Here is a 46,688-nt window from a genome sequence, read left to right on the forward strand (position 1 = left end):
CGCGCTCATCCACGAGCGCGCGGTGATCGTGTCGTGCGAGGACTGCGGAGGAGCCACCCGGAAGGGACAGCTCACCGCCGCGCCCGAGACGACCTGACCCTCGGCCGCTGGCCGCCCCCTAGGCTGCGGCGTGGGAAAGGAGCACTGATGGAGTGGATCGACCCGAGGTACGCGGAGCTGGTCGCGGTGTGGAAGCGCACGCAGCAGCCCAGCTCCCGTGACCCGCAGGAGCCCCGGCCCAAGCGCGCGTTCATCGTGCCACAGCGGAAGGGATGACGACCGCCACGGCCTGTCGGTCTTCACACCGGCGGGCCGGGGCTCACCGTACGAGGTCAGCCAGGGGGTACCGATCGCAGGCAGGTCACATCGGCGTCAGGCATCCGGCTGCGGTCCCCAATTCCGCGCCCTGCCTTTTTGCGTGGACGCGCGCTCGCGCACCGTCCACCATGGACACCATGAACGCCATGGACGCCGCCCAGCTCGGCCCTTCCGAACCGGCCGAGCCCGTCATCACCCTGCGCAGCGACGACCTCTTCAGCAAGTTTGGCTTCAACGACGGTGCACGCCCAGACGGTTGGGAGGAGTACGTCGCTTCGCGGGGCTTCGACCCGGACGAAGTGCGGTTTCCGCTCCTCGCACTCGTGAGGCGGTATCTCGTGCCGGCCCTCGACCAAGAGGTGACCGTCATGGACACCGGCTCCTTCCACAACCCCGCGCGCGCGGCGACCGTCGACGGTGTCGACTTCTCGGACCGCCGGCACGAGGAGTACAGCGGTGTGAAGCTCACCCCCGAGACCGTCACCGTGCCGTTGAGCGCGGTGCTGGAGCTGGCACGGGAGGAGCAGGGACTGACAGAGCCCCCGGGCCCTCCTCGGTCGCCTCGGTGTCCTTGGGCGCCGCTCAGTGACTGACCGGCTTGCCCGGGTCGACCAGCTTGTCGAGGACCATGCGGACGGCGCGGAACGCCTGCTCGGCGACCTCGTCCGAGGCATGCTCCTCCTCCGCCTCGGCCCAGTCACGGGCGGCCCTCAGACGCCGCAGCAGTTCGTCCGCGTCCACGATCTCCGCCATGCCCTACGGCTACCCACTCGTCCTGGAGGCATGACACGGAAGCGGCCCCCGCCCCGGTGGATTCCGGGGCGGGGGCCGCTTGCCGCTCCTCTGCCGGCCTTGGTCAGACGAGCGGGCGGACGGCCGTCGGGGCGTGGCCGGGCTCGGTGGCGAGCTCCTCCCACTCCGTGATGTCGCTGATGTCCATGGTCCGGCTCATCGAGATGTTGGTGATCCGCTCGAGGATCGCCTCGACGAGGACCGGCACGCGGTACTCGGCGGCCAGCTTCTTGGCCTCCTCGAACGCCGGCAGCAGCTGGTCCGGCTCGGTGACGCGGATGGCCTTGCAGCCCAGGCCCTCCGCGACCTTGACGTGGTCGACGCCGTAGACGCCCAGCTCCGGGGAGTTGATGTTCTCGAACTCCAGGTTGACCTGGAAGTCGATATCCAGGCCGGCCTGCGCCTGGCGGATCAGGCCCAGGTACGAGTTGTTCACGAGGACGTGGACGTACGGGATGCGGTGCTGCGCGCCGACCGCCAGCTCCTCGATCATGAACTGGAAGTCGTAGTCGCCGGAGAGCGCGACGACCTGGGCCTCCGGGTCCGCCTTGGCGACACCGAGCGCGGCCGGGATGGTCCAGCCCAGCGGACCGGCCTGCCCGCAGTTGATCCAGTGGCGCGGCTTGTAGACGTGCAGCATCTGCGCGCCGGCGATCTGGGAGAGACCGATCGTGGTGACGTACCGGGTTTCCGGGCCGAAGGCCCTGTTCATCTCCTCGTACACACGCTGCGGCTTCATCGGCACGTTGTCGAAGTGCGTACGGCGCTGCAGCGTGGCCTTCCGCTCCCGGGTCGAGGCGACCCACGCGGAGCGGTCGGGCAGCCTCCCCTCCGCCTTCAGCTCTCGCGCGACCTGGACGAACAGCTCCAGGGCCGCCTTGGCGTCCGAGGCGATGCCGTAGTCCGGGGCGAAGATCTTGCCGATCTGGGTGGGCTCGATGTCGACGTGGACGAACTTCCGGCCCTTGGTGTACACGTCCAGCTTGTAGCCGGTGTGGCGGTTGGCCCAGCGGTTGCCGATGCCGAGGACGAAGTCCGACTCCAGGAAGTTCGCGTTGCCGTAGCGGTGCGAGGTCTGGACGCCGACCATGCCGGCGTTGAGGTCGTGGTCGTCGGCGATGGCGCCCCAGCCCATGAGGGTGGGGATGACCGGAGTGTTGGTCAGCTCGGCGAACTCGACCAGCAGGCCGGCGGCGTCGGCGCTGATGATGCCGCCGCCGGCGACGATCAGCGGGCGCTCCGACTCCAGCAGGAAGGAGATCGCCTTCTCGATCTGCGCCCGGGTCGCGGCCGGCTTGTAGACCGGCAGCGGCTCGTACGTCTCCGGGTCGAAGTCGATCTCGGTGAGCTGGACGTCGATCGGCAGGTCGATGAGGACCGGGCCCGGACGGCCGGAACGCATCAGGTGGAACGCCTGCTGGAAGACGCCGGGGACCTGCGCGGCCTCCAGGACGGTCGTGGCCGCCTTGGTGACCGGCTTGGCGATCGAGGCGATGTCGACCGCCTGGAAGTCCTCCTTGTGGATCACGCTGGTCGGCGCCTGGCCCGTGATGCAGAGGATCGGGATCGAGTCACCGATCGCCGAGTACAGGCCGGTGATCATGTCGGTGCCGGCGGGGCCGGACGTACCGATGCAGACGCCGATGTTGCCGGGGTGGGTGCGGGTGTAGCCCTCGGCCATGTGCGAGGCGCCCTCGACATGGCGGGCCAGCGTGTGGTCGATACCGCCGCCCTGTTCGAGGGCCTTGTAGAAGGGATTGATCGCCGCGCCCGGCACACCGAACGCGTTGGTGACGCCTTCGCGCTTGAGGATCTCAACTGCCGCTCGGGCGGCGGTCATTCGAGGCATGGGTGCTCCTGCTTCGGCCTGGCGGATCCGGCTCTGTCGCGCCACCTGAGAGCGTCGATCCGTACTCATTTTCCGACATGCGGAATAATGTTTCTGTTATACGGAAGCAATGTAGGGGTGGGTCACGGAACCCGTCAAGGGATGGCCGAATGCCCTCCCCAACCGACTGCGCTTGATGGACGATGGGTGACGGAACGAAGGGGGCCGATCGCCGTGGGAGAGAACGTGCCGGTGCGCTGCCCGGTCTGCCGCCGCGCGCATGTGTACACACCGCCCGTCTATCCGTGCGCGTGCGGTGCGCCCGTCGCCCCTCCCCTGATGCGAGGCGCACACGCCGAGCCGATCACCCACCGCACCTGGACCGACGAGTGGGTCACGGTCCGGTGCGGCACGTGCGGCCGCCAGGACCAGTGGCCGCAGCCGGAGCTGGGCTGCGCGTGCGGGACGGTGCTGCGGATCCCCGTACGGCCGGTCACGGCGGCCGCGTCACCACCGCGGTCCGTCGCCACCGGAGGCTCGGCGGGCACGAAGGGCGCGGTCACGGGCGGTACGCAATCGGCCGCGGCGGAATCCGGCGGCACAGAACCGGCCGGGGCGGAATCGGGCAGTACGGAAGCGGTTGGCGCGGAAGCGGGCGGTACGGAAGCGGGCGGTACAGAACCGGCCGCCGCCGACGCGGCCGAGTCCGTGGGCGGACCCGACGCTCCCGACAACACCGGGCGCGCCACCGGCCGCGAGGCGACCGCGGCCACGACCGGCGTGTCGACCGTGCGCGTCCCCGCGCAGGCTCCGCCACCGCCCTCCACCCCAGTCGCACGCCCCTCCTTCCAACCGGTCACCATCCGCACCGCCCGCGACGCGGTGGCCGCCGCCGCGCTCTATCTGCGCTGGCTCGGCTTCCGGAACGTCGTCCAGCCGGAGGACCGCCACACCCCCGTATCCCCCGGCGCCGAGCTGCGCGGCCCCGGACTGGTCGCCCAGGTCGACCCGACGACCCGACCGGTGTCGCTGCGCGCCGTGGAGTGTCTGTGGCTGGAAGGGCTCGCTTCGTCGTCGACCGCCGTCTTCTTCTCGCTCGCCGGGTACGAGGAAAGCGCCCGCGCCCGCGCCGACGGCGTCGGCCTGCCGCTCTTCGTCATGGACCTCACGGGGACCCCGCAGCCGGTGAACGCCCCGGCCGACGACCTGGTCGCGTACGGGGTGAGCGGCACGCGTTGAGGCCGAGGCCGGTGCGCCCGCCCTGGAACACGCGCGGCACCGGCCGCAACAGGGGGCGACTGGCCGTCGGTTCCCGGCATCTGTGTCCTCCTCGTTGCGGGACGTTTCCGCGCCATCGTGTAATCGGTGACCCGGTTCTCACTACCCCCGGACGCGGGTGAAGCGGCGGGCGGGAGCGGTGCGCGTGCGAGAGGTGCGGAGTGACGCGGCGGAGCTGCGGGTGGTGGATCTGTCACGGAGGGGCGGCCCTGTCAGCCCCGGGACGTTGGTCGCCCGCCCTCATCACTGCCGCCGGTACTCGGCCGTGCGGGCTGCGTCGCCGATACGGGGAGGGCTCGTCCGTCCGGAGCGGACGACGAAGGCGAAGAGGATTACCCACTCCTTGCCACTTTCAACTTATAGCGGACCGGGGGCCTTGCGGCAAGGCCCGGGTCGTGCCGCAGAATCGCTGGTCCAAGGCCAGAACCTGCGGAAACGGGAGATTCACGAAGTGCGTGTGCTGTTGGCGGTATACGGGGCGTGCGGTGACGTCGAGCCGGCGGGAGGGCGCGCGCCGCGGTCGCGGCAACCCGGCGCCGAGGTGCGGGGGTGCGCGCTGCCGCACTTCGGCGGAGCGGCCCCGGATCGGAGCTGGTGACATGAACTCCCCGACCACCAGCGCGTTCGACCTCCCGGCCCGGCTCTCCCCCAAGGCCGACCCGGCGCTGATCGCCGGCGACGAGCAGCACTTCGCGGCCGTCGCGGAGTGCCTTGAGCAGTCGATCGCCGAGCTCACCGACCGCCTCGATGCCGAGCGCAGGGCGCCCGGCGGCATCGGCCGGCAGGCGATGGACCGGGACGCGGAGATCCACCGGCTGACCGCTCGCCTGCGCACGCTGCGCCGCTTCGGTCTGGATCTGTGCCTCGGTCACATGGTCGGCGCGGACGACCCCGAGCCCGTGTACGTGGGACGGCTCGGCCTGACGGACAGCGCCGGTCGCCGGCTGCTGGTCGACTGGCGCTCCCCCGCGGCCGAGCCGTTCTTCGGTGCCACACACGCCGACCCGATGGGTCTGGCGAGCCGCCGCAGATACCGCTGGACCGGTGGCCGGATCAGCGACTACTGGGACGAGGTGTTCACCTCGGACGGGTTCGCCGGGCATGCCGCGCTCGACGACCAGTCAGCCTTCATCGCCAGCCTGGGCGGCAACCGGTCGCCGCGGATGCGAGACGTGCTCGGCACCATCCAGGCCGACCAGGACGCCGTCATCCGCGCGGGATCCCGCGGCGCTCTCGTCGTCGACGGCGGTCCGGGTACGGGGAAGACCGTCGTCGCTCTGCACCGCTCCGCCTACCTCCTCCACTCCGACCCTCGCCTCGGTCACCGTCGGGGCGGCGTGCTGTTCGTCGGTCCGCACCGGCCCTACCTGGACTACGTCGCCGACGTCCTCCCCAGCCTCGGGGAGGAGGGCGTGCAGACCTGCACCCTGCGGGACCTCGTCGCCGAGGGAGCCGCCGCGGCGGTCGAGACCGACCCGGACGTGGCCCGTCTGAAGTCGTCCGCGAACATGGTGAAGGCGATCGAGACGGCCGTCAGGTTCTACGAGGAGCCGCCCACCCAGGGGATGACGGTCACGACCCACTGGTCGGACATCCGGCTCAGCGCCGACGACTGGGCCGAGGCGTTCGAAGCCGCGGCGCCCGGTACCGGGGCTCCGCACAACGAGGCGCGCGACCAGGTCTGGGAGGAACTGCTCACGCTCCTGGTGGACAGACACGACGGTGACGTCCCGCCCGAGCTGCTCCGCAAGTCGCTGCGGCAGAACAGGGAGCTGCTCACGGCGTTCAACCGCGCGTGGCCGCTGCTCGAAGCCGCCGACCTCGTCGGAGACCTGTGGACGGTACCCGCCTACCTGCGGATGTGCGCTCCCTGGCTAGGCCCCGACGACGTACGGAAGTTGCGGCGCGAGGACCCCCGGGCCTGGACGGTGTCCGACCTGCCGCTGCTGGACGCGGCACGGCAGCGGCTCGGCGACCCCGAGGCGTCGCGCCGTAAGCGTCGGCGCGACGCCGCTGTCGCCGCCGAACGCGAGCGTATGGACAGGGTCGTGGACGATCTGATCGAGGCCGCGGACGACGAGTACGGCACAGGTCTGGTGACGATGCTGCGCGGCGAGGACTTCCAGGACGCCCTGGTCGACGGGACCGCCCTGCCCGGCACCGACCCGGACCCGCTCGCCGGGCCGTTCGCGCACATCGTCGTGGACGAGGCCCAGGAACTGACCGACGCGGAGTGGCAGATGCTGCTGCTCCGGTGCCCGTCCCGGAGCTTCACCATCGTCGGCGACCGTGCCCAGGCCAGGCACGGGTTCACCGAGTCGTGGCAGGAACGGCTAGAGCGGGTCGGGCTCGACAGGATCGACCTGGCCTCCCTGAGCGTCAACTACCGGACACCAAGAGAGATCATGGCGGAGGCCGAGCCGGTCATCCGGGCCGTGCTGCCGGACGCCAACGTGCCGACCTCCATCCGCAGCGGCGACGTCCCCGTGGTCCACGGATCTGTTCCGGACCTGGACTCGGTCATCGACACCTGGCTCGCCGCCCACTCCGACGGTATCGCCTGCGTCATCGGCGATCCTACGTTCCGGGCGACGTCCCGCGTCCGGTCGCTGACGCCGGCCCTGTCGAAGGGGCTTGAGTTCGACCTGGTCGTCCTCGTCGACCCGGAGTCGTTCGGGACGGGTGTCGAGGGAGCGGTCGACCGCTATGTCGCGATGACCCGGGCGACCCGGCAACTCGTCATCCTGACGGGCTCCTGACGCCGGCCCGGGGTGCGCTCGGACGCCCGGCGGTGCGCTCGGACGCCCGGCGGTGCGCTCGGACGCCCGGCCGGGGTGCCGGACGCCCGGCCGGGGTGCCGGACCCGCCGGCGGCCGTCGCGCCTCGGCTCGCGGCCGGGCCCCTTCCCCCTCACTCCACAGATCGATTTAGATTAGGCTTACCTAATCGTCGCGACCCCAGGGGGATGCCGTGGGACACGGCTGGCAGGGTGCCGTCCTCAAGCTCATGCGAGGCAAGGACTTCACCCTCACCGTCAGATCCAATGAGCGACTCTCCGAGAGAGTCCACCGCCTCTCCTTCGCCGACGGCGGGATGCTGCGCGCGACCGGGGTCCACCCGACGATGTGGGCGCGCCTCTGGTTCGACAACGGCGGCCGGCCCCACCAGCGCGCCTACACCCTCGTCCACCCCGACCCCGTCGAGGGGACGTTCGACCTGGACTTCGTCCTCCACCCCGGGCGCGCCGGCGAGTGGGCCCGCGGCGCGCGCCCCGGCGACACCATCGAGGCGACGGTGCAGGGATCGGAGTTCACCCTGCCGGACCCCCCGCCGTCCCGGCTCCTCATCGTGGGTGACGCCGCGTCGCGGCCGGCCATCGACTCACTGCTCGGTTCCATGCCGCACACTCCGGCCACGATCTGGTACGAGACCTCGCACCCCCGCGACGGCGACCACGCCCCGCGAGGCGGCGCCGCGTCCCGCGAGGTCATCCACGCACCACGGCGGGACAAGGGCGGCCATCTGGTCGAGACCGTCCGTGCCGCCCTCCCGGGACTCGTGGACGACACGGCCTACCTGTGGATCGCCTGCGACACGGCCACCACCCGAACCCTCGCCTCGTTCGCACGCAGGCAACTCGGCATGCCGAAGGAGCGGCTGCACGCTCTCGGCTACTGGCGTGCGGCCTGAACGCACCGAGGTTAAGTTAGGTTAGGCTTAGCTAAGTGTCGCGGGGTGTGGTGCCTCGGGTCTCCGGGGAGGGGCAGTCATGGGCTTGCCGGCCATCGAGTCGTATCCGATGCCCGAACGCTCGGCGCTGCCCGCATCGTGTGCGTCGTGGGCCGTCGATCCGGATCGGTGCGCGCTCCTCGTGCACGACATGCAGAACCACTTCGTACGCGCCTTCTCCCCCGGCCTCCCACCCGTCGTGGAGCTGGTCCGCAACATCGCCGCCCTGCGCGAGCTCGCCGGGACACTCGGCATACCCGTGGTGTTCAGCGCCGAGCCCGCCGCCCAGCGGCCCGGCCAGCGCGGGCTCGTGGCCGATGTCTGGGGGCCGGGCATCGGGGACGAGCCCGATGCCGCCGCCATCGTCGACCCGCTGCTCCCCCGCCCGGGCGAGCACCTGCTGGCGAACGCGCGCCACAACGCCTTCCTCCGGAGCCACCTCGGCAGGCTGCTGCGCCAGGAGAACCGGGACCAGCTGATCATCTGCGGGGTGTACGCGCACCTCGGTGTCCTTCTGACCGCCGCGGACGCCTTCATGAACGACATACAGCCGTTCGTCGTGGCGGACGCCGTGGCCGACTTCTCCGCGGAGGAGCACGCCATGGCCCTGCGCTGGGCGGCACGCAGCGGCGTGGTCCGCACGACCGACACGCTCCTGCGCGACCTGCTGCTCCACAGGGTGCCGAAGGACGCATGACGTCCCTGCCGCTGCCGAATCCATCGAGAAGAGACGGAAGAACGAACATGACCGTACGGGTCGCTGTGGCCGGTGCCAGTGGCTACGCGGGCGGCGAACTCCTGCGCCTCCTGGCCTCCCACCCCGGGGTGGAGATCGGCGCCGTGACAGCCCACAGCAGCGCGGCACGCCGGCTCGGCGAGGTGCAGCCGCATCTGACGGCGCTCGCGGACCGGACGCTGGAGGCCACCTCGGCCGAAGTGCTGCGCGGGCACGACGTGGTGTTCCTCGCCCTGCCCCACGGCGAGTCGGCGCCGCTCGCGCGCGGCCTGGCGGAGGACACGCTCGTCCTGGACTGCGGCGCGGACTTCCGGCTGCGCGACGCCTCCGAGTGGACACGCTTCTACGGCTCGGCGCACGCCGGGACGTGGCCGTACGGCCTGCCGGAACTGCCCGGCGCCCGGGAGGAGTTGCGGGGAGCCCGCCGGATCGCCGTGCCCGGCTGCTATCCGACGGCGGTCACCCTTGCCCTGATGCCCGCCTACGCCGCCAGACTGGTCGAGCCGGACGCAGTGATCGTCGCGGCCGGCGGCATGTCGGGGGCCGGCCGGGCACTGAAGCCGCACCTGCTCGGTTCCGAGGTGATGGGCTCCATGAGCCCGTACGGCGTCGGCGGAGGCCACCGGCACACCCCCGAGCTGACGCAGAACCTGTCGCGGGTGGCGGGCGAGCGGGTCACCGTGTCGTTCACCCCGACCCTCGCGCCCATGCCCCGCGGCATCCTCGCCACCTGCTCGGCCCGGCTGCGCCCCGCGCTCTCCGGCAAGGACGGCCCCGGCCGGGTACGAGCCGCGTTCGAGGAGGCGTACGCGGACGAACCGTTCGTCCGGCTGCTGCCGGCCGGCCGGTGGCCCTCCACCGGCTCGGTCGTCGGCTCCAACACGGCCCGGGTGCAGGTGGCCGTGGACCAGGACGCCGGCCGCCTCGTCTGTGTGAGTGCCGTCGACAACCTGGTGAAGGGCACCGCCGGTGGCGCGGTGCAGTGCATGAATGTCGCCCTCGGCCTGCCCGAGTGGCTGGGCCTGCCCACGAATGGAGTGGCTCCGTGACCGTGACAGCTGCCCGGGGATTCCTCGCGAGCGGTGTCGCCGCCGGCATCAAGGAGTCCGGCGATCCCGACCTGGCCCTGGTCGTGAACCGGGGGCCGTCCCGCGCCGCCGCGGGCGTGTTCACCTCCAACCGGGTACAGGCCGCGCCGGTGCGCCGGTCCCGCGAGGCGCTGGCCGACGGCACGCTGTCGGCGGTCGTCCTCAACTCCGGTGGCGCGAACGCGTGCACCGGCCCGGCCGGCGCCGAGGACGCGCGCCTCATGGCGGAACGCACGGCGCGGGCGGTCGGCGCGGCGGACGCGGACGCGGTGGCGGTGTGCTCCACCGGCCTCATCGGCGTACCCCTTCCCATGGACCGGGTCACGGCCGGCATCGACGCCGCGGCGCGGCGGCTGTCGACGACCGGCGGCACGGACGCGGCCGTGGCGATCAGGACCACGGACACGGTGCACAAGACCTCGGTGGCGAGCCGGTCCGGATGGACCGTGGGAGGAATGGCCAAGGGCGCGGGCATGCTCGCGCCCGGCCTCGCCACCATGCTGGTGGTCCTCACCACGGACGCCGACGTATCCGCCGCGGGTCTCGACACGGCCCTGCGCGGCGCCGTGCGCACCACCTTCGACCGGGTGGACTCCGACGGCTGCATGTCCACGAACGACACCGTGCTGCTCCTCGCGTCCGGGGCCTCCGGGATCGCGCCCGGCGGGGCCGAGTTCACGGACGCGGTCCACTCCGTCTGCCTCGACCTGGCACGGCAGCTGGTCGCGGACGCCGAGGGCGCGTCCAAGGAGATCGAGGTGGTGGTCGTCGGGGCGGCGTCCGAGGCGGACGCCGTCACGGTGGGCAGGTCGGTGGCGCGCAACAACCTCCTCAAGTGCGCGCTGCACGGGGAGAACCCCAACTGGGGACGCGTGTTGTCGGCGATCGGCACCACGGACGCCGTGTTCGACCCGGACCTGCTGGACGTGGCGATCAACGACGTCTGGGTCTGCCGCGGCGGGGCGGCCGGCGAGTCCCGCGACAAGGTGGACATGTCGGGGCGCCGGATCACCGTGACCGTCGGCCTCCGTGCCGGCGACGCGTCGGCGGTCATCTGGACCAACGACCTCACCGCCGAGTACGTACACGAGAACAGCGCCTACAGCTCATGAGCGGAGTGGGAACAGGGATGGGGACACCCGTCGATCAGGATGTGGCCGGGGCCGGTCTGCCCGCCGGAGACCTGCCGTGGCTGGAGGAGCTCCAGGGACGGACGGTCGTCGTGAAGTTCGGCGGCAACGCCATGGTGGACCCCTCGCTCCACCGGACGTTCGCCCAGGACGTGGTGGAGCTGTGGCACGCCGGGCTGCGTCCCGTCGTCGTGCACGGCGGCGGCCCGCAGATCAGCGCGATGCTCGACCGGCTGGACCTGGAGGTCCGCTTCGAGGCGGGGCTCCGGGTGACCACCCCGGAGACGATGGACGTGGTCCGTATGGTGCTGACGGGTCAGGTCCAGCGCGAACTGGTCGGCGCCATCAACGCGCACGGACCGTTCGCCGTGGGTCTGTCCGGTGAGGACGCGCACACCATGACGGCCGTACGGCGCCCGGCCCGGGTGGACGGCCGGCCCGTGGACATCGGCCTCGTCGGCGACATCGTGTCCGTGGACGCCGGGACCGTGCGCGCGCTGCTGGAGCAGGGGCGGATACCGGTGGTCTCGCCGATCGCCCGCGGCGCCGACGGGCAGGTCTACAACGTGAACGCCGACCTCGCCGCCTCCGCGCTGGCCGTGGCCCTGGGCGCGGAACGCCTGGTGGTGCTGACGGACGTGGAGGGGCTGTACGCGGACTGGCCGCACAGCACCGAGGTCGTCGAGCGCCTCACGGCCACGGAGTTGGACGGGCTGCTGCCGGAGCTGGCGAGCGGGATGCTGCCCAAGATGGAGGGCTGTCTGAGGGCGGTCCGCTCGGGCGTCGGGCGGGCGCATGTCATCGACGGCCGCGTCCCGCACGCGGTGCTGCGTGGTGTGTTCACCGAGAAGAGTCCCGGCACGACCGTCGTGCCCGACACTCCGGCGCCGGGCGAGGGAGCCGGCGTATGACGAGGGACGGGACCAGGCCGCTCATCGACCGCTGGCGTGCGGTGATGACGGCCACCTACGGCACTCCCCCGCCGGCCCTGGTGCGCGGTGCGGGCCGCAAGGGCCTGAGCCATCCCGGCTCGGGACCCTCGCGTCGTAACGGCCGAGAGGGAAAGGAGCGGTCAGAGGACGCGGGCGAGGACCTTCGCGTCGCGCCGCGGGTCCAGCGACCGTGCCCAGGTCTCCGGCGCCAGGCGCGCGGGGACCGGGGCGAAGCCGTAGCGCAGGAAGAGACGGCCGCTTCCGGTCGTCGCCGTGAAGAGGGCGTCCAGCGACCGTGACCGGCCCTGCGCCAGCGCGGCGCCGAGGAGGCGGGCGCCCAGGCCGCTGCCCTGCCGGTGTCGCGCGACGCAGAAGTTGTACACGACTCCGGTCGTCCGTCCCTCACTCGTCGGCTCGGGCTGCACCCGCAGTGCCAGGCAGCCCTCCAGGGCGCCGTCGGGCCCCTCCGCCACCAGGAAGTCGGTGGCGTGCCAGGCATAGACGTGGAACGGCCGGGCCCGCAGGGCGCCGGAGCGGACGAACGGCCGTGAGAGAGCGGCGAGTGCGGCGGCGTCCCGGTGCCCGGCGGACCGTACCGAGAAGGTCGGAGCAGGACGCAGAAAGGGCGGGTGGGGGGCGCGGGACAGCAGCGTGGCAGGGCGCGGCGTGGCAGGGCGCGGCGTCGTGGGGCGCGGCGTGGCCGTGATCAAGGCGTTCCTTCCTCGGTTCCACCGTGCGGGACGACCCTGTGGTCCGCCGTGTTCACCTCGATGAAACAGTCGAGCCAAGGTTAGCCTTACCTAAGGCAGTCGCCAAGTCCTGTCCGTACGGACGGCGCAGGCGGCGGCGTAGCCGGGCGGGCAGGGCACGTCGGTCAGCGTCCAGGCGTCCGGGGCCCCCGGTGTCGGCGCCGTACCGACGTAGGTCACCGACGGGTCCTCGCCGAGGCCGATGCCGACGCCCTTCAGATACGCCTCCTTGCGGGCCCAGCACCGGTTCACCGCCGAGGGGCGGGCCGCCGGCGGCAGGTCGGCGATCTCCGCCCGCTCGGCGGGATGCAGCATGGCCGCCACCTCGGCCGCCGCCTCGGCGGACGGCTCCTCCTCGACGTCGACACCGACCGGTGCGTCCGCGAAGGCGAGCAGAACGGCGTCCCCGGCGTGGGAGAGCGAGAAGTGCAGTGGTGCGCCGGCCACGGCGGGACGGCCGTGCGGCGCGCCGCAACCGGGGCAGGGCTCACGGACGAAGCGCACGGCGGCCGGGTCCCGGTCCAGACAGGCCCCGAGGAGCCGGCGCAGCGCCACATGGGCGACGCGGTAGCGGTCCCTGTCGGCGGGACGCGCGAAGCCCTGGCACCGCGACCGTTCGGCGGGGTCGAGCAGGTGCTCCTGAGCCGAGGCATACGGCGCGTACGCGCTGACGCGCACCGCCCACAGGTGCGGCCGGGCCGCGCCGGGCTCCCAGACCTCCGGCAGCGGGTCCTTACCGAGGCATGCCGGAGCCGACGTCAGGCGCACGGTCGCCCCGGGTACTCATCGCTCTCCGGGGCTCCGGCCTGGCGCATTCTGCGTACGACGTCGTCCAGATCGGAGTCGTCCACCGGCGCGGGCATGTTGAGGGCCCGGTCGAAGACCAGGGACTCCTCGGCCGTGTTCCAGATGACCCAGCGCGGCGGAGTCGCCCGCTGTTCCCAGAGGTGGGCGTACCGCTGGGGAGTGCCTACCGGTGTACTCACAGCTTCTTCCCTTCTGTCGCCTCGTGTCCGTCCACGAAGGTCGCCACGACCTCGATGTCCCCGATCCTGGAGGTGTCGACACGGCGCGGGTCGTCCCCGAGGACCACGAGGTCGGCGCGCTTCCCGGGGGTGAGGGTGCCGGCGCTGTCGTCCCAGTGGGAGGCGTACGCTCCGGCGACCGTGTAGGCACGCAGCGCCTCGTCGACGGTGATCGCCTCGTCCGGTCCGACGACCTGTCCCGAGAGGGAGGCGCGCTCGACCATGAACTGGACGGCGCGCAGCGGCGATCCGTCGGTGACGGGCCGGTCGGAGCTGCCGACCAGCGTGACGCCGTGGTCGAGGAAGCCCCGCCCCCGGTACATCCAGGGCGCGCGCTCCTCTCCCATGACGGCGGCGTAGTCGTCGCCGAAGTAGCGCAGGAAGTTGGGCTGGACGACGGCGCTGACGCCGAGTCGGGCGAAGCGCGGGAGCTGGTCGGGTCGGATCAGGCCGGCGTGTTCGACGCGGTGGCGCGCGCCCGGGCGGGGGCGCAGCCGCTGGGCACGCTCCAGGGCGTCGAGCGCCAGGTCGGCGGCGCGGTCGCCGATGGCGTGGACGGCGAGCTGCCATCCGGCGAGGTGCCCGTCCACGACGAGGTCGGCCAGCCGGTCGGGGTCGTCCTGGAGCTGACCGGTGTGGGTCATGCCTTCGTACGGCGCGGTGAGCGCGGCCGTACGGGCCATCATGCCGCCGTCGGTGTAGATCTTGAGGGCGCCGAGCGAGAGCCAGTCGTCGCCGAAGCCGGTGCGCATTCCGAGGTCCAGGGCCCGCGGGATGCCGTCGTCCTGGTGGGCGGAGAGCGGCCGCAGGGTGTCGCCGGCGGCCATGAGCTGCACACGCAGGGGGAGTCGGCGCTGGTCCCGGAGGAGCTGGTAGGCGCCGAGCTCGACCGGACTGTGCCCCAGGAGACCGCCACCGATGCCGGCCTCCGCGCAGGCGGTGACGCCCTCGGCGAGGCAGACACGTCCGGCGTGCTCGACGGCGTCGGCCAGTTCGGACTGCGAGTACGGCAGGCGGAGGCGCCGCGCGGCGGTCATCGCGCTCTCCGCGAGGAAGCCGTCCTGGTGCGGGACGTCGGCGGGCAGCAGGTCCAGGACGGCGCTGTTCACGACACAGGCGTGTCCGGAGTCGTGCATCAGGAAGACCTTGCGGCCCTGGCCGACCCGGTCCAGTTCGGCGGCGGTCAGGTGGCGGCCGAGGGCCCGCTGGTCGTAGCCGCCGATGTCCACCCAGGTGCCGGCCGAGGACGTGCGGGCGACAGCCTCCTCGACGACCGCGAGGACGTCCTCCACCCGCTCGCAGGGGGCGACGCTCGGCGTGCTCGCCTTGAGGCCCGTCCATGCCAGGTGGACATGGCTGTCGATGAACCCGGGCAGGACGGTGGCGCCTTGGAGGTCGACAACCTCTCGGGCGGGCAGTGAGGTCACGGCCTCGTCCAGGCCGACGACACGACCCCGCCAGATGCCCAGGTCGTGGGCGACGGGGTGGTCCGGGTCCATGGTGATGATGTGCGCGTTGGTCAGTCTCGTGCAGAGCATGGGCGGCCATCCCTGGGGAGGTCAGGAGTTCTCGGCGGCCATCACGGGAGCGGGCGACGCTCCCGCGCCCGGGCCCGCCGGCGAGTCGGTCGGCGTGTCGGCCGGCGTGTCGGTCGGCGTGTCGGCCGGCTCGTACCGCCGGGGAGCGGCCGGAATCATCAGCGGCGTTCCGGTCTCGGGGTCGTCGATGATCCGGCAGGGCAGTCCGAACACGTCCTGGACCAGTTCGGCGGTCATGACGGTGGAGGGGTCGCCCTCGGCCGCGACGCTGCCGCCGGGCTTCATGACGATGAGGTGGGTGGCGTAGCGGCACGCCTGGTTGAGGTCGTGCAGGACGGCCACGACGGTGTGCCCCTTGCGCGCGTGCAGTTCCGCGCACAGGTCGAGTACCTCCACCTGGTGCGCGATGTCCAGATAGGTGGTCGGTTCGTCGAGCAGGAGGATGGAGGTCTGCTGCGCCAGGACCATGGACAGCCAGACGCGCTGCCGCTGGCCGCCGGAGAGGTCGTCCACGGGCCGGTCGGCGAGCTCCAGGACACCGGTCTGCCGCATGGCCTCGGCCACGGCCGTCTCGTCCTCGGCGGACCACTGCCTCAGCAGCCGCTGATGGGGGTAGCGCCCGCGGGCCACGAGGTCGCCGACGGTGATGCCGCCGGGTGCCGTCGACGACTGCGGGAGGAGCCCCAGCCGGCGGGCCACCTCACGGGAGCGGTACGACGCGATGTCCGCGCCGTCGAGGCACACCTGTCCCGAGCGCGGCTTCAGCATCCGTGCCAGCGCCTTGAGGAGGGTGGACTTGCCGCAGGCGTTGGGGCCGATGATCACGGTGAACGAGTGGTCGGGGATCTCGACGCCGAGTCCCTCGGCCACCGTGCGCTGGTCGTAGGAGAGGGTCAGGTCCTCCGCCCGCAGGCGGGGGCCGCCCTGACGTCCGGCACCGTCGGTGCCGGACGTCCCGGTCGTCTGCGTCGTTCCAGTCATGCGCGGCTCTTTCGGGACTCGGTGACCAACAGCCAGATGAGGTAGAGCCCGCCGATGGTGCCGGTGGCCGTGCCCACCGGCAGGAGCGCGGGCGCGAAGAGGCGCTGCACGACCAGATCGCTCAGGGCGAGCAGCGTGGCCCCCATGAGGGCGGAGGACAGCAGGGCGGGACCGGACGTGCCCGCGACCCTGCGTGCCAGTTGGGGCGCGGCCAGCGCGACGAACCAGATCGGGCCGGTCACCGCGGTGGCGAACGCGGCCAGGGCGACACTGATCACGAGCAGTGCGGCGCGGGTGCGGCCCACGTTCACACCGAGGGCCGTGGCGGTGGCCTCGCCCATCTCGACCATGGACAGCCGGCGGGCGAGGAGAAGAGCGAGCGGGAGCAGGACGGCGACGGCCAGGCCGATGGCGCTGGCGTGGACCCAGAGCCGGTTCCCGAGGCTGCCGAGGAGCCATGCCTGGGCCTCCAGCGCCTCCTGCCAGCTCGCCCGGGTGATCAGGTAGGAGTTGACGGCGAGGAGCAGCGCGCTGACGCCGATGCCGATGACCACGAGGCGGAAGCCCTGGAGGCCCCGGCCGATCATGAGCAGGTACACCGCGGCGGCGGTCGCGAGTCCGCCGGCGAGGGCGCCGAGCGCGATCTGGGTCATGCTGCCGTTCAGGACGACGATGACGATCAGCGCTCCGGTGGCGGAGCCGTTGGTGAAGCCGATGATGTCGGGGCTGCCGAGCGCGTTGCCGGTCAGGCTCTGCAGGATCGCGCCGCTGACGGCGAGGGCCGCGCCGACGCACAGCGCGGTCAGCAGGCGCGGCATACGGAGTGTGTTGACGACGAAGTCGGCCGCTCCCGACCCGCCGCCGAACAGGGCGTCGAGCACTTCCCCGACGGAGAGTTCGAAGTCGCCGGTGGTGAGCGTGACGCCCATGACGGCCAGGAGCACCGCGGCCAGCAGCGCCGAGGCGGCGACGGCACGGCCCTGGACGCGCAGGGAGACGCCCCCGGAGCGGGTGCGCAGGACACGGCCGGTGACCACGCGGGGCCGCGCGACCGCCGGGACGGCGTCCGTCGTGGCGGCGGGCGTCGTGGCGGCGTCCGTCGTGGCGGGCTTCGACTGCCGTACGGCTCTCACAGCATGACCAGCTTTCGACGGCGGCACAGCGCGATGAACAGGGGCGCACCGACGAACGCGGTGACGATGCCGACCTGGACCTCGCCCGGTGCCCCGAGCACGCGCCCCAGTACGTCGGCGCCGATGAGCAGTACGGGGGCCAGCAGCATCGAGTAGGCGAGGACCCAGCGCTGGTCTGGTCCGACCACGAACCGTGCCACGTGCGGCACGACGAGCCCGACGAACCCGACCGGCCCGGCGGCCGCCGTCGCGGCGCCGCAGAGCAGCATGACGCCGACGGCACCCAGGACGCGCGTCCGGTTGACGTTGACGCCCAGGGCGCGGCCCATCTGGTCGCCCATGGCGAGGGCGTTGAGGGCGGGAGCCAGCAGGAGTGCGAGGACGAGGCCGGCGACGACGAAGGGCAGGATGATGAGGACCATGTCCATGCGGCGGCCGGCGAGGGCGCCGACCGTCCAGAACCGGAACTGGTCGAAGGCCCGCGGGTTGAGGAGCAGGACCGCCGAGTTGAAGGCGAACAGGACGGCGGTCACCGCGGCCCCCGCGACGACGAGCCGGTCGGGCGTGGCGACCTGGCGGCCGGACGCGCCGAGGACGTACACGAGGACGGAGGCGGCGGCGGCGCCGGCGAAGGCGAACCAGACGTAGCCGAGGGCCGTTCCGACGCCGAGGAATGCGATGGCCACGACGACGCCGCTGGAGGCACCCAGGCTGACGCCCAGGAGGCCGGGATCGGCGAGCGGATTGCGGGTCAGCGACTGCATCAGGGCGCCGGAGAGACCGAGCGCGATCCCGACGAGGAGGCCGAGGAGGGTGCGGGGTATCCGGTACTCGTGGATGATGACGGACGTCTCGGAGCCGTCCGGGGACCACAGGACACTCCATGTCGAGGTGAAGGGGATGCCCCGGGTGCCGAGCCAGACGCTGAGCAGTCCGACGAGGACCAGCGCCCCGAGGGTGACCAGGAGGCCGACGCTCCGGAGAGCGGACATGGTGCGGCGTGGTCCGGGCACGGCCTGCGCCGGGTCCTTCGTTCCCGTTGCCGCCTGGGTTCCGACCGACAAAGACAACCCCCTGGCCCCCGGCGGCACGACGTCTCGATGTGAACGATGTGAAGGCACGGACGACAGCCCGCGACTTAGGTGAGGCTAACCGAAGGTCAGCAGCAGGTCAACGTGCTTGCGGAGGCCCGCCCGACCGCCCCCCCGACCGCCCCCGACCGCCCCCCGGACCGCCGTACGAACACGGGGAGGACCCCCGCTTATTAGAGTAGCCTTACCTAACCATCCCATCTCGTCGCGGAGGTACCGCATGCCCGATGGAGGGCTGACGGGGGCCCATGTCCTCCGGAGAACACTCAGAGGCCAACGCCGCCGTGTCGTCGCGGCATCCCTTCTCGGCATGGCACACCAGGGCTGTGAGGCCCTGGTCCCGGTCGTCATCGGCCTGGTCGTCGACGAGGCGGTCGCGACCGGCTCCACCTCCGCGCTGCTGCGGTGGCTGCTGGTCCTCGGGGTCCTCTTCCTCGTGCTCTCCACCTGCTACCGGACCGCCGCCCGCATCACGGACGGAGCCGGTGAGCACGCCGCCCACCGGCTCCGGCTCGATCTCGGCGCACGGGTACTCGACCCGCGGGGCGGAGCCGACAAGGGCAGGCTGCCCGGTGCGCTGACCGCGGTCGCCACCGGCGACGCCGCCCGCGTCGGCGCGGTCGCGGCGGCCCTCTCGTACGCGGTCGCGGCACTCGCCGGGCTCGCCATCAGCGCCGTGGCACTGCTGCGCATTTCCGTCCCGCTCGGGCTGCTGATCCTGCTGGGTGTACCGCCGCTGCTGTGGCTGGGCCATGTCATCAGCCGGCCGCTGGAGCGGCGCAGCGAGGTCGAGCAGGAGCGGGCCGCCCAAGCCTCCGGGGTCGCCGCCGACCTCGTCGCCGGCCTGCGTGTGCTGAAGGGCATCGGGGCCGAGGACTCCGCGGAGGCCCGCTACCGGCGCACCAGCGGCGCCTCGCTCCACGCCGCTCTGCGCGCGGCCCGCAGCCGGGCCTGGCACGACGGGGCGATCCTGGCGCTGACCGGCGTCTTCATCGCCCTGATCGGGCTGGTCGGCGCGCATCTCGCGATCCGCGGCTCCATCACTGTCGGTCAGCTCGTGGCCGCGGTCGGCCTGGCGCAGTACCTCCTGGGCCCGTTCCAGATGCTCACGTACGTCAACGGGGAGTTCGCCCTGGGACGGGCGTCGGCGGACCGCATCGCCGACGTCCTGTCGTCCCCGCCCGCCGTCGGGGACGGGAACGGCCGGCTCCCCGAACCGCTCCCCGGCGGCCTGCGCCTGCGTGGCCTCACCCACGGGACCCTGCGGGGCGTGGACGCCGACATCGCACCCGGCAGCCTCGTCGGCGTGGTCAGCAAGGACCCCGCCGCCGCGCACGACCTCCTGCTGTGTCTGGGGCGTGAAGTCGACCCGGCGGAGGGGGCCGTGGAGCTCGACGGCGTGCCGCTCAGCGCACTCGACCCCGGCACGGCGCGCCGTGCCGTGCTGGTCGCGCACCACGACGCCGCGCTGTTCGAGAGCAGCCTCCTGGACAACGTACGCGCGGGGCGGGAGCACACGGACGAGCACCTGGCACTCGCGTTGAGCGCCTCGACGGCGGACGACGTCGCCCGGCACCTCCCCGAGGGGGCCGAGACCCTGCTCGCCGAGCGCGGACGGTCGCTGTCGGGTGGGCAGCGGCAGCGGGTCGCACTCGCGCGGGCGCTCGCCGCCGACCCTCCCGTCCTCGTCGTGCACGATCCGACGACCGCCGTCGACACGGTCACCGAGTCACGGATCGCCCTCCGCCTGCGGGAGCTCCGGCAGGGGCGCACCACCCTGCTCGTCACGACGAGCCCCGCCCTGCTGGCCGGGACGGACCGCGTCCTGGTACTCGACGGAGGCACGGTGACCGGGGACGGCAGTCACCCGGAGCTGGTCGCCTCCGACGAGACCTACCGGGCGGTGGTGCTGGCGTGACCACGGAGAAGGACACGACGGCCGCACCGCTCACCGAAGGCGCCCACGCAGAAGGAACTCCCATGAGTGAAGGCACCGCGGACCGGCGGGCGCTGCTGCCCACGGCCTCCGCAGCGCAGACCCTCGCCGCGCTCCGCGGACTCCTGCGACCGCACCGGCTGCTCGCGCTGTCATCGGTCGCCGTGCTCGTCGTCGGAACGGGCGTGGGTCTGCTGACCGCCCCGCTGCTCGGCCGGATCGTCGACCTCGTGGTGGAGCGGCGCGGACCCGACGCGCTGGTGGTGCCGCTGGTGCTGCTCGTCGTCGTGGCGGTGGCGCGCGGTATCGCCACCGCGATCGGCGGCGCGCTGGTCGCACGCCTCGGCGAGACGGTGCTCGCGAGCCTGCGGGAGCGGTTTGTCGCACGCGCTCTACGGCTGCCGCTGGAGCGGGTCGAGCAGGCCGGGTCCGGGGACCTGACGTCCCGGGTGACGGGCGATGTGACCATCATCGGGAAGGCCGTACGGCAGGCGTTGCCCGAGTTCGCGGGCGCGCTGCTCACCATCGTCCTCACCCTGGCCGGACTCGCCGTACTGGACTGGCGTTTCCTCGCCGCAGTGCTGCTGGCCGTGCCCGTCCACGTCCTGACCGTCCGCTGGTACATCCCGCGCGCCACCCGTATCTACGCCGCGCACCGGGTGGCCACCGGCGCCCTCCAGCACCAGCTCCTGGACAGCGTCGGAGGCGTGCGTACCGTACGGGCCTTCCGGCTGGGAGAGCGGCACGGGAAGCTTCTGGAGCAGCGGTCCCAGGGGGCCGTGGATCTGGCGCTGCGCGGCATCCGCCTCGTGTCGGGGTTCTTCTCCCGGCTTAACGCGGCCGAGTTCATCGGCCTGGCGGCCGTTCTCGTCACGGGGTTCCTCCTGGTCGACCGAGGGGCGGTCAGCATCGGCACGGCGACCGCGGCGGCGCTCTACTTCCACGGCCTCTTCAACCCGATCAACGCGGCGCTGTTCCTCATCGACGACGCCCAGTCCGCGGGTGCCAGCCTGGCCAGGCTGGTGGGCGTGTCCGAACTCCCCGTGGAGACCGAGCCCGCGAGCGACGGCCCCACTCCCGTGGACGGCTCCGTCAAGGTGTCGGCCCTGAGCCACGCGTACGTCGACGGCCATCCCGTGCTGTCCGACGTGGATCTGGAGGTGCGCTGCGGGGAGCGCGTGGCCCTGGTCGGCGCGAGCGGTGCCGGGAAGACGACCCTCGCCAAGCTCGTCGCGGGCATCCACCGGCCGGCGAGCGGATCGGTGTGCCTGGGCGGCGTCGACGCCCGGGAGCTCGGGCCCGCGGGCGTACGGCGCGCGGTGACCCTCATCAGCCAGGAGGTCCATGTGTTCGCCGGGCCGCTCGCCGAGGACCTGCGGCTCGCCCGGCCGGGCGCCACGGACGACGAACTGCGCGCGGCGCTGGGGACGGTGGGGGCGCTGGAGTGGGTGGAGGCACTGCCCGAAGGGCTGGCCACGGTCGTGGGGGGAGGGGGCCACCAGCTGACCGTCACCCAGACCCAGCACCTCGCTCTCGCGCGGCTCGTGCTCGCCGATCCGCCCATAGCCATCCTCGACGAGGCCACCGCGGACGCCGGCAGCGCGGGCGCCCGCGTCCTGGAGACCGCCGCGCTCCGCGCGCTGGAGGGCCGTACCGGTCTCATGGTCGCCCACCGGCTCCCCCAGGCCGCCACGGCGGACCGGGTCGTCGTCCTCGACCAGGGCCGGGTGGTGGAGACCGGCACACACGACGAACTCGTCGCGAAGGGCGGGCGGTACGCGGCACTGTGGGCGGCCTGGTCGGCCGGCCGGAGCGACACGTGACCGCACGCCGGTAGCCACTCCCGCACACCCCGAAGGGGCCCGACCGTCATGGTCCGGGCCTCTTGGGCATGCCCCGGGCGGGCCGTGTCCGGCGCATCCTCCCCGCCCCGCCCCTTCCCGAGTCGGGGCTCTGCCCCCGAACCCCCGCTCCTCGATCGCCGGAGGGGCCGAATGATTCGGCCCGTCCGGGGGAACCTCCTGCTCGGAGGGCTTGGGGGAGCTCGCGGACGAGCGCCGCCAGGAACGGCCGGACGCGGCTGACGCGCGGTCAGCCGGGCGCCGCCCCGGCCGTCACGGTCCCGAGTCGCGAGGTACCGCCCACGCGGTCAGCGGTACCCGCCGGCCCGGCATGCGGGCCGCCCCCCATGCTGCTCAGCAGCCGCGCACGGCGAAGGCCGCCGCCCCGGAGCGTTCAGGCTCCGGGGCGGCGGCCTCGCGGGTGCGGTCAGCCCTGCTGGGCCGCGACAAGGCTCGCCGGGCGCAGGTCCGTCCAGTGGTCCTCGACATACGCGACGCACGCCTCACGGGTGTCCTCGCCGAAGACGGCCCGCCATCCGGCGGGGACCTCGGCGAAGGACGGCCACAGCGAGTGCTGGTTCTCGTCGTTGACAAGGACCAGGAAGCGGCCCTGCGGGTCCTCGAACGGATTGGTGCTCATGCGTTGTCACTCCTCAGGGACGTTACGTTGAACAGCTCCGACAGCGGCTGTTCGGGGTCGGCTGCCACGGTGCGCAGCAGGTTCTGAAGCTCGTCGGCCAGCCGCCGTGCCTTGGCGGTGCCGAGCAGGTCGGTGGCGTGGATCAGCTCGCAGTGCACGGCTCCCTCGCCGCGCGGCTCGTAGAAGCTGAGGATCAGCTCCGCACGCGCCGTGCCGGTGGGGACCGCGTGGAAGGAGCCGATGCCACCCTCCAGTTGTCCGAGGTCGGCCTGCTCGTGGTGGATCACCATGACCTGTGGGCCCTCCGCCGGCAGCGCCGTGGCCCTGACCACCTCGTCGAACGGGACGTCCTGCCGGTCCAGGGCGTTGAGCGCGGTCTCCCGGACCCGGGTCAGCAGTTCCGCGAACGTCGGGTCGCCCCCGGTGTCGGTCCGGAGCACGACCGTGTTGAGGAAGCAGCCGACCAGGTCGGCGAGCTGGTCGTCGGTCCGGCCGGCGACCATCGTACCGATGGGCAGGTCGGTGCCCGAACCGTGGGCCGTGAGCAGTGCGGCCAGCGCCGAGTGGAGCACCATGAACATGCTGGTGCCGGTGGCGCGGGCCAGCCGGTCCACGGCCGCGTGGAGCTCTTCGTCCAGGACGAAGCCCACGTAGTCGCCCGGGCGTCCGCCCGACACGGCCGGGTCCGTGGTGTCACGGGGTGCGTCGGCCGGGAGGGCGAGGCGCGCCGGGAGGTCCTTCAGCGTCTCCCGCCAGTAGGCGAGCTGCTGTCCGCCCCGGCTGTCCGGGTCGGACAGCTCGCCCAGCACGTCATGGGCCCACCGCGTGTAGTCCGCGTATGTGACCGGGAGGGGCTCCCACTCCGGTGCGCGGCCCTCGGCGCGGGCGGCGTAGGCGGTGGTGAGGTCGCGGAACAGGGGCACCACGGACCACTCGTCCACCGCCAGGTAGTGCATGGTCAGCAGGAGTGCCCGGCCGCCGTGCCCGTCCATGAGCAGTCGGGCCCGCAGCGGGGCCTCCTGGTCGAGGCACGGCTCCTGGGCGGCGACCTCCACCAGCCGCGCGTCCAGGTCGGCGCACCGCTCCACGGTGAGCGCGGGGGCCGGCGCCGGCTCCTGGAACACGGCGCCGTCCCGCTCGCTGAAAGCGGTCCGCAGCGGTTCGTGCCGCGCCACCACGTCGGCGAGCGCCGCCGCGACGGTGTCCTCGTCGAGGCCGCCCGGGGAGCGCAGCACCAGCGCGTGGTCGAAGCCGGGGGTGCGGCGGTACGACTCCCACTGCCAGCGCTGTACAGGCGCGACGGCCAGTGGCTCCGCTCCTCCCTCCTCGGCGGGGCGCAGCGCGGGGCGGGCGGCCGCCGCGCCTTCGAGCTTGCCGGCGATCCCGGCGACCGTGAGCGCGTCGAAGACGTCACGGATGCTCAGTTCGACGCCGAACTCGGCGCGGATACGGCCGAGGAGCCGCATCGAGGCCATGGAGTGGCCGCCGAGCGCGAAGAAGTTGTCGTGGATACCGACCTTGTCGAGCTTGAGGATCTCGCAGAACAGCTCGGCGAGCCTGGCCTGCGTCTCCGTGGCGGGGTGCGCGTCGCCGGTCATGGCGGACCAGTCCGGGGCGGGCAGCGCCTTGCGGTCCAGCTTGCCGTTGGGCGTCAGCGGCAGCGGGCCGTCCAGCGGCACGACGAGGGAGGGGACCATGTACTCGGGCAGTAGCCCGGCGACATGGGCGCGGAGCTCCTGCTCGTCCGGCTCGGGTCCCGTGCCGTCCCCGGCCTCGGGCACCGCGTAGCCGACCAGGCGGACTATGTCACCGTCGCGGTCGGGCACCACGGCGGCCTGCGCGACCGACGGGTGTCCGGCCAGCGCCGCCTCGATCTCACCCAGCTCGATGCGGAAGCCGCGGATCTTCACCTGGGTGTCGACCCGGCCGAGGAAGTCGAGGTTGCCGTCCGCGCGCCAGCGTGCCCGGTCGCCGGTGCGGTACATCCGGCTGCCCGGTGCCCCGAACGGGTCGGCGACGAACCGCTCGGAGGTGAGCGCCGCCTTGCCGAGGTAGCCGCGGGCGAGTCCGCGCCCGGCGACGTACAGCTCCCCCACGACGCCCGGCGGGACGGGCCGCAGGTGCTCGTCGAGCACATAGCAGCGGGTGTTGGGGTCGGGGCGGCCGATGGGGACGCGGCCGGACGGGCGGCCGCCGTGCTCGCGGGCCGGCCACAGCGTGGAGTTGACCGTCGCCTCGGTGAGACCGTAGGCGCAGATCAGGTGCGCCGTGGCGCCGAACCGCTCGAACAGGTCCGGCGGCACCGTCTCCGTACCGACCAGGACGGTCGACCCTTCGGGCAGTTCGCAGCCGGGCGGCAGGGCGGACACCAGGGACGGCGGCAGGATCATATGGGTGATCCGCTGGTGGGCGAGGAAGTCCGTGAGCGCGGGACCGGCGACCCTCGCCTCGTCGGTGATGAGGACGAGCCGTCCGCCGTGGCACAGCGCCATCGCCAGTTCGAAGACGAAGACGTCGAAGCCGATCGACGCGAACTGCAGGACACGGCTGTCGCGTTCCAGGCCCATCCGGTCCACGGCGGTCGCGACCAGGCTGGCGACGCCCTCGTGCGGGACGACGACGCCCTTGGGGCGGCCGGTCGAGCCGGAGGTGTAGATCACGTACGACGCCTGGTGGAGGGCGACCGGACGGGCGGCCGGCGGGCCGTCGGGGAGCGTGTCCAGCTCACCGGTGGTGTCGGGGGCGTCGAGCAGCACGACCGGCACACCCGGCACTCCGGGGATCTTCCCGGCCACCGGCTCGGTGCCGACCACCAGCGTGGCACCGGAGTCCTCGATCATGTATGTGAGGCGGTCGCCCGGGTGCACGAGGTCCAGCGGGAGGAAGGCGGCTCCGAGCTTCTGCACGGCGACGACGGTGGCGACCATGTCGACCGAGCGGGGCACCGCCACGCCGACCACGCTCTCGGCGCCGACCCCACGGGCGGCGAGGAGCCGGGCGATGCGGTCGGCACGGGCGTCGAGCTGGGCGTACGTCAGGGAGCGGGAGCGCTCCACGACGGCTACCGCGTCGGGCCGTTCGGCGACCTGCCGGGCGAACAGCGCGGGCAGGGAGTCCTCATCGACCGTGCGGGGCGTGCCGTTGAAGCCGTCCAGCACCAGCCGCCGTTCCTCGCCGGACAGGATCTCGGCCTGCGAGAGCGGTGCTTCCGGGGTGGCGGCGACCGCCGCGACCAGGGCACGGAGGCGGTCGCCGATGCGCTCGGCGGTCTCCTGGTCGAAGAGTTCGGTGGCGAACTCCAGTCGGCAGCCGAGGGAGTCGGCGTCGCCTTCGGCGGAGGTGTGCTCGGTGAAGCTGAACACGAGGTCGAACTTGGCGGAGCTGATCCGGAACGGCACGTACTCGACACCGAGGCCGGGCAGTTCCAGCTCTCCGCCGGTACGGGCGTGGTAGCCGACCATCACCTGGAACAGCGGGTTCCGGGAGAGCGACCGGGTGGGGTTGAGCCTCTCCACGACCGACTCGAAGGGCACGTCCGCGTGGGAGAACGCGGCCAGGTCCGTCTCACGGACGCGGCCCAGCAGTTCGGTGAAGCTGGGGTCGCCGCTCAGGTCGGTGCGGAGCACGAGCGTGTTGACGAAGAAGCCGACGAGCTCGTCCAGCGCCTCGTCGCCGCGCCCCGCTATGGGCGATCCGAGGGGGATGTCCGTGCCGGCGCCCATGCGGTGCAGCAGGGCGGCGACGGCGGCGTGCACGACCATGAACATGCTGGCGCCGGTGTCCCGGGCGAGCCGCCGCAGCCCCTCGTGGGCCTCGGCGTCGAAGTCGATGTCCAGCTCGGCGCCCGTGAACGCCGGGCGCGCGGGCCGCGGACGGTCGGTGGGCAGCTCCAGTTCCTCGGGGGCACCCTCCAGCGTCGTACGCCAGTACTCCAGCTGCCGGGCGGCGAGGCTGTCCGGGTCGGCGGAGTCGCCCAGCAGGCGCTGCTGCCACAGGGCGTAGTCGGCGTACTGGACGGGCAGCGGCTCCCGGTCGGGTGCCTCGCCGGTGGTCAGGCGTGCCTCGTAGGCGGTGGCCAGGTCCCGCAGGAACGGGCGGTCCGACCACTCGTCGGTGGTGATGTGGTGCAGCAGGATGACGACGACATGGTCCTCCGGCGCCGCCTCGATGACGGTCGCCCTCAGGGGCAGTTCGGCGGCCAGGGCGAACGGGCGGTTGATCGCCGCGTCCACGAGGCCGGGCACCTCGTCCTCCGACGCCCGCAGGTGCTCCACCACGGGCCGGGCCTCGTCGGCGGGCAGCACACGTTGGTACGCCTGGCCGTCGCGCTCGGCGAAGACCGTGCGCAGCGCCTCGTGCCGGGCGGTCACGTCGGCGAGGGCCGCGGCCCACGCGTCGCGGTCCAGGGCGCCGCGCAGCCGCATCACGAGCGGGAAGTTGTACGCGGCCGAGGTGCACTCGATCTGCTGGATGACCCACAGTCGCTGCTGGGCGTGGGACAGCGGCAGCTCGTCGGGCCGGTCCCCGGCCGTCAGCGCCGGGCGTGCCGGGCCGTTCCCGGCGGTTGCCCGCTCGACGAGTTCGGCGACGGTGGGCGCCTCGAACAGGTCGCGGATGACGAGTTCCGCGTCGAGGGCGGTCCGGGCGCGGCTGACGAGGCGGGTGGCCAGCAGGGAGTGGCCGCCCAGCTCGAAGAAGTCGCTGTCGATGCCGACGCTGCCCTCGGGCAGGCCGAGCACCTCGGCGTAGAGGGCGCACAGCGTCTCCTCGCGCGGGGTGCGCGGGGCGCGGCTCGGCCCGGTGCCGCCGAAGTCCGGGGCGGGCAGGGCCCGTACGTCCAGCTTGCCGTTGACGGTCAGCGGCAGGGTGTCCACGGCCATCAGGGCGGCCGGGACCATGTAGTCGGGCAGGCCCGCCTTGAGGTGGTCCCGCAGGCGCTGTACGAGGCCGTCGCCGGTCTCCGTGCCCGCCTCGGGCACGACGTAGCCGACGAGGCGCTTCGTACCGGCGGTCTCGTTCACCACGACGGCGGCGTGGGCCACCTCCGGGTGCGCGGTCAGCGCGGTGGAGATCTCGCCCAGTTCGACGCGGTAGCCGCGGATCTTGACCTGGTCGTCGGTGCGGCCGAGGAAGTCCAGCAGGCCGTCGGGGCGCCGGCGTACGAGGTCGCCCGTGCGGTACATCCGCTCTCCGGGCCCCCCGAACGGGTCGGCGACGAACCGCTCGGCCGTCAGCCCGGGCCGGTCGTGGTAGCCGCGTGCCAGGCCGGTGCCGGCGATGTACAGCTCGCCGGGGCAGCCCGGCGGTACGGGCCGGAGCATCGCGTCGAGCACATAGGCGCGGGTGTTGCGGATGGGCATGCCGACCGTGGGGGTCGCACTGTCGATCGTGGACCCGCCGAGGGTGTTGATCGTGTACTCGGTCGGTCCGTACAGGTTGTAGCCGTATGTGCCCTCGGTGCGGCGCAGCCGCGTCCACACCGTGTCGGACACGGCCTCGCCGCCGAGCAGGACGAGCGCGGGCCGGTGCTTGCCGGCGACAGGGTCGTCGTCCTGGTCGAGCAGGCCCTCCTCGATGAGCAGCTGTGCGTAGGTCGGCGTGACGTTGACGACGTCGACGCGGTGGCGGTCGCAGTAGGCGACCAGGGCCTCGGCGTCCCGGCGCAGTTCCTCGTCGCAGACGTGCACCTCGTGGCCCTCGACGAGCCAGAGCAGCTCCTCCCAGGACATGTCGAAGGCGAAGGACACGGTGTGCGCGATGCGCAGGCGGCGTCCGCCGGCCGAGGCGATGGCCGGGTCGAAGATCTCCTTCTGGTGGTTGAGCTGCATGTTCGTCAGGCCCCGGTAGGGGGTGACGACGCCCTTGGGGCGGCCGGTCGAGCCGGAGGTGTAGATCACGTAGGCGGGGTGCTCGAGACGGTCCGGGACGCCGTGGGCGAATGCGGGCCGCTCGGCGTCCGCGATGTCGCCGCCCGGCAGGGCCGCCAGCTCGGCGGCCACGGCCGCGTCGTCGAGGAGCAGTTCGGGCGCGACCGGCCCGGTGTCGCCGCGCAGGGTCGGGGCGACGGCCGTCGTGGACACCAGGCACAGGGGGCCGGTGTCCTCGGCCATGAGCCGGAGCCGCTCGGCGGGGTGGTCGAGGTCGAGCGGCAGGTAGGCGGCGCCGGTGCGCAGGACGGCGAAGAGGGCGGCCACCATGTCGATGGAGCGGGGCAGCGCCAGGGCGACGACCTTCTCGGGGCCGGCGCCGCGGGCGAGCAGCAGCCGGGCGATCCGGTTGATGTGCGCGTCCAGCTCGGCGTACGTGAGGGCGCGTTCGCCGAACACCAGCGCCACCGCGTCCGGGGTACGGGCGACCTGGGCGGTCAGCATGTCGGCGATGGTCTCGTCGGGCACGGGCTCGCGGCTGCCGGCCCGGTCGGCCGCGAGGGCGTCCCGCTCGCCTGGCAGCAGCAGGTCCAGGGCGCCGACCGGCGTCGTCAGGTCCCCTATGAGCCGTTCCACGAGGGCGCCGAAGCGGTCCAGGGTGGCCCCGGCCCGCTCGTCGTCGACGAGGTCGGGGCGGTACTCCAGCTTGACCTGCACGGTCTCGGCCGGGTTGACGATGAGCGTCATCGGGTAGTGGGTGGCGTCCACGCTGCCCACACCGGTGATGCCGTGCCGGTCGGTCAGTCGCTTGAACGCGCCCTCGTCGGCGAAGTTCTGCAGGACGTACAGCGTGTCGAAGAGGGTCGCGTGGCCGCCCGCGCGCTGGAGTTCGGCGAGGCCCAGGTACTCGTGGTCCATCAGGGTGACCCGCTCCGTCTGGACGCGGCGCAGCAGGTCGCCGATCTGCTCGGCGGGATCGAGGGTGATCCGCTGGGGCACCGTGTTGAGGAACATGCCGATCGTCGTGTCGACGTCCCGCACGTCCGCCGGGCGCCCGGCGACGGTCGCGCCGAACACCACGTCGTCGCGGCCGACCGCGGAGGACAGGACGAGCGCCCAGGCCGCGGAGAGCACCGCGTTGATGGTCAGCCCGTGTTCACGGGCCGACGAGCGGAGCCGGTCGCTCAGTGCGCGGCCGAGGCTGAGCGTGCGGCGGCGCGGGATGGTCGGCTCGTCACCGCGCTCGTGGGCGACGAGGGTCGGCTCGTCCAGTCCGGCGAGGGCGCGGCGCCAGGTCTCGCGGGCCGTGTCGAAGTCCCGCCCGGCGAGCCAGCCCAGATAGTCCCGGTAGGTGCCGGGGGCCGGCAGGGCGCTGTCGTCGCCGGCCGCGGCGTACAGCGCCAGCAGCTCGTCCAGGAAGAGGGACTGCGACCAGCCGTCCCAGGCGACCAGGTGGTGGCTGAGCATGAGCCGGTCGGTGGTGTCGGTGAGCCGGATCAGGGTAAGCCGGAACAGCGGGGGTGCGGCCAGGTCGAACCGCTGCCGCCGGTCGGTGTCGGATATCTCCGCCAGCCGGTTCCGCCGCTCGGCCTCGTTCAGGCCGGTGAGGTCGATCTCGGTGAGCGGCGGCGGCAGTTCGCCGGCCGGGCACACGAACTGGACGGGCTCGGGCAGGCCGTCGCTGGTGATACCGGCGCAGAGGCTGGGGTGGCGGCGCAGCAGCGCGGCGCAGGCGGCGCGGAGCCGGTCGGCGTCGAGCCGTCGGTCGAAGTCGAAGGTGTCCTGCGCGGTGTAGACGTCGAGGGCCGAGGTGTCGTAGCTGGCGTGGAAGTAGATGCCCTCCTGGAGCGGCGACAGCGGCCAGATGTCGGCCACCGGCGCGGGGCTGACCCGCTCGACCAGGTCGATGTCCGCCTGGGTGAGGGCGACCAGGGGCACGTCCGACGGGGTGAGCGACGGGGCGGCGCCGGGGGTGCCGGTGCGGGCGACGAGTTCGCGCAGTGCGTCGGCCCAGGCGCGGCCGAGTGCCTCGACGTCGGCGGCGGTGAGGGCGCCGCCGTCCGGCCAGGTCCAGGTGGCGCGCAGCTCGGGGCCGTGCGGGGTCTCCGCGCATACGGCGTTGATCTGGAGCGGGTAGGGCATGGCGAGGTCGGTGTCGGGGTCGACGCACAGCGCGTCGGTCTCGACGGCCGGCGCCCAGTCGCGGGTCTGCTCGGCGGGGAGCCGTCCGAAGTAGTTGAACAGCACCTGGGCGGTGGACAGCTGGGCGAACACGGGGGCGAGCTGCGGGTTGAGGTAGCGCAGCATGCCGTATCCGGCGCCGGAGTCCGGGGCGGACCGCACGGACTCCTTGACCTGCTTGAGCGCGTCGAGCGGGTCGTCGGCGGCGGGCAGGCGCACGGGGTGGAGGCTGGTGAACCAGCCCACGGTGCGCGACAGGTCGGCGTCGGTGCCGTCGCGGCCGTGCCGCTCCAGGTCGACCAGCAGGTCGGAGTCGGCGGCGGTGCCGGCGCGCCAGCCGGACACGGCGGTGCGCAGGGCGGCGAGCAGGGCCTCGGTGACGTCGGCGCCGGCCGCCGCGGGTACGGCGGTGAGCAGGGCCCGGGTCTCCTCGACGGGCAGGGTGACGAGGTGCTCACGGGCCTCGCCCGAGGTGCCGGTGCGGGTGGCGCCGGGCAGCAGCTCGGCGCCCGGGGCCAGAATCCTGGCCCAGTACGGCAGTTCCGCCTGTCGCTGCGGCGAGGTGGCCTGCTCGGCGACCTCCCGGGCGAAACGGCGCAGGGAGGTGGGCACGGGCTCCAGGGCGGGGCGCTCGTCCCGTACCACGGCGTCCCAGGCGGCGGCCAGGTCGCCGAGGAGGACGCGCCAGGACACGCCGTCGACGACCAGGTGGTGGACGACCAGCAGCAGCCTCCCGGGCCGCCCGGTACCGGCGTCGAACCACACGGCCTGCGCCATCACGCCGCTGTCGGGGTCGAGGCGGCCGGCGGCGGCGTCGGACTCCTCGCCGATGGCGGCCCGGAGAGCGTTGTCGTCGAGGTCGCACACGTCCACGCGGCGCAGCAGCGCGGTGGCGTCGACCGAGCCCGGTTCGGTGGTCCGTGCGGACCAGAGAGCGGGGATGGCGGGGCCGAGATCCATGCGGGTGAGCGTGAGCCGCAGCGCGTCGTGGTGGTCGAGGACCGCCTGGAGGACCCGGGCCAGCTTCCCGGTGTCCGCGCCGGCGGGTGCCTGGAGCAGCACCGACAGGTTGAAGCGGCCGATCGTGCCGCCGTCCTCGCGGAGCTGGTGGACGATCGGCAGGAGCGGCACGTCTCCCACACCGTCCGAGTCGGCGGCCACGGAGGGCGCCGCCGCGGCTGTGCCGGTGACGGTGACGGCCAGCGCGGCGGGGGTCCGGTGTTCGAAGACGTCCCGCGGGCTGACCGGCAGACCGGCCTTGCGGGCGCGGCCGGCGACCGCCATGGAGAGGATGCTGTCGCCGCCGAGGACGAAGAAGTCCTCGTCCGCGTCGACCGCGTCGATGCCGAGGACCTCGGCGAAGATCGCGCACAGCCGCTGCTCGTGGCCTTCGCGTGCGTCGCGGCCGTGCCGCCTGCGTACCTCGGGTGCGGGAAGTGCCTTGTGGTCCACCTTGCCTCCGGGGGTGCGGGGAAGAGCCTCCAGCCGTACGAAGTGGCTGGGCACCATGGGCGCGGGCACGGTGCCGCTCAGCGCTTCCCGTACCGCCTCCACGTCCAGGCCGGTTCCGGCGGCCGGTACCAGGTAGCCGACCAGCTGCTTGGCTCCCCGCTCGTCGTGGCGGGCCACGACCGCGACGTCGCCGACGGCCGGCAGGTCGCGCAGCCGCGCTTCGATTTCCCCGAGCTCCACCCGGTTACCCCTGATCTTGACCTGGTGGTCGGTGCGCCCGAGGTAGGTGAGCACTCCGTCTCCACCGAACTGAACCATGTCTCCGGTGCGGTACATCCGCTCTCCCGGACCGCCGAACGGATCGGCGACGAAGCGCTCCGCGGTCAGCGCGGTGCGCCCGTGATAGCCGCGGGCCAGCTGCCCGCCCGCGATGTAGAGCTCCCCCGGCTCGCCCTCGGCGACGGGGCGGAGGCTGCGGTCGAGGACGTAGAGGCGGGTGTTCCACACCGGGCGTCCGATGGGGACCGTGCCGCTCTCCTCCGGAGCGCTGCCCGCCTCCCAGCTGGTGACCTGGATGACGGCCTCGGTGGGCCCGTACACGTTGTACAGGGGCACTCCGGTGCGCTCGCGCCAGCGCCTGGCCAGCGGCACGGGCAGTGCCTCGCCGCCGCTGAAGGCCCGGCGCACGCCTGTCCACCACTCCCCGGCCCCGTCCTCGGCGAGCAGGGCGCCGTAGAGCGAGGGCACGAGGTCGACGGTGGTGACGCGCTCGCGGCGGATCAGCTCGGTCAGATACGCGGGGTCCCTGTGCCCGTCCGGCCGGGCGATCACGACGGTGCCGCCGGTCAGCAGCGGGGTGAACATCTCCAGCACGGACGGGTCGAAGCTGGTCGAGTACTGGTGCAGGACGCGCTCGTCCGGGCCGTACCCGAACCGGTCGGCGGTCCAGGCGAGCTGGGCGACGACGCCGCGGTGCGGGACGACCACGCCCTTGGGCCGGCCGGTGGAGCCGGAGGTGTACATCACATACGCGGCGCTGTCCGGGTGGACCGGCACGGCGACGGGCGCTTCCGGCCCGTTGGCCCGCTCCTCGTCGAGCACGAGGTGCGTCACGCCGTCGAGTGCGGGCAGCCGGGTCCGGGACGCGGCGGTGACGACGACGGTCCGCGCCCCGGAGTCGGTGAGCATGTACCGCACCCGGTCGGCCGGGTAGTCGGTGTCGACCGGCAGGTAGGCCGCGCCCGACTTGAGCACACCGAGCAGGGCGACCAGGGTCTCGGCGGAGCGGGGAACGGCGACGGCGACGACGGACTCGGGCGTCACACCGTGCTCGACGAGCCGGTGGGCCAACGCTTCGGCGCGGGCGTCGAGTTCGGCGTATGTCGTCCGCCCGGCCTCGTGGACCAGCGCGGTCGCGTCGGGCGTACGGCGGGCCTGGCGGGCGAGGGCCGCGTGGACGGTGTCGTCGGGCAGGGCCCGGACCGCACCGGCCAGTCGGCCGAGGATGGTGCGCCGCTCGTCGTCGCCGAGTGTGGCGAGCTGGGCGACCGGGCGCAGCGGGTCGGTGACGAGCTGGTCGAGGACGGCCCGGAGGCGGTCCGCGAACCGGCGGGCGGCCGCGGTGTCGAGGCGGGCCGGGTTGTGGTCGAGGCGCAGCCGGAGCCGCGCGCCGGGCAGCACGGTGAGGGCCAGCGGGTAGTGCACGGCGTCGCGGATGTGGGAGCCGGTGACGCGGACCTGTCCGGTCGGGTCGGCCGGTTCGCCGGCGTCGGGGAGGTTCTCCACGACGACGAGGGCCTCGAACAGGTCTCCGCGTCCCACGGCACGCTGGATCTCCGCGAGCCCCACGTGCTGGTGGTCCAGCAGGTCCGCCTGCTTCTCCTGGAAGCCGGCCAGGACGTCCACGAGCGACTGCTGGGGCTGCCACCGCAGCCGCGCCGGCAGGGTGTTGATGAGCAGCCCGACCATGGTCTCCACGCCCTCGACGGGCGCCTGGCGGCCGGAGACGGTGGTGCCGAAGACCACGTCACGGGAGCCGGTGGCATCGCCGAGGAGAAGTCCGAAGCCGCCCTGGACCACGCTGCCGAGCGTCAGCCCGAGTTGCCTGGTCCGCGCGGCGAGCGCCGCCGTGTCGGCCTCGGACAGTTCGACGGTGACCGTGCCGGTGGGGTGCGCGGCGGCGTCCGTCGTGTGTACGGGGAGCCGTGCGGGGCCGTCGAAGCCGGTGAGCGCGTCGCTCCAGGCGCCCAGCGCGGCGTCCCGGTCGCGGGCGGCGAGCCAGGCGGCGTACGCACGGTACGCCGGGTCGGCCTCCGGTCGTGGCAGTTCGGCGGCGCCCGGCCGGTACCCGTCCAGCAGCTCCCGCATGAGGAGCGACACCGACCAGCCGTCCACGACGATGTGGTGCAGCGTCAGCACGAGCTGCGACCGGTCGGCGCCGTAACGGATCAGTGCGGCCCGCAGGAGCGGGGGGGCGGCCAGGTCGAAGCCGACGGCCCGCTCCCGCTCCTTGACGTCCTCGGCCGCGGCGGCCTGGCGTTCGGCGTCGAGACCGGACAGGTCGGCGTACCGCCACGGCAGCTCGGCCCGCTCGCCGACGAGCTGGACGATCCTGCCGTCCGTGAGCTGGTGGAAGGCGGCGCGCAGCAGCGGATGGCGGTCCAGCAGGCGCTGTACGGCGGCTCGCAGCGCCTCGGCGTCGACGTCACCGGTGAGTTCGACGGTGTCCTGTACGGCGTAGCCGTCCGCACCGCCCTCGTCCACGGAGGCGTGGAAGTAGAAGCCCTCCTGGAGCGGCGTGGCGGGGAGGACGTCGACCAGGCCGGGGACCACCGCCGCACAGTCGGCACGCTCGGCCTCGGTGAGGGTGACCAGCGAGAACGGGGCGGGCAGAGCCCGCGGCGCGGCCGTCGTGCCGGCCGTCGTGCCCGCCGTCGTTCCGGCCGTCCCCTCGGCTCCGGCGACGCGGGCCAGCGCGGCGACCGTGCGGTGGCGGAACACATCGCGCGGGGTGATCCCCAGGCGGGACTCACGGGCGCGGTTGACGAGCTGGATCGCGACGATGCTGTCACCGCCGAGCTCGAAGAAGCTGTCGTGGACACCCACCGACGGCAGTCCGAGCACCTCGGCGAAGAGCGTCGCGAGCGCGCTCTCGGTGGGCGTGGTGGGGGCGTCGTCGCCGGCCATCGCGGTCCACCGGGGGGCGGGCAGGGCGCGCCGGTCCAGCTTCCCGTTGGGGGTGAGCGGCAGCGTGCCGTCGAGGCGTACGACGGCCGACGGCACCATGTAGTCGGGCAGGGCGTCGGCGATGCTCGTCCTGGCCGCCGAGACCGCCGCGTCGGCGTCCAGGCCCGGCTCGGCCACGAGGTAGGCGACGAGGCGCTTGACGTCGCGGTGGTCCTCGCGGACGAGGACGGCTGCCTGGGCGACGCCGGGGCAGGCCATGAAGGCGCTCTCGATCTCACCGGGCTCTATGCGGTGACCGCGGATCTTGATCTGGCCGTCGGCGCGGCCGAGGAACTCCAGGTTTCCGTCGGTGGTCCAGCGGACCCGGTCGCCCGTGCGGTACATACGCGCCCCCGGCTCGTCGGCGAAGGGGTCCGCGACGAAGCGTTCCGCGGTCAGCCCGGGCCTGCCCAGATAGCCGCGGGCGAGACCGCGCCCGCCCACGTACAGCTCTCCCTCGGTGCCCGCGGGCACCGGGCGCAGGGCCGCGTCGAGGACGTACGCGCGGGTGTTGGGGTCGGGCACGCCGATGGGCGCCGGTCCGGGCCGGTCGGGGTCGGCGGTCCACAGCGTGGAGTTGACGGTGGCCTCGGTGAGGCCGTAGGCGACGACGACCTGGACGCGTCCGGCCCAGCGGGCGATCAGCTCGCTGGGCACCGCCTCCGTGCCGACGATGAGGACGGAGCCGTCGGGCAGCTCGCAGTCCTGCGGCAGCGCCGAGACGAGCGACGGCGGCAGGATCATGTGGGTGGCGCGGTGCCGCGCGATGTAGTCGGTGAGGGCCGGGCCCGCGACACGGCGCTCGGTCGGGACGACGATGATCCGTCCGCCGACGCACAGCGACATGATCAGGTCCCAGACCGTCACGTCGAAGCCGACGGAGGCGAACTGCACGACGCGGCTGTCGGGGGTGATGCCGATGCGCTCGGTGGCCGTGGCGACGAGGCTGCCGACGCCGTCGTGGGAGACCACCACTCCCTTGGGGCGGCCGGTGGAGCCCGAGGTGTAGATGACGTAGGCGGCCTGGTCCAGCGCGACGGGCGCGCCGGGGTCGGTGGCGTCGAGCGCTGCGAGTCCGGTGACGAGGGTCGCGTCGTCCAGGAGCAGATGCTCGACGCCGGGGGCGTCCGGCAGTTCGGCGGAGAGCCGGCGCGTCGTCACGATCGTCCGGGCACCCGAGTCGGCCAGCATGTAGGCGATGCGGTCCTGCGGGTGGTCGGCGTCCAGCGGGAGGTACGCGGCCCCGGCCTTCATGACGGCGAGCAGGGCGACGACGAGCTCCGGGGAGCGGGGGAGCGCGACACCGACGACGTGCTCGGCGCCGGCTCCGCGGGAGATGAGGAGCCGTGCGAGGCGGTTCGCGGCGGCGTTGAGTTCCGTGTACGTCAGCTCCCGGTCCTCGCAGACGAGGGCCACGGCGTCCGGGTCGCGCCGGACCTGCCGCTCGAACGCGGCGGGCCAGGAGAGCTCCGCCACCTCGCGGGGCGAGACGCCGAACTCTCCCAGGAGCCGGGCCCGTTCGGTGCCGGTGGTGAGCTCCAGGTGTGCCACCGGGCGGTTCAGGTCCTCGGCGAGCGTGCGCAGCAGCAGCAGGAAGCGCCGCTGGTGCTCCTCCAGTGTCGCCTCGTCGCAGACCTCGGCGTCCGCGTCGAAGTCGATGCGGAGGCCCTGACCGTCACGGGTGTACGCCATGGTGATCGCCAGGTCGCTGACGGGCCCGAGCCACTGCGGCAGGAGGTCGGTGTCCAGGTCGCCGAAGCGGAGGTGGTCGGTGCCGGGCAGGATGTTGACCGTGGGTCCCACCAGTTCCCGCACCCCGTCGGTGAGTCCGAGGTCCCTGGCCAGGTCCTCGGCACGGTAGCGGCCGTGCGTGACGGCCTCTCCGACGGCCTTTTCGACGGTGTCGAGCAGTCGGTCGCCGGTCATGCCGGGGCGTACCCGGACGCGGAGCGGAAGGACGTTGGAGACCATTCCGGGGATGCTCCGGGTCCGCGGGTCCTGCCGGGTGGTGACCGGCAGGCCGAGGACGACGTCCTGGCGTCCGGTCACGCGGTGCAGATAGGCGGCGACGGCGGCCACGAGGAGACGTGAGGGCTTGGCCCCGGCCTCCGCCGCCGTCGAGCGGAGCGTGGCGACCAGGGACGGCGCGACCTCCGTCGTGCGGCGCAGCCGCCGCGTCATCGGCGCCGACGAGCGCTGGATGAGGCGCACGGGCTCGGGGCGGTCGCCCATCCGGGCGTGCCAGTAGGCCCGGTCCTCTCCGTGCTGCCGCGAGTCGCGGTAGGCGATGTCCGCGTCGACCAGGCGTGACAGGGACCAGTCGGGAGCGGTCCGGGTGGCGCCGGCCGGCTCCGTGCCGCTGTAGAGGTCGCCGGCGCGCCGGGTGATCTCCGCGATTCCGGTGCCGTCGACGACGATGTGGTGGTAGCGCTGGTACCAGAGGACGCTGTCGTCCGCCAGCAGGAGCACCTTCTGCGCGAAGAGGGGGCCGTCGAGGAGGTCGGCGGGCCTGTCGCGGTCCGCCTCCATCAGCGCCTCCGCGGCCCCGCGGGGGTCCGTCTCACCGGTCAGGTCGACGACGGGGACGTCGACCGGGTGGCGGGTGGGGACCTGGCGCGGCACGCCGTTCTCCGCGACGACGCGGATGTGCAGCGACTCGGCCTCCTCGGTCGCCTGCCGGACGGCGGACGCCAGCCGGTCCGGATCGGCCGGGCCGCTCAGCTCAAGGACGAACGAGACGTTGAAGGCCGAGCCGTCGGGCTCGATCTGCTGGGCAAGCCAGATTCCGGCTTGCCCGCCGGTGACGGGTATCCCGGAGGCGGGAGTCCGGTCCGACTCGGCGTCAAACATCGTTCGTGTGGCCTTTCCCTGGTGTTGCGTCGGGTGCGTGGTGCAGGCCGCGCCCGCCCGGTGGGGGACGGCCACCGGACGGGCGCGGTTGTGGGGTGGTGGCTGGTGCCTGGACGGCCTTGCCGGGAGCCTTACTTGACGGCCTCCAGCATCGGCACGACCTGGTCGATGGCGTAGGGGATCGACAGAACGGTGTTGAAGGAGAGCGCCGCGCCGATGTCCGGGCTGTCGTACGGGAGGAACAGGTCGCGCTTCTCCTGGTGGACCTTGGTCTTCTGGTACAGCGGGTCGGCCTTCATGGCCTTCTCCGTGTCGGGGGTGCCGAGCCACACGGTGCGGTCGGCCTCCATCACGTCGAGGCGCTCGACGCTGAGGTCGGCGATGTTCTCCTTGCCGAGGGCGTCGCGGTACTTCTGGGTGGTGGTGAAGCCCATCTCGGTCAGGAAGATGACCTTCGGGTCGTTGGGCGAGAACGCGGAGAACTTGCCGGGCTCGTAGGGCTCGCCGACGGTGACGGTCTTGCCCTTCCACTCGGGGTGCTTGTCGCGGACGGCCTTGAAGCGGGCGTCGATGCCGGCGATCAGCTTCTCGGTCTCGGCGTCCTTGCCCAGCGCCTTGCCGATCTGCCGGGTCATGTCCTGCCAGGGAGCCTGGTAGTCCTCGTGACCCTTGGGCTGGGCGACGACCTTGGTGAACTTGGAGAGCGTGTCGTACTGCTCCTTCTTCATCCCCGAGTACTGGGCGATCACCAGGTCCGGCTTCAGCGCGGCGATCTTCTCGATGTTGTACTCGTCGCGCTCACCGACGATCTCGGGCTTCTCCGAGCCCCACTTGTCCTTCGCCCACGGCCACTTGCCGTACGGGGCCTCCTTGAACCAGTCCACCGCGCCCACCGGCTTGACACCGAGCGCGAGTACGGCGTCCTGGTCCGACAGGCCGAGCGTGACGACCTTCTTCGGCTCCTTGTCGATCGTCGTGCTGCCGTACTTGTGCTCCACGGTCACCGGGAACGCGGCGGTCTTCGCGCTCGCGTCAGCCGACGGCTTCGACTCGGACTTCTCGGCGCCGCCCCCACAGGCGGTCAGGGCGAACGCGGCGGCGGCGGCGACGGCCGCACGGGGCACGTTTCTGACAAGCCGCGACAGCGCGGGTCGTGTGGCAGTGGACACGGAGGTTCCTTTCACGGGGACTTACGGTGTGCGTGCCAGGCCCGCCGTGTACGACGGCGCTACCGGCGGGTCCGGCCTGTGGGGGGGGGCTGGGCCAAGGAGATCCCTGACATCAGGGGTGGAACGCTCAGCGAGCTGCGCTGCCGATACCGTCGGCGATCCGCAGCGCTCCGTCGTCGGCGTCCTTGGGGAAGCGGTCGAGGATCGAGTCCAGGATCTCGCCGACCCTCATCGCGGTGTTGGACAGCAGCGAGGAGGTGATGCCGTGGGTGTGCTCGGTGCCACCCTGGAGGTAGATGCCGCAGCGCAGGTCCGGGTCGGTCGCGACGCGGTAGTCGCGCTCGACGCGAAGGCGTCCCTCGTCGTCGCGGTGGCACCGCTCGGCCACCTCGCCGAGCAGACCGAGCGGGTCGGCCGGCCGGTAGCCGGTCGCGTAGACGACGACGTCGGCGTCAAGGGTCGACGTCTCGCCGGTGACGAGCGACTTGACGGTGGCGCGGACCGTGTCGCCGGTCTCCTCGACGCCGGTGAGCCGGGACACGTTGATGAAGCGGAGGCGCTCGGTGCCGAGGACCTTCTCCTGGTACGCCTGGCGGTAGAGGTCGTCGATCAGGTCGATGTCCACCACTGAGTAGTTGGTGTTGCCGTGGTAGTCCATCAGCTTGCGCTTGATGTCCTCGGGGGCCGTGTAGTACTCGTCGACGGCAGCGGGGTCGAAGATGCGGTTGGCGAAGCTGCTGTCGTCGGCGGGGCTGTAGCCGTAGCGGGAGAAGACCGCGCAGACCTCGGCCTCCGGGAAGCGGCGGTGCAGGTAGGCCACGTTCTCGGCGGCGCTCTGGCCGGCGCCGACGACGACGAAGCGGCGGGGGTCGCTTCCTTCCAGGCGGTCGACCTTGGCGAGGAGTTCGGAGTTGTGCCACACACGGTCGCTGCGCTCGACGCCCTCCGGCATGAGGGGGCGCAGTCCCGTGCCGATGACCAGGTTGCGGGCCCGGTGGACGACGAGTTCCGTGCCGGAGCGGGCAGTCACCTCCAGGTACTCCACCACGCCGTCCCGGGCGACGGGCTCGACCGCGACGACCTCGTGCCCGTAGGACACCATGTCGTCGACCTTCGCGGCGGCCCACTCCAGGTAGTCGTGGAACTCGACCCGCAGCGGGAAGAGGTTCTTGTGGTTGACGAAGTCGATGAGCCGGCCCTTGCTCTGCAGATAGCAGAGGAAGCTGTACTCGCTGGACGGGTTCCGCAGCGTCACGAGGTCCTTCAGGAAGGACACCTGCATGGTCGCGTCGTCGATCAGCATGCCGCGGTGCCACCCGAAGCCGGGCTGCCGCTCGAAGAAGTGCGCGGTGACCGCCTCCTCCCTGCCGACGCGGGCGTTGTGCTCGCTGAGCGCTATCGCCATGGCCACGTTGGACGGCCCGAAGCCGATACCTATGAGGTCGTGGACCAGAGGGGCGTCGCCAGGAAGAACCTGAGACATTTCACTCCCATCGTGCGGGACAGCGCCCGTGAGGGCGTGGCGAGAACGAGACATCGGGCACGCCGGAACCGGCGGCCGAGTGGAACTTAGGTAAAGCTAACCTGATCTGGCCAAGCTGTCGACATGGGCAAGTCGGACATTTCCCCGATCGCGCCGCCAAACACCGTGTAAATCATGGCGTGTTGCACCCTTAGGTAAGGCTTGCTTTACTTGACGCCGGTCATTCGCTCTTTCGAGGAGGAACCCCCATGCGGGTCGTCATGTTCGGTTATCAGACCTGGGGGCACCGCACCCTCCAAGCACTCCTGGACTCCGAGAACGACGTGGTGATGGTCGTGACGCACCCGAAGAGCGAGCACGCCTACGAGAAGATCTGGAGCGACTCCGTCGCCGAGCTGGCCGAAGCGCACGGCGTCCCCGTGGTCATCCGTAACCGGCCGGACGACGAGGAGCTCTTCCAGCGCCTCAAGGACGCCGACCCGGACATCATCGTGGCCAACAACTGGCGCACGTGGATCCCGCCCCGCGTCTACGCCCTCCCCCGCCACGGCACGCTGAACGTCCACGACTCGCTGCTGCCCAAGTACGCCGGGTTCTCCCCCATCATCTGGGCCCTCATCAACGGCGAGCCCGAGGTCGGCGTGACGGCGCACATGATGGACGAGGTGCTCGACGCCGGCGACATCGTCCTCCAGCAGGCGGTGGCCGTCGGACCGAAGGACACCGCTACCGACCTGTTCCACAAGACCGTCGACCTCATCGCTCCGGTCACCGTCGGCGCGCTCGACCTCATCGCCTCCGGCCGGACCGAGTTCACCAAGCAGGACCGCTCCCAGGCCACCTTCTTCCACAAGCGGTCCGAGGAGGACATCCGCGTCAACTGGGACTGGCCCGCCGAGGTCCTGGAGCGCCTGGTCCGCGCCCAGTCCGCCCCATACCCGGCCGCGTTCACCTTCCACAAGGGCGAGCGGCTCGAAATCCTCTCCGCCTTCGTCTCCGAGGGACGCTACGGCGGCACCCCTGGCCGGATCTTCTACCGCGAGGGCGACGGTGTGGTCGTTGTCGCCGGCGCCGACGCGCGTACGGGCCGCAACCACGGTCTGGCCATCACACGCGTCCGGACCGTGGACGGCCGTGAGATGCCCGCGAGTGAGTACTTCACCTCCATGGGCGGCTATCTCACCGGCCGCCCCTGACGACCGGGCTCCCCGGGCGGCGGACCGGCGGCAAGCCGGTCCCCGCCGGTGGCCGGCCGTCCACGACGCCGGCGCCCCTCATGAGGCACGTCAAGGGCGGGAAAGCGGTCAGGGGAGAGCTCGGGCGATCAGCTCCGCCAGGTGGGTGCCCCGGCCGTCGGTCCGCTGGGCGATCTGCGTACGGCAGCTGAAGCCGTCGGCGAGGACGACGGTGTCGGGCGCCGCCTCCCGCACGGTGGGCAGCAGCACCTGCTCACCGACGGCGACGGAGACGTCGTAATGGCCGCGTTCGAAGCCGAAGTTGCCGGCCAGTCCGCAACAGCCCGGCCCAAGCCCGGTGTTGTCGACCCCCATGGTGCGCAGCAGTGCGCTGTCCGCTCCGAAGCCCGAGGTGGCGTACTGGTGGCAGTGCGTCTGACTGATCGAGCGGACGTCGAGGCGCGGGGGCTGCCAGCCGGGTGTGTGATGGACGAGGAGTTCGGCGAGCGTGACGGTGGACCGGGCCAGGGCGCGGGCGTTCTCGTCGCCGTCCAGGAGTTCGGGCAGGTCGGTCCTCAGAGCCGCCGTGCAGCTGGGTTCCAGGCCCACCACCGGCATGCCCACGGGGCCGAGCGCCCGCACGGTGCGCCGGGCGACACGGCGGGCGACGCCGAGTTGGCCGGTGGTGGTCCAGGTCAGCCCGCAGCACTGGGTGCCCTCGGGTACCCGCACGCGGTAGCCCGCGTGTTCCAGGACCCTCACTCCGGCCTTGAGGACGTCCGGGCTGAAGTGGTTGTTGAAGGAGTCCACCCACAGCATGACCGGGCCACGGGTCCCGTCGCCCTCGGGGGTGCGGCCACGGAACCAGGCGAGGAACGTCTCCCGCGCGAAGCTCGGCACCTCCCGCTCGGCGGCGATCCCGCCCAGGCGCTTGACCAGGGGTGCGAGCCGGGACGACATCAGCCGGTCGACCAGGCGCGGCACACGGGCGGCCACCCGGGACAGCAGGGGCAGCCAGCCCATGGTGTAGTGCGCGGCGGGCCGGACGCGTCCCTTGTAGTGATGGTGCAGGAACTCCGACTTGTACGTGGCGACGTCCACGCCGACGGGGCAGTCGACGCTGCATCCCTTGCAGGACAGGCACAGGTCGAGGGCGTCGCGGACCTCGGTCGACCGCCAGCCGTCGGTGATGACCTCGCCCTGGGTCATCTCGTACAGCAGCCGGGCGCGGCCGCGGGTGGAGTCCTTCTCGTCCAGGGTGACCCGGTAGCTGGGGCACATGACATCACCGCGGTGCGCGGCGGTACGGCACTTGCCGACGCCGACGCAGCGGCGGGTGGCCTTGGCGAAGTCGCCGTCGTCGGCGTGGAGGGGGAAGCCCGTCGTCGGTCGAGCGAGCGGGAGGAGGGTGCGGTGCGGATCGATCCGGAGGTTGCCGTCGACGGGCAGGGGGCGGACGATCATCCCGGGGTTGAGGCCGTTGTCGGGATCCCAGATGTTCTTGAACCGCTCGAACAGGGCGATGACGTCCGGCCCGTACATCAGGGGCAGCAGTTCCGAGCGGGCCTGGCCGTCGCCGTGTTCGCCGGAGAGTGAGCCGCCGTGCGCGGCGACGAGTTCGGCGGCCTCGGTGACGAAGGCGCGGAAGACGGCCGTGCCCCGTTCGGTGGTGAAGTCGAAGTCGATACGGACGTGCAGGCAGCCTTCGCCGAAGTGGCCGTAGACGGCGCCCCGCAGGTCGTGCCGCGCGAGCAGATCCGTGAACCGGCGCAGATAGGAACCGAGCCGGTCCGGCGGGACGGCCGCGTCCTCCCAGCCGGGCCATGCCTCGGAGCCTCCCCCGGCCCTGGGGGGCTGGGAGGTGCCCCCGGGCAGACGGGTGGCCAGGCCCGCTCCGTCCTCGCGGATGCGCCACAGCTGTCCGGCCCTCACGGGGTCGGTGACGATCTCGCCGCCGGTGAACCCGGCGGCCTTCCGTGCCGCGTCGGCCAGTGTCCGCGCCTTGCCGGGCAGCTCGTGCTCGTCGCCGCCGAGTTCGGCGAACAGCCAGGCCCCGGCGTCCGGCAGGGTGTCGATGGCCGCGCATGTCTCGGGCCGGGTGACGATACCGGTCAGGGCCCGGTCCAGTCCTTCGAGCGCGAGCAGCCGGTGCTCCAGGAGGGCGGGGACCGCGTCGGCGGCGGCACAGGCGTCCTCATAGCCGAGGACCACCAGGGCGCGGGCGGGCGGCGGCATCACGAGCCGGACGGTCGCCGAGAGGACGACGGCCAGCGTGCCCTCGCCGCCCACGAAGGCGCGGGCGAGGTTGAACCCCTTCTCGGGCAGCAGGTGTTCCAGTGCGTAGCCCGACACCTGGCGGGGGAAGCGGCCCAGCGCCGTGCGCAGGGTGGCCAGTTCGCTCCGGGCCAGCTGGTGCAGTGCGCCGACGAGTCGGCCGCGCTCGCCGCCCTCGGCGACGGCCTCGTCGATCTCGTGCCGGGTCATCTCACCGAGGCGGATCACCGTGCCGCCGTAGGTGACCACTTCCAGTTCCAGCACGTTGTCGGCCGTGCGGCCCCACGCCAGGGAGTGGGTTCCGCAGGCGTTGTTGCCGATCATGCCGCCGAGCGTGCAGCGGCTGTGGGTGGACGGATCGGCGCCGAACAGCAGGCCGTGCTCGGAGGCGGCCGTCTGGAGGTCGTCCAGGACGATGCCCGGCTGCACGGTGGCGGTGCGCGCCGTCGGGTCCAGGGTGAGCAGCCCGTTGAGGTGGCGGGAGAAGTCGATCACCACCCCGGAGCCGACGGCCTGACCGGAGGTGCTGGTGCCCGCCCCGCGCGAGGTGATCGGTACGCCCAGGCGACGGCACGCGGCGATCGCGTTGAGGACGTGTCGGCGCTCGCGCGGGAAGACCACCGCCAGCGGAACCCGCCGGTAGTTGGAGGCGTCGGCCGAGTACTGAGCGCGCCGCCCGGCGTCGCCGGCGACTTCTCCGCAGTCGGCTCGCGCGAGGGCCGCGGTCACCTCTGCCGCGTCGAGGCCGGCCGTGGTCGCTGCTGTCGTGGTCAATGTGCTCGCTCCTCCGCTGACCGGTCCGCCCGGGCACCGCCACGATGTGGGTCCGGCGGCGGTCCCCACAAGACCACGACGATGTGCCGCTCGAACGGCTCGGTCAGCTCAACCACACCGTGGACGCCCCTCGCGACCCGCTCCACCATCATGACGAGCCATCACCCAGCAGTGAGATCGGCCTCGTTGACACCACACCTTGATCAGTTATGTTTGATCTGCATCTATACGTGCTGATCGCATGTGTGTTCGGGGGAGATGCGCTGTGCGTGGCGTTGGTATGCGGCGCTGTTCGGGAGGGGCTGCGTCATCCCTGGCACGACGTGGATCTGGTCAGCGGTTGACCACTAGGAGTTCCTTCGTGACCGATCGAAAGCCTCGCACCGTGCGAGGCGTCGCGCTGCTGGCCGCCGTCGCCGCGGCGGGCGCGTTCACCATGACGAGCCCCGCTCAGGCCCTTGTCGGCGACACCGTCGCCGACGGCGCCGACGCATTCACCGCGTACGTGAACGTCGGGGGCGAGCGCGCCTGCAGCGGCGTGCTGGTCGACCCGCAGTGGATCCTCACGGCCGGCAGCTGCTTCTCGGACGACCCGCTGCGGGCCTACCCGGTCCCGGCCGGTGCCCCGCGACTGCCGACCAAGGTGGTCGTCGGCCGTACCGACCTCACCGGCACGGCCGGCACCGAGACCACGGTCGCCGAGATCGTCCCGCGCGCGGACCGCGACGTCGTGATGGCGCGCCTGGCGCAGCCGGTCACCGGCGTCGAGCCCGTGACGCTCGCCTCGGCCGCGCCCGTGCAGGGTGAGACCCTCCGCGTCCTCGGCTACGGCCGCACCAAGACGATGTGGGTGCCCGACCGGCTGCACACCGGCGCCTTCACCGTGAAGGAGGCCCCCACCGGCAGCACGGTGAGTGTCGCCGGCGCCGGCGGCAGCATCTGCATGGGTGACGCCGGCGGCCCGGCGCTGCGCGAGCGGGACGGCAAGGTCGAGCTCGTCGCCCTCAACAGCGCGTCGTGGCAGGGTGGTTGCTTCGGCACCGACGAGACCGAGACGCGTACGGACGCCGTGGAGGCCCGGGTCGACGATCTCGGCGCGTGGGTCCAGCAGGTCCGCGCCCTGCCGCAGGAGTCGCAGGTCGCCTCCGGCGACTTCGACGGCGACGGCAGGGCGGACGTCGCCGGGTTCTACGACAACGGGACGTCGGCCGAGGGCAAGAACCGGTCGTCGCTCTACACGTTCCTCAGCAACGGCACCGGGTTCCAGGCCCCGCAGCAGGTCTGGAGCACGCCGGGCGGCTTCACCTGGCGGGCGTCCAAGCTCACCGCCGGCGACTACAACGGCGACGGCAAGGACGACATCGCGGTCTTCTACGACGGCGGCACGGCCGCGGACGGCAAGAACATCTCGTCGGTCTACACCTGGTACAGCACCGGCACGGGCTTCCAGGCACCGAAGAAGACATGGACCAC

The 46,688-nt window shown here is 72.6% G+C and carries 27 protein-coding genes; 13 read left to right on the forward strand and 14 right to left on the reverse strand.

All coding sequences use genetic code 11. The features are described from left to right. Positions 1-147 precede the first annotated feature (147 nt). Positions 148-276 carry a hypothetical protein gene (locus FVS66_RS35740; protein WP_262386833.1) on the forward strand — a complete coding sequence of 43 codons (129 nt, stop codon included), beginning with the start codon at positions 148-150 and terminating at the stop codon, positions 274-276. Positions 277-455: 179 nt separating this feature from the next. After that, positions 456-911, forward strand: a complete 456-nt coding sequence (locus FVS66_RS06460; RefSeq protein WP_149180024.1) for a hypothetical protein — start codon at positions 456-458, stop codon at positions 909-911. On the opposite strand, the gene FVS66_RS34835 is transcribed toward FVS66_RS06460, so the two are convergent. Both FVS66_RS34835 and gcl read right to left on the reverse strand, forming a co-directional pair. Next, positions 901-1,071, reverse strand: a complete 171-nt coding sequence (locus FVS66_RS34835; protein WP_187645410.1) for a hypothetical protein — start codon at positions 1,069-1,071, stop codon at positions 901-903. The genes FVS66_RS06460 and FVS66_RS34835 overlap by 11 nt on opposite strands. 103 nt (positions 1,072-1,174) lie before the next feature. Next, positions 1,175-2,959 (reverse strand): glyoxylate carboligase, encoded by a 1,785-nt coding sequence (gene gcl, locus FVS66_RS06465; protein WP_149180025.1) that lies wholly within the window; start codon positions 2,957-2,959, stop codon positions 1,175-1,177. 318 nt (positions 2,960-3,277) lie between these two features. Here gcl and FVS66_RS06470 point away from each other — a divergent pair, with 318 nt between their 5' ends. From FVS66_RS06470 to argB, 7 genes are all read left to right on the forward strand, one after another. Further along, entirely contained in the window at positions 3,278-4,177 is a 900-nt protein-coding gene (locus FVS66_RS06470) for a hypothetical protein (protein WP_262386834.1), read from the forward strand. A gap of 638 nt (positions 4,178-4,815) precedes the next feature. Continuing rightward, entirely contained in the window at positions 4,816-6,975 is a 2,160-nt protein-coding gene (gene helR / locus FVS66_RS06475) for an RNA polymerase recycling motor ATPase HelR (protein ID WP_149180026.1), read from the forward strand. A gap of 211 nt (positions 6,976-7,186) precedes the next feature. Further along, entirely contained in the window at positions 7,187-7,906 is a 720-nt protein-coding gene (locus FVS66_RS06480) for a siderophore-interacting protein (protein ID WP_149180027.1), read from the forward strand. 79 nt (positions 7,907-7,985) lie between these two features. Next, a complete protein-coding gene (locus FVS66_RS06485) occupies positions 7,986-8,642 on the forward strand; it encodes an isochorismatase family protein (RefSeq protein ID WP_149180028.1) in 657 nt (218 codons plus the stop codon). 47 nt (positions 8,643-8,689) lie between these two features. Further along, positions 8,690-9,730 (forward strand): N-acetyl-gamma-glutamyl-phosphate reductase, encoded by a 1,041-nt coding sequence (gene argC / locus FVS66_RS06490; protein WP_149180029.1) that lies wholly within the window; start codon positions 8,690-8,692, stop codon positions 9,728-9,730. Continuing rightward, the gene (gene argJ, locus FVS66_RS06495; protein WP_149180030.1) at positions 9,727-10,881 is read left to right on the forward strand and encodes a bifunctional glutamate N-acetyltransferase/amino-acid acetyltransferase ArgJ; all 1,155 of its coding nucleotides are present in this window, start codon (positions 9,727-9,729) and stop codon (positions 10,879-10,881) included. The genes argC and argJ overlap by 4 nt, the downstream gene beginning before the upstream one ends. Before the next feature lie 17 nt (positions 10,882-10,898). Continuing rightward, on the forward strand, positions 10,899-11,810 hold the full coding sequence (gene argB, locus FVS66_RS06500; protein WP_149180031.1) for an acetylglutamate kinase: 912 nt from the start codon (positions 10,899-10,901) through the stop codon (positions 11,808-11,810). A gap of 161 nt (positions 11,811-11,971) precedes the next feature. Here argB and FVS66_RS06505 read toward each other — a convergent pair whose 3' ends face one another. The 7 genes from FVS66_RS06505 to FVS66_RS06535 all read right to left on the reverse strand — a co-directional run bounded on the left by FVS66_RS06505 (position 11,972) and on the right by FVS66_RS06535 (position 18,249). Next, positions 11,972-12,541, reverse strand: a complete 570-nt coding sequence (locus tag FVS66_RS06505; protein WP_149180032.1) for a GNAT family N-acetyltransferase — start codon at positions 12,539-12,541, stop codon at positions 11,972-11,974. Between the two features lie 90 nt (positions 12,542-12,631). Further along, positions 12,632-13,348, reverse strand: coding sequence for a 4'-phosphopantetheinyl transferase superfamily protein (locus tag FVS66_RS06510; protein WP_316248168.1), 717 nt, complete (start codon positions 13,346-13,348; stop codon positions 12,632-12,634). Continuing rightward, entirely contained in the window at positions 13,339-13,566 is a 228-nt protein-coding gene (locus tag FVS66_RS06515) for a hypothetical protein (RefSeq protein ID WP_149180033.1), read from the reverse strand. Before FVS66_RS06515 ends, FVS66_RS06510 begins: the two co-directional genes overlap by 10 nt. Further along, entirely contained in the window at positions 13,563-15,143 is a 1,581-nt protein-coding gene (locus tag FVS66_RS06520; protein WP_149180034.1) for an amidohydrolase, read from the reverse strand. Before FVS66_RS06520 ends, FVS66_RS06515 begins: the two co-directional genes overlap by 4 nt. 21 nt (positions 15,144-15,164) lie before the next feature. Next, entirely contained in the window at positions 15,165-16,124 is a 960-nt protein-coding gene (locus FVS66_RS06525; RefSeq protein WP_262386835.1) for an ABC transporter ATP-binding protein, read from the reverse strand. Further along, on the reverse strand, positions 16,121-17,257 hold the full coding sequence (locus tag FVS66_RS06530; protein WP_149180035.1) for an iron chelate uptake ABC transporter family permease subunit: 1,137 nt from the start codon (positions 17,255-17,257) through the stop codon (positions 16,121-16,123). Before FVS66_RS06530 ends, FVS66_RS06525 begins: the two co-directional genes overlap by 4 nt. Beyond that, positions 17,254-18,249: an iron ABC transporter permease gene (locus FVS66_RS06535; RefSeq protein WP_149180036.1), complete on the reverse strand. Its 996-nt coding sequence runs from the start codon at positions 18,247-18,249 to the stop codon at positions 17,254-17,256. Before FVS66_RS06535 ends, FVS66_RS06530 begins: the two co-directional genes overlap by 4 nt. A 319-nt stretch (positions 18,250-18,568) precedes the next feature. Here FVS66_RS06535 and FVS66_RS06540 point away from each other — a divergent pair, with 319 nt between their 5' ends. Further along, complete coding sequence (locus FVS66_RS06540) at positions 18,569-20,266, forward strand: ABC transporter ATP-binding protein (protein WP_222946901.1); 1,698 nt, start codon at positions 18,569-18,571, stop codon at positions 20,264-20,266. A gap of 62 nt (positions 20,267-20,328) precedes the next feature. Then, positions 20,329-22,107 carry an ABC transporter ATP-binding protein gene (locus FVS66_RS06545; RefSeq protein WP_149180038.1) on the forward strand — a complete coding sequence of 593 codons (1,779 nt, stop codon included), beginning with the start codon at positions 20,329-20,331 and terminating at the stop codon, positions 22,105-22,107. A gap of 445 nt (positions 22,108-22,552) precedes the next feature. Here FVS66_RS06545 and FVS66_RS06550 read toward each other — a convergent pair whose 3' ends face one another. The 4 genes from FVS66_RS06550 to FVS66_RS06565 form a co-directional block, all read right to left on the reverse strand. After that, positions 22,553-22,765, reverse strand: coding sequence for an MbtH family protein (locus FVS66_RS06550; RefSeq protein ID WP_149180039.1), 213 nt, complete (start codon positions 22,763-22,765; stop codon positions 22,553-22,555). Continuing rightward, positions 22,762-38,340, reverse strand: a complete 15,579-nt coding sequence (locus tag FVS66_RS06555) for a non-ribosomal peptide synthetase (protein WP_149180040.1) — start codon at positions 38,338-38,340, stop codon at positions 22,762-22,764. Before FVS66_RS06555 ends, FVS66_RS06550 begins: the two co-directional genes overlap by 4 nt. Before the next feature lie 131 nt (positions 38,341-38,471). Further along, a complete protein-coding gene (locus FVS66_RS06560; RefSeq protein WP_149180041.1) occupies positions 38,472-39,509 on the reverse strand; it encodes an iron-siderophore ABC transporter substrate-binding protein in 1,038 nt (345 codons plus the stop codon). 127 nt (positions 39,510-39,636) lie between these two features. Continuing rightward, positions 39,637-40,992 carry a lysine N(6)-hydroxylase/L-ornithine N(5)-oxygenase family protein gene (locus FVS66_RS06565; protein WP_149180042.1) on the reverse strand — a complete coding sequence of 452 codons (1,356 nt, stop codon included), beginning with the start codon at positions 40,990-40,992 and terminating at the stop codon, positions 39,637-39,639. A gap of 248 nt (positions 40,993-41,240) precedes the next feature. On the opposite strand from FVS66_RS06565, the gene FVS66_RS06570 reads away from it, so the two are divergent. Beyond that, entirely contained in the window at positions 41,241-42,188 is a 948-nt protein-coding gene (locus FVS66_RS06570; RefSeq protein WP_149180043.1) for a methionyl-tRNA formyltransferase, read from the forward strand. A 108-nt stretch (positions 42,189-42,296) separates the two neighbouring features. Here the strand turns inward: FVS66_RS06570 and FVS66_RS06575 are convergent, their stop codons facing one another. Further along, positions 42,297-45,215: an FAD-binding and (Fe-S)-binding domain-containing protein gene (locus FVS66_RS06575; protein ID WP_149180044.1), complete on the reverse strand. Its 2,919-nt coding sequence runs from the start codon at positions 45,213-45,215 to the stop codon at positions 42,297-42,299. Positions 45,216-45,576: 361 nt separating this feature from the next. On the opposite strand from FVS66_RS06575, the gene FVS66_RS06580 reads away from it, so the two are divergent. Then, positions 45,577-46,688 (forward strand): trypsin-like serine protease (locus FVS66_RS06580; protein ID WP_187645411.1); only part of this gene is annotated, 1,112 nt, incomplete at its 3' end.

It is taken from the genome of Streptomyces sp. TRM49041 (assembly GCF_008271805.1).
Classification (GTDB): domain Bacteria; phylum Actinomycetota; class Actinomycetes; order Streptomycetales; family Streptomycetaceae; genus Streptomyces.

Coding starts and splice junctions, on each gene's coding strand:
- FVS66_RS06535 (WP_149180036.1), bottom strand. CDS start 18,249: ATGTCCGCTCTCCGGAGCGTCGGCCTCCTGGTCACCCTCGGGGCGCTG.
- argB (WP_149180031.1), top strand. CDS start 10,899: ATGGGGACACCCGTCGATCAGGATGTGGCCGGGGCCGGTCTGCCCGCC.
- FVS66_RS06555 (WP_149180040.1), bottom strand. CDS start 38,340: ATGTTTGACGCCGAGTCGGACCGGACTCCCGCCTCCGGGATACCCGTC.
- FVS66_RS06485 (WP_149180028.1), top strand. CDS start 7,986: ATGGGCTTGCCGGCCATCGAGTCGTATCCGATGCCCGAACGCTCGGCG.
- FVS66_RS06550 (WP_149180039.1), bottom strand. CDS start 22,765: ATGAGCACCAATCCGTTCGAGGACCCGCAGGGCCGCTTCCTGGTCCTT.
- FVS66_RS35740 (WP_262386833.1), top strand. CDS start 148: ATGGAGTGGATCGACCCGAGGTACGCGGAGCTGGTCGCGGTGTGGAAG.
- FVS66_RS06460 (WP_149180024.1), top strand. CDS start 456: ATGAACGCCATGGACGCCGCCCAGCTCGGCCCTTCCGAACCGGCCGAG.
- FVS66_RS06570 (WP_149180043.1), top strand. CDS start 41,241: ATGCGGGTCGTCATGTTCGGTTATCAGACCTGGGGGCACCGCACCCTC.
- helR (WP_149180026.1), top strand. CDS start 4,816: ATGAACTCCCCGACCACCAGCGCGTTCGACCTCCCGGCCCGGCTCTCC.
- argC (WP_149180029.1), top strand. CDS start 8,690: ATGACCGTACGGGTCGCTGTGGCCGGTGCCAGTGGCTACGCGGGCGGC.
- FVS66_RS06545 (WP_149180038.1), top strand. CDS start 20,329: ATGAGTGAAGGCACCGCGGACCGGCGGGCGCTGCTGCCCACGGCCTCC.
- FVS66_RS06520 (WP_149180034.1), bottom strand. CDS start 15,143: ATGCTCTGCACGAGACTGACCAACGCGCACATCATCACCATGGACCCG.
- FVS66_RS06540 (WP_222946901.1), top strand. CDS start 18,569: ATGCCCGATGGAGGGCTGACGGGGGCCCATGTCCTCCGGAGAACACTC.
- FVS66_RS06525 (WP_262386835.1), bottom strand. CDS start 16,124: ATGACTGGAACGACGCAGACGACCGGGACGTCCGGCACCGACGGTGCC.
- gcl (WP_149180025.1), bottom strand. CDS start 2,959: ATGCCTCGAATGACCGCCGCCCGAGCGGCAGTTGAGATCCTCAAGCGC.
- FVS66_RS06470 (WP_262386834.1), top strand. CDS start 3,278: ATGCGAGGCGCACACGCCGAGCCGATCACCCACCGCACCTGGACCGAC.
- FVS66_RS06565 (WP_149180042.1), bottom strand. CDS start 40,992: ATGTCTCAGGTTCTTCCTGGCGACGCCCCTCTGGTCCACGACCTCATA.
- FVS66_RS34835 (WP_187645410.1), bottom strand. CDS start 1,071: ATGGCGGAGATCGTGGACGCGGACGAACTGCTGCGGCGTCTGAGGGCC.